The organism is Massilia terrae, assembly GCF_024753145.1.
Classification (GTDB): domain Bacteria; phylum Pseudomonadota; class Gammaproteobacteria; order Burkholderiales; family Burkholderiaceae_D; genus Telluria; species Telluria terrae.
This window is the reverse complement of sequence record NZ_JANUGU010000008.1, coordinates 1-54715: the sequence shown is the minus strand read 5'-3', so window position 1 is coordinate 54715 and position 54715 is coordinate 1. Positions and strand designations below refer to the sequence as shown.

Annotated in this window: 58 protein-coding genes (1 of these 58 cut by a window edge); 35 read left to right on the top strand and 23 right to left on the bottom strand. The window is 65.4% G+C overall.

Features of this window, described 5'->3' with window-relative positions; genetic code table 11:
* Nucleotides 1-97, top strand: the 3' portion of a protein-coding gene (locus tag NX778_RS19840; RefSeq protein WP_258813526.1) for a carboxymuconolactone decarboxylase family protein. It extends 269 nt beyond the left edge of the window; 97 of the gene's 366 nt are visible here — the last part of the coding sequence; the start codon falls outside the window, past its left edge; the stop codon is at nt 95-97.
* Between the two features lie 155 nt (nt 98-252).
* Here NX778_RS19840 and NX778_RS19835 read toward each other — a convergent pair whose 3' ends face one another.
* Together NX778_RS19835 and NX778_RS19830 are read right to left on the bottom strand one after the other, a co-directional pair.
* Complete coding sequence (locus NX778_RS19835; RefSeq protein WP_258813525.1) at nt 253-1386, bottom strand: M14 family metallopeptidase; 1134 nt, start codon at nt 1384-1386, stop codon at nt 253-255.
* A gap of 52 nt (nt 1387-1438) precedes the next feature.
* Complete coding sequence (locus NX778_RS19830) at nt 1439-2371, bottom strand: PaaX family transcriptional regulator (RefSeq protein ID WP_258813524.1); 933 nt, start codon at nt 2369-2371, stop codon at nt 1439-1441.
* Nucleotides 2372-2463: 92 nt separating this feature from the next.
* Between NX778_RS19830 and paaA the strand changes: the two genes are divergently transcribed.
* The 13 genes from paaA to NX778_RS19765 all read left to right on the top strand — a co-directional run bounded on the left by paaA (nt 2464) and on the right by NX778_RS19765 (nt 15081).
* Nucleotides 2464-3453, top strand: a complete 990-nt coding sequence (gene paaA / locus NX778_RS19825; RefSeq protein ID WP_258813523.1) for a 1,2-phenylacetyl-CoA epoxidase subunit PaaA — start codon at nt 2464-2466, stop codon at nt 3451-3453.
* A 138-nt stretch (nt 3454-3591) separates the two neighbouring features.
* Nucleotides 3592-3876, top strand: coding sequence for a 1,2-phenylacetyl-CoA epoxidase subunit PaaB (gene paaB, locus NX778_RS19820; RefSeq protein ID WP_258813522.1), 285 nt, complete (start codon nt 3592-3594; stop codon nt 3874-3876).
* 7 nt (nt 3877-3883) lie between these two features.
* The gene (paaC, locus tag NX778_RS19815) at nt 3884-4636 is read left to right on the top strand and encodes a 1,2-phenylacetyl-CoA epoxidase subunit PaaC (protein WP_258813521.1); all 753 of its coding nucleotides are present in this window, start codon (nt 3884-3886) and stop codon (nt 4634-4636) included.
* Nucleotides 4636-5151, top strand: a complete 516-nt coding sequence (paaD, locus tag NX778_RS19810; RefSeq protein WP_258813520.1) for a 1,2-phenylacetyl-CoA epoxidase subunit PaaD — start codon at nt 4636-4638, stop codon at nt 5149-5151. Before paaC ends, paaD begins: the two co-directional genes overlap by 1 nt.
* A 7-nt stretch (nt 5152-5158) precedes the next feature.
* A complete protein-coding gene (gene paaE, locus NX778_RS19805; protein ID WP_258813519.1) occupies nt 5159-6235 on the top strand; it encodes a 1,2-phenylacetyl-CoA epoxidase subunit PaaE in 1077 nt (358 codons plus the stop codon).
* Nucleotides 6236-6402: 167 nt separating this feature from the next.
* Nucleotides 6403-7194, top strand: coding sequence for a 2-(1,2-epoxy-1,2-dihydrophenyl)acetyl-CoA isomerase PaaG (paaG, locus tag NX778_RS19800; RefSeq protein WP_258813518.1), 792 nt, complete (start codon nt 6403-6405; stop codon nt 7192-7194).
* 1 nt (nt 7195) lies between these two features.
* Nucleotides 7196-8752 (top strand): 3-hydroxyacyl-CoA dehydrogenase PaaH, encoded by a 1557-nt coding sequence (gene paaH / locus NX778_RS19795; RefSeq protein WP_258813517.1) that lies wholly within the window; start codon nt 7196-7198, stop codon nt 8750-8752.
* A complete protein-coding gene (gene paaI, locus NX778_RS19790; RefSeq protein ID WP_258813516.1) occupies nt 8742-9179 on the top strand; it encodes a hydroxyphenylacetyl-CoA thioesterase PaaI in 438 nt (145 codons plus the stop codon). Before paaH ends, paaI begins: the two co-directional genes overlap by 11 nt.
* A gap of 13 nt (nt 9180-9192) precedes the next feature.
* A complete protein-coding gene (gene paaK / locus NX778_RS19785) occupies nt 9193-10479 on the top strand; it encodes a phenylacetate--CoA ligase PaaK (protein ID WP_258813515.1) in 1287 nt (428 codons plus the stop codon).
* A gap of 19 nt (nt 10480-10498) precedes the next feature.
* The gene (gene pcaF / locus NX778_RS19780) at nt 10499-11704 is read left to right on the top strand and encodes a 3-oxoadipyl-CoA thiolase (RefSeq protein WP_258813514.1); all 1206 of its coding nucleotides are present in this window, start codon (nt 10499-10501) and stop codon (nt 11702-11704) included.
* Nucleotide 11705: 1 nt separating this feature from the next.
* Nucleotides 11706-12299, top strand: a complete 594-nt coding sequence (locus tag NX778_RS19775; RefSeq protein ID WP_258813513.1) for a phenylacetic acid degradation protein PaaY — start codon at nt 11706-11708, stop codon at nt 12297-12299.
* A 121-nt stretch (nt 12300-12420) separates the two neighbouring features.
* Entirely contained in the window at nt 12421-14472 is a 2052-nt protein-coding gene (gene paaZ, locus NX778_RS19770; protein WP_258813512.1) for a phenylacetic acid degradation bifunctional protein PaaZ, read from the top strand.
* 153 nt (nt 14473-14625) lie between these two features.
* A complete protein-coding gene (locus NX778_RS19765; protein WP_258813511.1) occupies nt 14626-15081 on the top strand; it encodes a cupin domain-containing protein in 456 nt (151 codons plus the stop codon).
* 4 nt (nt 15082-15085) lie between these two features.
* On the opposite strand, the gene NX778_RS19760 is transcribed toward NX778_RS19765, so the two are convergent.
* The 7 genes from NX778_RS19760 to argH all read right to left on the bottom strand — a co-directional run bounded on the left by NX778_RS19760 (nt 15086) and on the right by argH (nt 18938).
* Nucleotides 15086-15313 carry a hypothetical protein gene (locus tag NX778_RS19760; RefSeq protein WP_258813510.1) on the bottom strand — a complete coding sequence of 76 codons (228 nt, stop codon included), beginning with the start codon at nt 15311-15313 and terminating at the stop codon, nt 15086-15088.
* Between the two features lie 20 nt (nt 15314-15333).
* A complete protein-coding gene (gene vapC, locus NX778_RS19755) occupies nt 15334-15738 on the bottom strand; it encodes a type II toxin-antitoxin system VapC family toxin (protein ID WP_258813509.1) in 405 nt (134 codons plus the stop codon).
* A complete protein-coding gene (locus NX778_RS19750; protein ID WP_258813508.1) occupies nt 15735-15929 on the bottom strand; it encodes a type II toxin-antitoxin system VapB family antitoxin in 195 nt (64 codons plus the stop codon). Before NX778_RS19750 ends, vapC begins: the two co-directional genes overlap by 4 nt.
* Nucleotides 15930-16092: 163 nt before the next feature.
* Nucleotides 16093-16593, bottom strand: coding sequence for an alpha/beta hydrolase fold domain-containing protein (locus tag NX778_RS19745; RefSeq protein WP_258813507.1), 501 nt, complete (start codon nt 16591-16593; stop codon nt 16093-16095).
* A gap of 85 nt (nt 16594-16678) precedes the next feature.
* On the bottom strand, nt 16679-16894 hold the full coding sequence (locus tag NX778_RS19740) for a helix-turn-helix transcriptional regulator (RefSeq protein ID WP_258813506.1): 216 nt from the start codon (nt 16892-16894) through the stop codon (nt 16679-16681).
* 1 nt (nt 16895) lies between these two features.
* Nucleotides 16896-17339, bottom strand: a complete 444-nt coding sequence (locus NX778_RS19735) for a hypothetical protein (protein ID WP_258813505.1) — start codon at nt 17337-17339, stop codon at nt 16896-16898.
* Between the two features lie 201 nt (nt 17340-17540).
* Nucleotides 17541-18938 carry an argininosuccinate lyase gene (gene argH / locus NX778_RS19730; RefSeq protein ID WP_258813504.1) on the bottom strand — a complete coding sequence of 466 codons (1398 nt, stop codon included), beginning with the start codon at nt 18936-18938 and terminating at the stop codon, nt 17541-17543.
* Between the two features lie 134 nt (nt 18939-19072).
* Here argH and NX778_RS19725 point away from each other — a divergent pair, with 134 nt between their 5' ends.
* The 11 genes from NX778_RS19725 (at nt 19073) to NX778_RS19675 (ending at nt 29808) form a co-directional block, all read left to right on the top strand.
* Nucleotides 19073-19633, top strand: coding sequence for a hypothetical protein (locus tag NX778_RS19725; RefSeq protein ID WP_258813503.1), 561 nt, complete (start codon nt 19073-19075; stop codon nt 19631-19633).
* 79 nt (nt 19634-19712) lie between these two features.
* A complete protein-coding gene (locus tag NX778_RS19720; RefSeq protein WP_258813502.1) occupies nt 19713-20147 on the top strand; it encodes a GNAT family N-acetyltransferase in 435 nt (144 codons plus the stop codon).
* 67 nt (nt 20148-20214) lie between these two features.
* Complete coding sequence (locus NX778_RS19715; protein WP_258813501.1) at nt 20215-21480, top strand: cyanophycinase; 1266 nt, start codon at nt 20215-20217, stop codon at nt 21478-21480.
* A 59-nt stretch (nt 21481-21539) separates the two neighbouring features.
* A complete protein-coding gene (locus NX778_RS19710) occupies nt 21540-23330 on the top strand; it encodes a tetratricopeptide repeat protein (protein WP_258813500.1) in 1791 nt (596 codons plus the stop codon).
* 47 nt (nt 23331-23377) lie between these two features.
* A complete protein-coding gene (locus tag NX778_RS19705) occupies nt 23378-23866 on the top strand; it encodes a hypothetical protein (protein ID WP_258813499.1) in 489 nt (162 codons plus the stop codon).
* A gap of 110 nt (nt 23867-23976) precedes the next feature.
* Nucleotides 23977-25347: an IgA Peptidase M64 gene (locus tag NX778_RS19700; protein WP_258813498.1), complete on the top strand. Its 1371-nt coding sequence runs from the start codon at nt 23977-23979 to the stop codon at nt 25345-25347.
* 147 nt (nt 25348-25494) lie between these two features.
* Nucleotides 25495-26088 carry a hypothetical protein gene (locus NX778_RS19695; protein WP_258813497.1) on the top strand — a complete coding sequence of 198 codons (594 nt, stop codon included), beginning with the start codon at nt 25495-25497 and terminating at the stop codon, nt 26086-26088.
* A 651-nt stretch (nt 26089-26739) separates the two neighbouring features.
* Entirely contained in the window at nt 26740-27678 is a 939-nt protein-coding gene (locus NX778_RS19690) for an EXORDIUM family protein (RefSeq protein WP_258813496.1), read from the top strand.
* Between the two features lie 94 nt (nt 27679-27772).
* A complete protein-coding gene (locus tag NX778_RS19685) occupies nt 27773-28291 on the top strand; it encodes a nuclear transport factor 2 family protein (RefSeq protein WP_258813495.1) in 519 nt (172 codons plus the stop codon).
* Complete coding sequence (locus NX778_RS19680) at nt 28291-29070, top strand: hypothetical protein (RefSeq protein ID WP_258813494.1); 780 nt, start codon at nt 28291-28293, stop codon at nt 29068-29070. Before NX778_RS19685 ends, NX778_RS19680 begins: the two co-directional genes overlap by 1 nt.
* Nucleotides 29071-29082: 12 nt before the next feature.
* A complete protein-coding gene (locus tag NX778_RS19675; protein WP_258813493.1) occupies nt 29083-29808 on the top strand; it encodes a DsbC family protein in 726 nt (241 codons plus the stop codon).
* 75 nt (nt 29809-29883) lie between these two features.
* Here NX778_RS19675 and parC read toward each other — a convergent pair whose 3' ends face one another.
* Nucleotides 29884-32229, bottom strand: a complete 2346-nt coding sequence (gene parC / locus NX778_RS19670; RefSeq protein ID WP_258813492.1) for a DNA topoisomerase IV subunit A — start codon at nt 32227-32229, stop codon at nt 29884-29886.
* A 166-nt stretch (nt 32230-32395) separates the two neighbouring features.
* Nucleotides 32396-34393, bottom strand: a complete 1998-nt coding sequence (locus NX778_RS19665; RefSeq protein WP_258813491.1) for a DNA topoisomerase IV subunit B — start codon at nt 34391-34393, stop codon at nt 32396-32398.
* A 143-nt stretch (nt 34394-34536) separates the two neighbouring features.
* Here NX778_RS19665 and NX778_RS19660 point away from each other — a divergent pair, with 143 nt between their 5' ends.
* Nucleotides 34537-35364 (top strand): response regulator, encoded by an 828-nt coding sequence (locus tag NX778_RS19660; protein ID WP_258813490.1) that lies wholly within the window; start codon nt 34537-34539, stop codon nt 35362-35364.
* Here the strand turns inward: NX778_RS19660 and NX778_RS19655 are convergent.
* From NX778_RS19655 to NX778_RS19640, 4 genes are all read right to left on the bottom strand, one after another.
* Nucleotides 35361-36845 (bottom strand): tetratricopeptide repeat protein, encoded by a 1485-nt coding sequence (locus NX778_RS19655; RefSeq protein WP_258813489.1) that lies wholly within the window; start codon nt 36843-36845, stop codon nt 35361-35363. The genes NX778_RS19660 and NX778_RS19655 overlap by 4 nt on opposite strands.
* Nucleotides 36846-36979: 134 nt before the next feature.
* Nucleotides 36980-38149 carry a vWA domain-containing protein gene (locus NX778_RS19650; RefSeq protein WP_258813488.1) on the bottom strand — a complete coding sequence of 390 codons (1170 nt, stop codon included), beginning with the start codon at nt 38147-38149 and terminating at the stop codon, nt 36980-36982.
* A gap of 6 nt (nt 38150-38155) precedes the next feature.
* Nucleotides 38156-38749 carry a GNAT family N-acetyltransferase gene (locus NX778_RS19645; protein ID WP_258813487.1) on the bottom strand — a complete coding sequence of 198 codons (594 nt, stop codon included), beginning with the start codon at nt 38747-38749 and terminating at the stop codon, nt 38156-38158.
* Nucleotides 38746-39600 (bottom strand): AAA family ATPase, encoded by an 855-nt coding sequence (locus tag NX778_RS19640; RefSeq protein WP_258813486.1) that lies wholly within the window; start codon nt 39598-39600, stop codon nt 38746-38748. Before NX778_RS19640 ends, NX778_RS19645 begins: the two co-directional genes overlap by 4 nt.
* Before the next feature lie 178 nt (nt 39601-39778).
* On the opposite strand from NX778_RS19640, the gene NX778_RS19635 reads away from it, so the two are divergent.
* Both NX778_RS19635 and NX778_RS19630 read left to right on the top strand, forming a co-directional pair.
* Nucleotides 39779-40099 carry a c-type cytochrome gene (locus NX778_RS19635; RefSeq protein WP_258813485.1) on the top strand — a complete coding sequence of 107 codons (321 nt, stop codon included), beginning with the start codon at nt 39779-39781 and terminating at the stop codon, nt 40097-40099.
* A gap of 10 nt (nt 40100-40109) precedes the next feature.
* On the top strand, nt 40110-40451 hold the full coding sequence (locus tag NX778_RS19630) for a c-type cytochrome (protein WP_258813484.1): 342 nt from the start codon (nt 40110-40112) through the stop codon (nt 40449-40451).
* A 198-nt stretch (nt 40452-40649) separates the two neighbouring features.
* Here NX778_RS19630 and NX778_RS19625 read toward each other — a convergent pair whose 3' ends face one another.
* The 4 genes from NX778_RS19625 to NX778_RS19610 all read right to left on the bottom strand — a co-directional run bounded on the left by NX778_RS19625 (nt 40650) and on the right by NX778_RS19610 (nt 43862).
* Nucleotides 40650-41078, bottom strand: a complete 429-nt coding sequence (locus NX778_RS19625) for a DUF1841 family protein (RefSeq protein WP_258813483.1) — start codon at nt 41076-41078, stop codon at nt 40650-40652.
* A 57-nt stretch (nt 41079-41135) separates the two neighbouring features.
* Nucleotides 41136-41627: a hypothetical protein gene (locus NX778_RS19620; RefSeq protein WP_258813482.1), complete on the bottom strand. Its 492-nt coding sequence runs from the start codon at nt 41625-41627 to the stop codon at nt 41136-41138.
* A complete protein-coding gene (locus NX778_RS19615; protein WP_258813481.1) occupies nt 41624-43138 on the bottom strand; it encodes a retroviral-like aspartic protease family protein in 1515 nt (504 codons plus the stop codon). The genes NX778_RS19620 and NX778_RS19615 overlap by 4 nt, the downstream gene beginning before the upstream one ends.
* Before the next feature lie 118 nt (nt 43139-43256).
* On the bottom strand, nt 43257-43862 hold the full coding sequence (locus NX778_RS19610; RefSeq protein ID WP_258813480.1) for an RNA pyrophosphohydrolase: 606 nt from the start codon (nt 43860-43862) through the stop codon (nt 43257-43259).
* A gap of 200 nt (nt 43863-44062) precedes the next feature.
* On the opposite strand from NX778_RS19610, the gene NX778_RS19605 reads away from it, so the two are divergent.
* The 3 genes from NX778_RS19605 to NX778_RS19595 are packed head-to-tail and all read left to right on the top strand — an operon-like array spanning nt 44063 to nt 47910.
* On the top strand, nt 44063-45799 hold the full coding sequence (locus NX778_RS19605; protein ID WP_258813479.1) for a proline--tRNA ligase: 1737 nt from the start codon (nt 44063-44065) through the stop codon (nt 45797-45799).
* 26 nt (nt 45800-45825) lie between these two features.
* On the top strand, nt 45826-46482 hold the full coding sequence (locus NX778_RS19600) for a lytic transglycosylase domain-containing protein (protein ID WP_258813730.1): 657 nt from the start codon (nt 45826-45828) through the stop codon (nt 46480-46482).
* Nucleotides 46483-46491: 9 nt separating this feature from the next.
* Nucleotides 46492-47910, top strand: a complete 1419-nt coding sequence (locus NX778_RS19595) for an FUSC family protein (RefSeq protein ID WP_258813478.1) — start codon at nt 46492-46494, stop codon at nt 47908-47910.
* Between the two features lie 178 nt (nt 47911-48088).
* Here the strand turns inward: NX778_RS19595 and NX778_RS19590 are convergent, their stop codons facing one another.
* Nucleotides 48089-48481 carry an SWIB/MDM2 domain-containing protein gene (locus NX778_RS19590; protein ID WP_258813477.1) on the bottom strand — a complete coding sequence of 131 codons (393 nt, stop codon included), beginning with the start codon at nt 48479-48481 and terminating at the stop codon, nt 48089-48091.
* Between the two features lie 220 nt (nt 48482-48701).
* On the bottom strand, nt 48702-50069 hold the full coding sequence (gene ffh, locus NX778_RS19585) for a signal recognition particle protein (RefSeq protein WP_258813476.1): 1368 nt from the start codon (nt 50067-50069) through the stop codon (nt 48702-48704).
* 228 nt (nt 50070-50297) lie between these two features.
* On the opposite strand from ffh, the gene NX778_RS19580 reads away from it, so the two are divergent.
* From NX778_RS19580 to NX778_RS19570, 3 genes are read left to right on the top strand one after another with little or no spacing between them, the layout of a single operon-like run.
* On the top strand, nt 50298-51272 hold the full coding sequence (locus NX778_RS19580; protein WP_258813475.1) for an ABC transporter substrate-binding protein: 975 nt from the start codon (nt 50298-50300) through the stop codon (nt 51270-51272).
* Nucleotides 51273-51287: 15 nt separating this feature from the next.
* Complete coding sequence (locus tag NX778_RS19575; protein ID WP_258813474.1) at nt 51288-52121, top strand: ABC transporter permease; 834 nt, start codon at nt 51288-51290, stop codon at nt 52119-52121.
* A 1-nt stretch (nt 52122) separates the two neighbouring features.
* Complete coding sequence (locus NX778_RS19570) at nt 52123-52920, top strand: ABC transporter ATP-binding protein (protein WP_258813473.1); 798 nt, start codon at nt 52123-52125, stop codon at nt 52918-52920.
* A gap of 117 nt (nt 52921-53037) precedes the next feature.
* On the opposite strand, the gene NX778_RS19565 is transcribed toward NX778_RS19570, so the two are convergent.
* Complete coding sequence (locus tag NX778_RS19565) at nt 53038-53757, bottom strand: glutathione S-transferase family protein (protein ID WP_258813472.1); 720 nt, start codon at nt 53755-53757, stop codon at nt 53038-53040.
* Nucleotides 53754-54149, bottom strand: coding sequence for a DoxX family protein (locus tag NX778_RS19560; RefSeq protein ID WP_258813471.1), 396 nt, complete (start codon nt 54147-54149; stop codon nt 53754-53756). Before NX778_RS19560 ends, NX778_RS19565 begins: the two co-directional genes overlap by 4 nt.
* An 82-nt stretch (nt 54150-54231) precedes the next feature.
* Here NX778_RS19560 and NX778_RS19555 point away from each other — a divergent pair, with 82 nt between their 5' ends.
* Nucleotides 54232-54678, top strand: coding sequence for a MarR family winged helix-turn-helix transcriptional regulator (locus NX778_RS19555; protein WP_258813470.1), 447 nt, complete (start codon nt 54232-54234; stop codon nt 54676-54678).
* The last annotated feature ends 37 nt before the right edge of the window (nt 54679-54715 follow it).

Below are 54715 nucleotides of genomic sequence, written 5' to 3'. Positions count from 1 at the left end.
GGCGGTGTACATGGGCGGAGGGCCGTCTCTCATGTATTCGGCCAACGCGATCGCCGCCTTCAAGGAGTTTTCGGCGGGGAGACAGGACGAGCTGTAAAAAACGCTCCGTGACTTAAGTCGTCGTTCCCGCGGAAGCGGGAACCCCATTTTGCACGTGCATCGATATGGCGTCCCTTGGCGAGACGCCAGGGAAATGGGATTCCCGCGTTCGCGGGAATGACGTTCATGCTTGTAGCTACGCTGATCCGGTGCTTACTTCAGCGAGCGTACGTGGTTCAGCAGCGGCTGCAGCACGGCCGCGCCGAGGCGCGCGCTGCGGGCGCCGTCCCAGCCTACTTGCGGGTCCGGGTCGTTGGCGTTGTCCTTGAACGGCAGCTCCAGCGTCAGCGACAGGCAGCCGAAGCGGTGCGTGATGTTGGGCGAGCCCATCGTCAAGGTCTCGTTGCTGAAGTTGCCCTTCGGGTAGCCGTGCTGGTCCTGGAAGTCCGGGCTGGCGATCAGGTAATCGTCCGAGAACGTCTTCTCCCACGCCCGCTGCTGCTCGGTGAAGTCCGGCAGTTCGCCGCTGCCGGCCAGGAACACGTAGGGCAGGCCCTCGTCGCCGTGCACGTCGAGGAAGGCGTCGACGCCGGTTTCCTTCATTTTCTCCAGCACCAGGTAGACCTCGGGGCTGCGCTCCATGCTCGGGTTCATCCACTCGCGGTTCAGGTTCGCGCCGGTGGCATTGGTGCGCAGGTTGCCGCGCACTGCGCCGTCCGGGTTCATGTTCGGGACCACGTAGAACACCGACTCGTTCAGCAGCTGGCGGCCGAACGGGTTGGCCGGATCCAGCAGCGCATCGAGCATGCCTTCGACGAACCACTCGGCCATCGTCTCGCCCGGATGCTGGCGTGCGATCACCCACACCTTCTTCTTGCCTTCGGCCGGCTCGCCGATCACCAGCATGTTCAGGTCATGGCCGTCGATGGTCGAGCCCAGGTCGAGCATGCGCACGTGCTCGGACATCTGCGCGCGGTCCAGCAGCTCCAGGTGGCGCTCCCAGGAATACGGCTCGAAGTAGGCGTAGTAGACGCTGTCCATGCCCGGCGTATGCTCGATCGTCATCACGCCGCCGTCGTAGCTGGTGGGGACGCGGAACCAGTTGACGCGGTCATAGCTGGCCATCGCCTGGTAGCCTTCCCAGCCGGCCGGATAGGCAGCCTTGGCGGCGTTGAGGAAGCGGATGGTACACGGCTCGCCCTGCGCGCCCTGCAGGCGGAAGTAGAACCACTGGACGATGTCGGCGTGCGAATCCTTGCGGATGTTCAGATCGATGGCGTTCGCGCTTGTGGCGTTCACGACCTCGATCGCGCCAGCGTCGAACTGGCTGCTGATCTTGATGGGCATGGGTGTTCCCTGGTTGCGATGATGATTCCGAAGCCGCGATGATACTCGCTTTTCAGGCACGGGAAAGTCCCCCGAACCGGCGGTAGAAGGCGTCGTCCGCCGACGGCGCTGCCGGGTCTTCGCGCCGCAGCGCGGCCACCAGGTGGGCCTCGGCCGCTTCCCAGGTGCGCAGGTAGATGGCGCGCGCCAGTTCGTAGGCGTAGGTGCCGGGCCAGACCGGCGGCAGCAGCTCCAGTGGCAGGCGCGGATCGTGGAGCAGTACGCGGCGGTAGGCGTGCACCAGCAGCGTGCGGATCGCGAACGCGGTGGCCGCATCGGCCGGCGGTCCCGCCTGCAGAAGCTCCAGCAGCGGCGTGAAGGTGTCGACGAAGTGCTGGAAGCGCTCGACCACCGCCGACAGGTCCCAGCCTTCGTCGACCAGGTCCGGCACCGGGCGCGAGGCCACGTCCGGCAGCGTGCTCGCGGCGAAGGCGAACAGGCGGCCGTCGCCACCGTTGCGGTGCAGGATATCGTCCAGCGCCTCCGGCTCGTACGAGGGGTGGGCCATCACGCCGGCCGACAGCATCGCATAGCCTTCCCACTGCAGCTCTTTGCGCAAGGTGGCGCGCAGGTCGGCGGGCAGGGTGCCGTTCGGCGCCAGCAGCACGGTCCAGCGCCCGTCCCAGCCCAGCCCCGGCGCGCTGTAGATGCGGCGGTTGGCGCGCTGCAGGCGCGGCAGCGAAGCCGGCTCCAGCGCGTAGCGGCTGCGGCGGCCTTCGCGGCTCGCGTTCAGCCAGCCCTCCTGCACCAGCCGGAACACGCTGGTGCGCGCCAGCCGCTCGGTGACCGTCAGCGGCTCCACCAGCTCGATCAGGCTGCCCAGCCAGACTGCCCCGCCGTGCGGCGCAATGGCGTCGCCCAGCACCGTCATCACGAGCGATTTGGAGCGCGGCGGGTCGGCGGCGAGAAAGCGCGCGATCCACTCGCCGCAGGTCGTTTCTGTCATGGTTTTACCGCTCAATATGATTCAAAATTTCGCTATACATCGAGATTTTTGTATCGTATTATGGTTTGCAAACGAATGCAACGGAGACAACAATGTACGCACAAATGGTCGACACTGGCCTCAAAAAGGTCCAGTCCGTCGAGGATATGAGCGAACAGGAGCAGGCGTTCCAGGCTCGTATCGACGCGGGCGTGAAGATCGAGCCGAAGGACTGGATGCCCGAGGCTTACCGCAAGACCCTGATCCGCCAGATTTCCCAGCACGCGCACTCCGAGATCGTCGGCCAGCTCCCGGAAGGGAACTGGGTTACGCGCGCGCCCTCGCTCAAACGCAAATCCATCCTGCTGGCCAAGATCCAGGATGAGGCAGGCCACGGCCTGTACCTGTACAGCGCCGCCGAAACGCTGGGCGTGTCGCGCGACGAGCTGCTCGCAGCGCTCCATGCCGGCAAGGCCAAGTATTCGAGCATCTTCAACTACCCGACGCTGACCTGGGCCGACATGGGCGCCATCGGCTGGCTGGTGGACGGCGCCGCGATCACCAACCAGGTGCCGCTGTGCCGCTGCTCGTACGGCCCGTACTCGCGGGCGATGATCCGGGTCTGCAAGGAAGAGGCTTTCCACGCGCGCCAGGGGTACGACCTGATGATGCAGCTGGCCAAAGGCACGCCGGAGCAGAAGGCGATGGCGCAGGACGCGTTGAACCGCTGGTGGTGGCCGTCGCTGATGATGTTCGGGCCGCCGGATGGCGACTCGGTCAACAGCGCGCAGTCGATGAACTGGCGGATCAAGCTGTTCTCCAACGACGAACTGCGCCAGCGCATGGTCGACCAGACCGTGCCCCAGGCCGAATACCTCGGCCTGACCATCCCGGATCCCGATTTGAAGTGGAACGAGGAGCGCGGCCACTACGACTTCGGCGAGATCGACTGGGACGAGTTCTACAACGTCCTCAAGGGGAACGGCCCCTGCAACAAGGAGCGCCTGGCCACGCGCGTCAATGCGTACGAGGACGGGCAGTGGTTCCGCGATGCGCTGGTGGCGCATGCGGACAAGAAGTCGGCAAAAAAAGCCGCGGCCTAACCTTATAGTTGCCGTCGTTCCCGCGAAGGGGCTAGGCGCCCCTCGGAGAACCCCATTTTAGAGGCGCAGCCGCTCACGCAAAATGGGGTCCCCGCGTTCGCGAGGACGACGGCGGTAGCTAGCACAACGGAGACAGCAATGAGCAAAGAATGGCCGCTGTGGGAAGTATTCATCCGCAGCCAGCACGGCCTCGCGCACAAGCACGTGGGCAGCCTGCACGCACCGGACGCCGAGATGGCGATCAACAACGCGCGCGACGTCTACACGCGCCGCAACGAGGGCGTCTCGATTTGGGTCGTGAAAGCGTCCGACATCATCGCTTCCAGCCCGGCCGACAAGGACGCGCTGTTCGAACCTTCCAACAGCAAGGTGTACCGCCACCCGACCTTCTTCCCGATGCCGGAAGAAGTCAAGAACCTGTGAGCGCGCCGTGAACGAGAAATTCGAATACCTTCTGCGCCAGGGCGACAACGCGCTCGTCCTCGCCCAGCAGCTGTGCCAGTGGACCGGCAAGGGCCCGGCGCTGGAAGAAGACATGGCGCTGTCGAACATCGCGCTCGACCTGCTCGGCCAAACCCGCATGTGGCTGACCTACGCCGGCGAACTCGAAGGCGCGGGCCGCGACGAGGACAAGCTGGCCTTCCTGCGCGACGCCGGCGGTTTCCGCAACTGCCTGCTGCTCGAGCAGCCCAACGGCAGCTACGCCGACACGCTGATGCGCCAGTTCTACTTCGACACCTGGCACTACTTCCTGCTCGAAGCGCTGACCAACTCCAACGACCAGCGCATCGCCGGCATCGCCGAGAAGGCGCTGAAGGAAGCGACCTACCACCTGCGCCGCAGCGGCGACCTGGTGGTGCGCCTGGGCGACGGCACCGCCGAGAGCCATGCGCGCATGCAGGCCGCGGCCGACGAACTATGGCGCTTCACTGGCGAGATGTTCATCTACGACGCCGTCGACGAGGCGATGGTCGCGCAGGGCGTGGCCCCGGCCTCGCAGCCGCTGCGCGCCGCCTTCCTGCAGCACGTCGCCGAGATCTTCGACGAAGCCACGCTCGAGGTGCCGCCGCTGGAAACCTATATGCAGCGCGGCGGCAAGCAGGGACGCCACACCGAACGCCTCGGCTACATCCTGGCCGAGATGCAGTTCCTGCAGCGCGCTTACCCGGGAGCCGAATGGTGATGGACGCGCGCCACGTCACGGCCGAGCAGGTGTGGGCCTGGCTCGACGAGGTGTCCGACCCCGAGATCCCGGTGATCTCGGTGGTGGACCTCGGCATCGTGCGCGACGTGGCGTTCGAAGGCGGCGAGTGCGTGGTCACGATCACGCCGACCTATTCCGGCTGCCCGGCGATGCAGGTGATCGAGGAAGCGGTCGCCGCCGAGCTGAAAAAGCGCGGCCTGCCCAGGGTGAAGGTGCGCAGCCAGCTGTCGCCGGCGTGGACCACCGACTGGATGAGCGATGCCGGCCGGGCCGCGCTCAAGGGCTATGGCATCGCGCCGCCGGCGCAGCAGGCGATCGACATCAGCGGCCTGCATTCGCGCGTGTCACGCCGCGCGCCGGAGCCGGAAGTCGCCTGTCCCCGCTGCGGATCGAAGCACACGCAGCTCACCAGCCAGTTCGGCTCGACGCCATGCAAGGCGCTGTACAAGTGCCTGGACTGCCGCGAGCCCTTCGACTATTTCAAGTGCCACTAGCACGACCATGAGCAAATTCTATCCACTCACCGTGGCCAAGGTGCGTCACGAAACGCGCGACGCCATCGCCGTCACCTTCGACGTCCCCAATGAACTGAAGCAGGCCTTCGCCTACCAGCAGGGCCAGCACCTGACGCTGCGCGCGATGATCGACGGAGAGGATGTGCGCCGCTCGTACTCGATCTGCTCGGCGGTGCAGGACGAGACGCTGCGCGTGGCGATCAAGCGCACGCCGGGCGGCATGTTCTCCAGCTGGGCCAACGAAGCGCTCCAGCCGGGCATGCAGCTGGATGTGATGCCGCCGATGGGACACTTCAACGTCCCGCTGTCGTCGTCCAACGAGAAGCACTACCTCGCCTTCGCGGCGGGCAGCGGCATCACGCCGATCCTGTCGATCATCAAGACCACCCTGATGGCCGAGCCGAAGAGCCATTTCACGCTGGTCTATGGCAACCGCGCCACCTCGTCGGTGATCTTCCGCGACGAGCTGACCGATTTGAAGGACAGTTACCTCGACCGCCTGCGCATCGTGTACGTGATGAGCCGCGAGCAGCAGGATATCGACCTGTTCAACGGCCGAATCACGCGCGAGAAGTGCGCGCACTTCTTCGAGCGCTGGATCGACGTGGCCGACATCGACGTCGCCTTCATTTGCGGGCCGGAAGAGATGATGCACGGCGTGTCCGCGGCGCTGCAGGAGGCGGGTCTGGCCAAGGAGCAGATCCGCATCGAGCTGTTCGCCGCCAGCATTCCGAAACACGAGCACAAGCCGCGCAAGGTGGAGGCGGGCGCGCGCCACCAGACCGAGGTCACGGTGATCATGGACGGCAGCGCGGCCAGCTACAGCATGGAGCAGGACAAGGAATCGGTGCTGGATGCGGGCCTGCGCGCGGGCCTGGACATGCGCTACTCCTGCAAGGGCGGCGTGTGCTCGACATGCCGCTGCAAGGTGATCGAAGGCCAGGTTGAAATGGACGTGAACTACGCGCTCGAAGACTACGAAGTGGCGCGCGGTTTTGTGCTCAGCTGCCAGGCGTTTCCCCTGACAGACAAGGTAGTACTGGATTTCGACATCGCGGAATAAGCTGCAAGACACCGAGAACCACGCAAACTAAAGCACCGTCGTCCCGGCGAAGGCCGGGACCCATAGAACGCATGAAGTGCTGCACAGCGTTCGACGGCCCGAAGTGTCTATGGGTCCCGGCCTTCGCCGGGACGACGGAGTGTGCGGATAGAGGAGACGATAACAATATGACCTACGAATCGATCCAGCTCAGCATCGAGGACGGCGTCGCGACGCTGACGCTCAACCGCCCGGATAAGCTGAACAGCTTCACCCAGGCGATGCACCTCGAAGTGCGCGACGCCCTGGCGCGAGTCCAGTCCGACAAATCCGTGCGCGTGATGGTGCTGACCGGCGCGGGCCGCGGCTTCTGCGCCGGCCAGGACCTGTCCGACCGCGCCGTCGAACCCGGCTCCCCCGGCGTCGACCTCGGCGCCTCCGTCGAGCAGTTCTACGCCCCGCTGGTCCTGACCCTGCGCTCCCTGCCGATGCCGGTGATCTGCGCCGTCAACGGCGTGGCCGCCGGCGCCGGCGCCAACCTCGCGCTGGCCTGCGACATCGTGCTCGCCGCGAAATCCGCCTCCTTCATCGAAGCCTTCTGCAAGCTCGGCCTGATCCCCGACACCGGCGGCACCTGGCACCTGCCGCGCATGATCGGCATGGCGCGCGCCACCGGCCTGGCCATGCTGGGCGAGAAGCTGTCCGCCGAAAAGGCTGAGGAATGGGGCCTGATCTGGCGCGCCGTCGCCGACGAAGAGCTGATGCCCGAGGCGATGAAGATGGCGCGCCACTTCGCCACCGCGCCCACCAAGGGCCTCGCTTTCACCAAGAAAGCGCTGCAGGCCAGCTACGCCAACACCCTGCCGCAGCAGCTGCAGCTGGAAGCGGACATGATGCGCGAGCTGGGCTACAGCCACGACTACCGCGAGGGCGTGGCCGCCTTCATGGCCAAGCGCCCGGCCGAATTCAAGGGGGAATGACATGCCGAACGCACTCCCCAAAGGCAGCATCGTCGCCGTGGTCGGCAGCGGCGCAATGGGCGCCGGCATCGCGCAGGTAGCGGCTGCCGCCGGCCACGAAGTGCGCTTGTACGACACCCGCACCGAAGCCGTCTCCAAGGCTATCGCCGACATCGCCAAGACCTACGCCAAGCTGGTCGAGAAAGGCCGCATGGGCGCCGCCGAAGCCGACCTCGCGCACGAGCGCCTGCAGCCGGCGGCCTCGCTGAACGACCTGGCCGACGCCGTGCTGGTGATCGAGGCCGTGGTCGAGAACCTCGACGTCAAGCGCAAGCTGTTCGGCGAGCTGGAAGGCATCGTGCGCGACAGCTGCATCCTCGCGACCAACACCTCGTCGATCTCGATCACCTCGATCGCAGCGCCCTTGCGCCGGCCGGAACGCCTGGTCGGCATGCACTTCTTTAATCCGGTGCCGCTGATGGCGCTGGTCGAAGTGATCAGCGGCCTGGCCACCAGCCGCGAGGCGGCCGATGTCGTGTACGCCACCGCCGCAAGCTGGGGCAAGGAACCCGTGCACGCGAAATCGACGCCGGGCTTTATCGTCAACCGCGTGGCCCGTCCTTACTATGCGGAGGCGCTGCGCCTGCTGCTGGAGGGCGCCGCCGATCCGGCCACCATCGATGCCGTGATGCGCGACTGCGGCGGGTTCCGCATGGGTCCATTCGAGCTGATGGACCTGATCGGCCACGACGTCAACTTCTCGGTCACGCAATCGGTGTGCGATGCCTACTACGGTGACCAGCGCTTCACGCCGTCAATCCTGCAGCAGGAGCTGGTCAACGCCGGCTTCCTGGGCCGCAAGAGCGGCCGCGGCTTCTACCGCTACAGCGACGACGCGGCCAGGCCCGAACCGCAAGCCGAGGCGCCGCAGCCGCGTCCCACCGGCGTCAACGTCGGCTTCGAAACCGACCAGGAACACGCCTTCGTCCGGCCAATGGAGCAGCGCCTGCGTGACGCCGGATTCGACGTCGTGCACCTGCGCCCGACCCTCAACGCGCGGCGCGACCCGCCGGGCTTCCATTGCGGCGGCGCCGCCATCTACCTGAGCGATGGCCGCACCGCGACCGAGCGCGCGGCCGCCAGCGGCTACGCGGATACCGTCGTGTACGACCTGCTGCTCGACACCGCCGAAGCGAAGCGCATCGCCCTCGCGCGCGCCGACCAGTGCAGCGAGCAGGCATGGAGTGCCGCCGTCGGCCTGTTCCAGGCGGCCGGCTTCACCGTCACCCGTCTGGACGACGTGCCAGGCATGGCCGTGATGCGCACGGTGGCGATGTTGGCCAACGAGGCCGCCGACGCCGTCAACCAGGGCGTGTGCAGCGCCGGCGCCGTGGACACCGCGATGCGCAAGGGCGTCAACTATCCGCGCGGCCCGCTGGCCTGGGCCGATTCCGCCGGCCTCGCGCACATCGTGGCGGTGCTGTCGAACCTCGCGGCCGGCTATGGCGAAGACCGCTATCGCGTGTCGCCGCTGCTGCGCCGCAAACTCGCGGCGGGAGCGCACTTCCATGCACAGTGATCCGCAGGCGCTGGCTGAACTGGCCGGCAAGACCATGTACGAGCGCGATGCCGCCAGCCAGAAGCTCGGCATGACACTCGACGAAATCCGTCCTGGCTACGCGCGCATGTCGATGCCGGTGCGCGCCGACATGCTCAACGGGCACGCCACCTGCCACGGCGGCTACATCTTCATGCTGGCCGACAGCGCCTTCGCCTTCGCCTGCAACTCGCACAACTACGCCACCGTCGGCGCGGGCTGCAGCATCGACTACCTGGCGCCGGGCCGCGAAGGCGACGTGCTGACCGCCGAAGCCGTCGAGCAGGCGCTGGCCGGCAGGACCGGTGTGTACGACATCGTCGTCACCAACCAGGAAGGGCGCAAGGTCGCGCTCTTCCGCGGCAAATCGCACCGCGTCAGCGGCCACGTGGTCGAGCTGCCCGCTTGAACGGGGAGGGAATATGGACCTGGAACCGATCGAACGCGCCAGCCGCGACGAACTGCAGGCCCTGCAGCTGGAGCGCCTGCGCTGGAGCCTGCGCCACGCCTACGACAAGGTCGCGCACTACCGCGCCGCCTTCGATGAAGCCGGGGTGCATCCGGACGACCTGAAGTCGCTGTCCGACCTCGCGAAATTCCCCTTCACCGACAAGAAGACCCTGCGCGACAACTACCCCTTCGGCATGTTCGCCGTGCCGCGCGAGCAGGTGGTGCGCATCCACGCCTCGTCCGGCACCACCGGCAAGGCTACCGTGGTCGGCTACACGAAGAACGACATCGACACTTGGGCCAACCTGGTCGCGCGTTCGATCCGCGCCGCGGGCGGCAGGCCCGGTGACATGGTCCACGTGGCCTACGGCTACGGCCTGTTCACCGGTGGCCTTGGCGCCCACTACGGCGCCGAGCGCCTGGGTTGCACGGTGGTGCCGATGTCGGGCGGGCAGACCGAAAAGCAGGTGCAGCTGATCGACGACTTCAAGCCTTCGATCATCATGGTCACGCCCTCGTACATGCTGAACCTGATCGAGGAGTTCGAGCGCCAGGGCCTCGATCCGGCCCGGTCCTCGCTGCGCATCGGTATCTTCGGGGCCGAGCCATGGACCGACGCGATGCGTGCCGAAATCGAAGCGCGCGCCGGCATCGACGCGGTCGACATCTACGGCCTGTCCGAGGTGATGGGGCCGGGTGTGGCCAGCGAATGCGTCGAGACCAAGGACGGCCCGGTGATCTGGGAAGACTACTTCTACCCCGAGATCATCGACCCCGATACCGGCGAGGTTCTGCCCGACGGCGAAGAGGGCGAGCTGGTATTCACTTCGCTGGCCAAGGAAGCGCTGCCAATCATCCGCTACCGCACGCGCGACCTCACGCGGCTGCTGCCGCCCACCGCGCGCTCGATGCGCCGCATGGGCAAGATCTCCGGCCGCTCGGACGACATGATGATCATCCGCGGCGTGAACGTGTTCCCGAGCCAGATCGAGGAGCTGATCCTGAAGATGCCCGCGCTGGCGCCGCAATACCAGCTGGTGCTGGCGCGCGAAGGCCACCTCGACACGCTCGAAGTGCTGGCCGAGCTGCGCGAGGAAGCTGCGCACGACACCGTGGATGCGCTCGCGCGCGAGCTGCAGTACCGTATCAAGACCAATATCGGCGTCACCACGCGGGTGACGCTGCTGCCGTCGCAGGGCATCGAGCGCACGCTGACCGGCAAGGCCCGGCGCGTGGTCGACAAGCGGCCCAAACACTGAACACACCAGGAGAGATATCGTGACTGACGCATATATTGTCGATGCCATCCGCACCCCGTTCGGCCGCTACGGCGGCTCGCTCGCCACGGTGCGGGCGGACGACCTGGCCGCGCTGCCGATCGCCGCGCTCATGGAACGCAACCGCGGCGTGGACTGGGCCGCCGTGGACGACGTCTACTACGGCTGCGCCAACCAGGCCGGCGAGGACAACCGCAACATCGGGCGCATGGCCGCGCTGCTGGCCGGGCTGCCGGTCGAAGTGCCGGGCACCACCATCAACCGCCTGTGCGGTTCCAGCCTGGACGCCGTCGGCATGGCGGCGCGCGCGATCAAGGCCGGCGAGGCCAATCTCATCATCGCTGGCGGCGTGGAGAGCATGACGCGCGCGCCTTTCGTGATGGGCAAGGCCGATAGCGCGTTCTCGCGCGCGGCGAAGATTGAAGACACCACCATCGGCTGGCGCTTCGTCAACCCGGTGATGAAGACCCGCTACGGCATCGACTCCATGCCGGAGACGGCGGAGAACGTGGCTTTCGAATTCAAGGTCAACCGCGAAGACCAGGACCATTTCGCGCTGCGCAGCCAGCAGCGCTGGGCCAAGGCGCAGGCTGCGGGCTTCTTCCGCGACGAGATCGTGCCTGTGCACGTTCCGCTAAAGAAGGGCGATCCGCACATCTTCGAGCACGACGAACATGCGCGGCCGGACACCACGATGGAAGCGCTGCACAAGCTCAAGCCGATCGTCATCGCGGACGGCACGGTCACTGCGGGCAACGCATCCGGCGTCAATGACGGCGCCTGCGCGCTGCTGATCGCGTCGAAAGCGGCTGTCGAGAAGTTCGGCCTGGCGCCGCGCGCCCGCATCGTCGGCATGGCCACCGCGGGCCTGCCGCCCCGGATCATGGGCTTTGGCCCGTCGCCGGCATCGAAGAAGGTACTGGCGATGACAGGGCTGACGCTCCAGCAAATGGACGTAATCGAGCTGAACGAAGCCTTCGCCGCGCAGGCGCTGGCGGTCACGCGCGACCTCGGGCTGCCGGACGACGCCGAGCACGTGAACCCGAACGGCGGCGCTATCGCGATCGGCCACCCGCTGGGCGCATCCGGGGCGCGGCTGGTGACGACGGCCGTCAACCAGCTGCACCGTACCGGCGGCCGCTACGCGCTGTGCACGATGTGCATCGGCGTCGGCCAGGGCATCGCGCTGATCGTCGAGCGGGTGTGAGATGGTGAAGGTCTATGAGATCAACGGCGTGCGGCCGGTCGTGCATCCGAGCGCCTACGTGCATCCCAGCGCGGTGCTGATCGGCGACGTGATTGTCGGCCCGCGCTGCTACATCGGCCCGCTGGCATCGATGCGCGGCGACTTCGGGCGGCTGGTGCTGGAAGAGGGCGCGAACCTGCAAGACACCTGCGTGATGCACGGCTTCGCCGGCGAGGAAACCGTGGTCGAAGTGGACGGCCACATCGGCCACGGCGCGGTGCTGCACGGCTGCCGCGTCAAGCGCAATGCGATGGTGGGCATGAACGCGGTGGTGATGGACGGCGCGGTGGTGGGCGAAGAATCGATCGTTGCGGCCATGAGCTTTGTAAAGGCGAGAATGATCATTCCGCCGCGTTCGCTGGTCATGGGCGCACCCGCGCGCGTCGTGCGCGAGCTGACGGATGATGACGTGAAGTGGAAGAGCTTTGGCACGCAGCAGTACCACGAGCTGAATGTGCGCTCGCTGCAGACCATGCGCGAAGTGGAAGCGTTGACGGAAGTGGAGCCGAACCGGCGTGGCATCGAGTTCGGTGCGGAGCTGCACAAACCAAAATAGGTAGCTGAGACACCGTCGTCCCCGCGCAGGCGGGGACCCATAGACCGCGTGACTGCACGCTCAGCATGGGTCCCCGCCTTCGCGGGGACGACGTTGATAAACTGAACGGAGATTTCGAACAATGGGCAACATGTCGACCCTGCAAAGCTTCATCGCCGGCCGCTGGCTCGGCCAGGAAGCGCAGACCCCGCTGCACAGCGCGCTGGACAACAAGCTGATCTACCACACGCACGCCGAGAAGATCGACTTCGCCGAAGCCGTCCACTACGCCCGCAAGACCGGTGTGCCCGCGCTGATGAAGCTTGACTTCCAGCAGCGCGCGCAGCGCCTGAAAGCGCTCGCGCTCTACCTCATGGAGCGCAAGGAGGAGCTGTACGAGATCTCCCACCTGACCGGCGCCACGCGTCCCGACAGCTGGGTTGACGTCGAAGGCGGCATCGGCACCCTGTTCGCCTACGCCAGCATCGGCAGCCGCGAGCTGCCCTCGTCGAACGTGCTGCACGAAGGCCCCGCCATGCCGCTCGGTAAGCGCGGCGGCTTCTCCGGCACCCACATCCTGGTGCCGCGCGGCGGCCTCGCGGTGCACATCAACGCCTTCAACTTCCCGATCTGGGGCCTGCTCGAAAAATTCGCGCCGAGCTTCCTGGCCGCGATGCCCTGCATCGGCAAGCCGGCCACCGCCACCAGCTACCTGACCGAAGCTGTGGTGCGCATGATGATGGACTCGAAGCTGCTGCCGGAAGGCGCGCTGCAGCTGGTCATCGGCAGTACCGGCGACCTGCTCGACCGCCTGACCGGCTTCGACGCCGTAACCTTTACCGGCTCCGCCGATACCGCCGCGAAGCTGCGCGCGAACCGGAACCTGATTTCGCAGGCCGTGCCGTTCACCGCCGAAGCGGATTCGCTCAATGCGGCGATCCTTGCGCCGGACGTGGCGCCGGACGATCCTGAGTTCGACCTGTTCGTGAAAGAGGTGGCGCGCGAGATGACCGGCAAGGCCGGCCAGAAGTGCACCGCGATCCGCCGCATCATCGTGCCGGAGAGCCGCGCCGAGGCGGTCGGCCAGCGCCTGCGTGAGCGGCTCGCCAAGGTCGTCGTCGGCAACCCGAAGATGGAAGGCGTGCGCATGGGGGCGCTGGCCTCGCAGGACCAGCAGCGCGATGTGTCCGAGCGCGTGGAGATGCTCGCGCGCGGCAACGAGGTGCTGTTCTCCGCGCGCGACGGCTTCAAGCCGGTGGGTGAGGGCGCCGAGGGCGGCGCCTTCTTCAGCCCGACGCTGATCCTGTGCCGCAACGCGCTGTCCAACGATGCGGTGCACGACATCGAAGCCTTCGGCCCGGTCAGCACGATCATGACCTACAAGGACGTCGACGAGGCGCTGGAACTGGCCGCGCGCGGCAAGGGCAGCCTGGTGACCACGCTGGTGACAAAGGACCCGGCGATCGCGGCGCACGTGGTGCCGGTGGCCGCAGCCACCCACGGCCGCGTGCACATCCTTGATCGCGAGGCGGCGGTGGATTCGACCGGCCACGGCTCGCCGCTGCCGACGCTCAAGCACGGCGGCCCGGGCCGCGCCGGCGGTGGCGAGGAGCTGGGCGGCATCCGCGCCGTGAAGCACTTCCTGCAGCGCGCGGCGGTGCAGGGCTCGCCGACCATGCTGACCGCGGTGACGGGCGAGTACGTGCGCGGCGGCGCGGTCAAGGAAAGCGAGGTGCATCCCTTCCGCCGCTACTTCGAGGACCTGGAGGTGGGGCACTCGCTGCTCACGCACCGGCGCACGGTCAGCGAAGCGGACATCGTCAATTTCGGCGGCGTGTCGGGCGACTACTTCTACATGCACTTCGATGAGATCGCGGCCAAGGATACGCAGTTCGGCAAGCGCATCGCGCACGGCTATTTCGTGCTGTCGGCGGCGGCGGGGCTGTTCGTGTCGCCGGCGCCGGGGCCGGTGCTGGCCAACTACGGGCTGGACAACCTGCGCTTCGTGGCGCCGGTCGCGATCGGCGACACCATCCGCGCGCGCCTGACCTGCAAGCGCAAGGTTGACCGCAACCGTACCGACGACAAGGGCCGCGGACAGGGCGTGGTGGCGTGGGATGTGCAGGTCACCAACCAGAATGACGAGCTTGTGGCAAGCTACGACATCCTGACGCTGGTGCAAAAGCGCGCTTGAACAGCGAGAGCAAACTGGACGCCGTCGTCCCCGCGCAGGCGGGGACCCATGCTGAGTCAGCAGGCACGCGGCGACCGAACATTGGCGCACACTGTCTATGGGTTCCCGCCTTCGCGGGAACGACGGTGCTGGGAAAAACAATAGAGAGAAACGATGTCCAAACTTGAACTGAATACCGTCCCAGAACGCCGGGGCACCAACTATCCCGTCCAGTTCTCCGGCCCCATGCAAGGACGCATCCGCCAGGCCCTTGGCGACGCCGCCGGCCTCACCCAGTTCGGCGTCAACCTGCTGCGGCTCCCGCCCGGCGCCTGGTCCGCCCAGCGCCACTGGCACTCGCACGAAGACGAATTCGTTTATATCGTTTCCGGCGAGGTTGTCATGATCACCGACGAGGGCGAACAAACCCTGCGCGCCGGCGACTGCGCCGGTTTCCCCGCGGGCGCCCCTAACGGCCACCACCTGGTCAACCGCAGCAATGCCCCCGCCGTGTGCCTCGAAGTCGGCACCCGCAATCCCGAGCGCGATGCGGTCGACTACCCCGACATCGACATGATCTGCGAGCCCGGCCGCAATGGCTACTCGCACCGCGACGGCACGCCCTATTGAGTGTTCAAGCGAGCTTGCGCGCGTACCGCTTCCGGATCACTTTGCTGATGAAGGTGCAGAGCCCAACTCCCGCCCGCGCCAGCCCCTGCATGATGACGATGTTGGCCGCGCCGGTGCTGGCGGCAGTATAGAGATAGCGATCGCCGCCTCGAAATTCGATAACGATCGACTGCTCGCCTGTCTCATAAGCGACAACGCCTGAATCACTGCTGCGGTTTTTATATCGCTGCATGCTGGCCTTATTTGCCGCACTTAGAGTACGGCCGACATGGCAGAACGCAGGCCAAGATGCGAGACGAAGGGGGCGAAATCGCGATCACTGTAGAGCAGGCTGTAGCCGCGATCAATGCAGTAAGGCGCGATGATCGTATCGATGGTCTTTCTAGGAGTAATTCCGATCCGTCGCAACTTTCGATAATGCCGCGCGGCGCGCAAAGCCAGCCGTTGACCGCCGAGCTCCAAAACATAGGTGCTGCAGAGAACATCGAGAGCATCTTTGAACGCGGAGTCACTCCTGAAGCCCTGTAGTACTTCAGTCATGATGAGATCGCCTGTACCGACTGCCTCAATGCCCAGGATTGAGTCGAGTTTGGCTGTCGTTGGAGCGGCAGCTCCGCGAAAGTAGTCAATCCAGACGCTGGAGTCGACAATAATCATTTGTCGGCGCGCATTGCGTCCAGATCACCCTCCCAAGGAAGCTTTCCGCGGAGATCACGTATTTGTGCTTGCGCGCGCAAGCGTAACAGGGTTCGCAAAGCGAGTTCGATTGCTTCGCGTTCACTCAACGACTCCGTCGCCTTTCGCGCTTCCTCGTACAGCCTGTCGTCAATCTCAAGGTCGATTCGCATGCTGGCTCCCCGGCTGGATGTTTGTTCATTCTATTCCTCGCATCGGATTTTGGTCTGTTATCGGATGCATCGAACAGGACGATTTTTACCGAGGAAGGCACGCAGGAATTGAAACCGCTCAATCGTGCGCGCGCTGCCCCTGCCGTTGGCTGTGCGTGCCATCTCAACGCTTGCCCGCAAACGCCTTCTTCAACTCATCCGCGGCAAACTGCTCGGCCTCCTTCGCTTCGGGCACCACCGCGCCCATGCCGAAGAATTCGTGCGTCACGCCCTTGTACTCCTTGTAGGTGACCGGCACGCCATCCTTGCGCAGGCGGTCGGCGTACTCCTTGCCTTCGGTGAGCAGGGGATCGATCTCGGCCGCGATCACGGTCGCCGGCGGCATGCCTTTCAGCGAGCTGGCCTTTAGCGGCAGCGCGTAGGGGGTGGCCGGGTCGCCGCCATAGTATTTGAAGAACCACGCCATCATCGCCTTGTTGAGAGGCTTGGCGTTGGCGCTGCGCTGGTAGGAGGCGTTGTCCATGTCGTTGCCCACTGCCGGGTAGACCAGCAGCTGGTGCACCTTCTGCATGTTCGGCTCGGCTTTCGGTGGCTCGGCCGCCCAGCCGGCGCTGGCGCCCAGCAGCGAAAGCGCCATCGTGGTCGTCAGGAATATGGCTTTCATTGTTCACTCTCCTGGTGTCGGGATTGGAGAGAGTGGACTGCTTGCGGCCGGCGCTCTGTGCGTCAACGAACCGACGCGCCAGAAGTCAGTCAGGCATGGAGTCGAGCGCGAACAGGTCTTCGACCTTCACACCGAGCGCATGGGCGAGCTTGAGCGCAAGAATGATCGACGGCACCATGTGCCCGGTCTCGATCGCGTTGATCGACTTGCGCGTGACGCCTGCCAGGTCGGCCAGCTCGGCCTGGGTCAGGTCGCGCCGCGCGCGCTCGACCTTCATGGTGGTGTGCAGCAGTTCGGCCATGTCAGCGGTCGTAGTAAAGGACGCTCGCCAGCGCCGTAACCACGCCGGCCAGTGCGGTGGCGGCGGACAGCAGGGCGACGGGATGCGGCGTGCCGGACGAGATCACGGCAAGGCTGATGAGCGGCTGTGCCAGCAGCATCACGAAGAAGCCATTGCGCCATCCCATGCCCAGGCTGTGGCGGCGCAGCTCGTCGTCCACCACGGCCTGCATCCGCGCCGCGCTGACGTCGCCGAGCTTGCGCTTGCTCTTGCGCAGCGAAGCGAGGGCGATGGCGACGAACTCGGGAAAGAAGATCATGACGTAGAAGCCGCCGGTCTTGCCCGCCTTGTCCGGAAAGGCGAGCATGGCGAGCGCTCCCGCGCCGAGGGTGACAACCAGAATCAGCGCCACCCACAGCTGGCGGCGCGAATGTTCGACGATCAAATCGCTTGCGGACGACACCATATCGACTCCTCTTAGTGAACAGGAATCGACAGTGTAACCTATCGGTGTCAAAAAGCAGCCGATAGGTTACATTCTCCTACCACGTCGTTCCGGCGACGGCGGGAACCCCATTTCTAACGCAGACAATCAAAGCAATCCGTAGTGGCACGCATGGAAATGGGATTCCCGCTTTCGCGGGAATGACGAGTTAGGTTTAGCGGATTACTTTGCCAGCTGCTGGCGCACGCGGGCGATCGCCGCGCGCACCTGGTTCGGCGCGGTGCCGCCGACGTGGTCGCGCGCCGCCACCGAACCTTCCAGCGTCAGCACCTGGAACACGTCTTCGCCGATCAGCGGCGAGAACTCGCGCAGGCGTTCCAGCGGCATCTCGGCCAGGTCGCAGCCGGCGATGTCGCAGGCGCGCACCGCGTGCGCCACGGCTTCGTGCGCATCGCGGAACGGCAGGCCCTTCTTGACCAGGTAGTCGGCCAGGTCGGTCGCGGTGGCGTAGCCCTGCAGCGCGGCGGCACGCATCGCCTCCGGCTTGACGGTGATCCCGCCGGCCATGTCGGTGAAGATGCGCAGCGTGTCGAGCAGCGTGTCGACGGTGTCGAACAGCGGCTCCTTGTCTTCCTGGTTGTCCTTGTTGTAGGCCAGCGGCTGGCCTTTCATCAGGGTCAGCAGGCCCATCAGGTGGCCGTAGACGCGGCCGGTCTTGCCGCGCGCGAGTTCCGGCACGTCCGGGTTCTTCTTCTGCGGCATGATCGACGAGCCGGTGCAGAAGCGGTCGGCAATGTCGATGAAGCCGACGCGCGGGCTCATCCACAGGATCAGCTCTTCCGACATGCGCGAGATGTGCATCATGACCAGCGAGGCGGCGGCGGTGAACTCGATCGCGAAGTCGCGGTCGGACACGGCGTCCAGCGAATTGTGGCAGACGTCCTCGAAGCCTAGGGTTTTGGCCACGCGCAGGCGGTCGATCGGGAAGGTGGTGCCGGCCAGCGCGGCCGCGCCCAGCGGCAGGCGGTTGACGCGGCGGCGCGCGTCCAGCATGCGCTCGGCGTCGCGGCCGAACATCTCGACGTAGGCCAGCATGTGGTGGCCGAAGGTGATCGGCTGCGCCACCTGCAGGTGGGTGAAGCCCGGCAGGATGGTGTCCGCGTGGCGCTCGGCCAGGTCGACCAGCGCGCTGCGCAAGGTGCCCAGCATGCCCACCACGTCGTCGATCGCGGCCCGTACGTACAGGCGAATGTCGGTTGCCACCTGGTCGTTGCGCGAACGGCCGGTGTGCAGGCGTTTGCCGGCGTCGCCGACCAGTTCGGTCAGGCGCTTCTCGATGTTCAGGTGGACGTCTTCCAGGTCGAGCAGCCATTCGAACTTGCCGGCCTCGATTTCGGCGCGGATCTGGGCCATGCCGCGCTCGATCGCGGCGCGATCCTGCTGGCTGATGATGCCCTGTGCGGCCAGCATCTCGGCGTGCGCGAGCGAGCCCTGGATGTCGAACAGCGCCAGGCGATTGTCGAAGAATACCGAGGCGGTGTAGCGCTTGACGAGGTCGGAGACGGGTTCGGAAAAGCGCGCCGACCAGGCTTCGGCTTTTTTGGAGAATTGATCAGTCATGGTGGGGAGTCCGGTTTGATTTACACGATTATAAACTGCCGCGCCCAAGTCCCCCCATGGCCGGGGTGGTGACAAGCCGCCGGAAATCGGGGAATATGCGCGGGCTGATTCTCAAAATGACAACAGGAGACCGCATGAAACGCATCGTATCGCTCGGCCTTGCCGCCGCCCTCGCATTCGCCGCCCCCGTATTCGCCCAGCAGCCGGCTGCCGCGCCCGCCGCGCCGGCCAGCGCCGTCAAGGCCAATCCGGCCGACGTGGCCAGCGTCGACGCCATCGTCGCCGCCCTGTACGACGTGATCTCCGGCCCGGCCGGCCAGCCGCGCGACTGGAACCGCATGCGCTCGCTGTTCGCGCCGGAGGGTGGTCTGCGCGCCGTGGCCCAGCGCCCGGACGGCAGCATCGTCACGCGCCACATGTCGGTCGAGGACTACATCAGCCGCAACAGCCCGGCGTTCGAGAAGATGGCCTTCTTCGAGCGCGAGGCGGCCCGCAGCAGCGAGCAGTTCGGCCAGATCGTGCACGTGTTCAGCACCTACGAATCCCGCCACGAGCCGAAGGGCGAGCCTTTCCAGCGCGGGATCAACAGCATCCAGCTCTACAACGATGGCCAGCGCTGGTGGATCGCCAGCGTGCTGTGGCGCGGCGCCGATGACAAGCTCAAGCTGCCGGAGCGCTACCTGAAGAACAACTGACAGGCACGGCTGGCGCCGGATGTGTCAATTCCGGCAAAACGGCCTAGAATGGATTCTTTAGCCACAGCGCACAGCCAAGATGCTCAACGATTCCAATTTCGAGATCAGCACCGACCGCCGCCGCCTCGATGTCGCGATGATCTACCGCTTCCTGAGCGAGGAGTCGACCTGGGCGGTCGGCATCTCGCGCGATATTGTCGAGCGCTCGATCGACAATTCCCTCTGCTTCGGCGGCTTCGTGGACGGGCGCCAGGTGGCGTTCGCCCGCGTCATCACCGATTACGCCACCTTTGGTAACATGGTCGACGTATTCGTGCTGCCGGAGTACCGCGGCCATGGTTATTCGAAACGGCTGGTGCAGGCCATCGTCGACCACCCCAGCCTGCAGGGACTGCGCCGCTTCATGCTCGCGACCAGCAATGCGCACGGCCTGTACACCCGCTTCGGTTTCACGCAACTGGCCAAGCCTGAAACCATCATGGAAAGATACTTTCCGAATATCTACCTCACCTGAGCGGCCTCAACACGGCGACATCCTTCTGCAATCAGGCTTACGATTGAACGCAAGGAGGGAGGTAGCCGTGTTTCGAAACATCGTTCGTATCGCGTTGGCTGTCGCCGTCTTCATCTTCGCCAGCGCCGCGCAGGCCGCGGAGCCTGCCGCCACCAAGGGATCGCTTGTCATCATCGGTGGCAATCTGCGTCCCGACAATGCCGCGGTGTGGGAGCGCATCGTGCGCCTCGCCGGCGGCAAGAACGCACGCATCGCCGTGTTCGCATCGGCTTCCGCCACGCCGGAACGCACCGGCAAAATCCTCGTCAACCGGCTCAAGCTCTACGGCGCCGACGCCTTCTTCGTCCCCATCGCGGTCAAGATGAGCGGCACCGATTACCGCACCCTGTCCGAAGACCCGATCGTCGCGGACCAGGTGCGCGAGGCCGGCGGCGCCTTCTTCGCCGGCGGCGACCAGGAACGCATCACCACCGCGCTGCGGCGCCCGGACGGCAGCAATTCGCGCGTGCTCGATGCCTTGTGGGAGATGTACCGCGGCGGCGGCGTCATCGCCGGCACCAGCGCCGGCGCAGCCATCATGAGCAGCACCATGTTCGGCGAGCCGAAGACGGTGCTGGCCACGCTCAAGCTGGGCGTCGAAGACGGGCGCGAGATCGCGCAGGGCCTGGGCTTCGTCGGCGACGACGTGTTCATCGACCAGCACCTGCTGGTGCGCGGCCGCTTCGCGCGCATGCTGCCGGTGATGCTGGCCAAGGGCTACACGCTGGGTCTCGGCATCGACGAGAACACGGCGATGGTGGTGAACCCGGCGCGCGAAGTCGAGGTGGTCGGCTACAAGGGGGCGCTGGTGGTGGACCTGTCGCAGGCCTCGTCGAGCGACGGCCCCTTCAACGTCAGCAATGTGCGGCTCAGCTACCTGGACAACGGCGACCGCTTCAACATCTCCACCGGCGCGATCACGCCATCGGCCGACAAGATCGACGGCAAGCTCGATCCGGCCAAGCCCTACTACCGCGAGCCGCTGTTCTCGGCCGACATCCTCGGCAACAGCACGGTGGTGGATTTGATGTCGAAACTGATCGACAGCGACCAGCGCGAGGCGATCGGCCTGTCGCTCGGCAGTTCCGCCGCGGTGCAGCCGGACCTGGGCTTCGAGTTCAAGCTCACCCGCACCCCCGACAGCATCGGCTACGAGTCCGCCGTGACCGAATCGTACTCGGTCTACAACATGCGGCTGGACGTGCGGCCGATCGAGGTGCGGCGGCCGCTCTACCAGTACGTGGACGGCGCCGGCACGGAGCGGCTGCATGTTGCAACTATGGCAGGAAATTGATTGCGTATTGACGCCGCATCTGTATAACATAGCCCGACAATCACAGTCGGGGAGCGACCATGAAACTGCATACGGTGCTGGCCAGCGGCGGTATCGCCGCCGCGCTGGGGCTGGCGTTCGCGGCGGTCTATGCGGAGCGGCCGGAATCGTTTGATCCCTTGTTCGACAGCGGCGCCATGTGTGGCGCTCCCCCGGGCGGCGCCGCGCCCCTGCTGAAGAAGCTCGTCCTCGCGCAGGCCGAAACGCGCCCGTTCAAGCCGGGCCGGCAGCGCGCCGCCGCGCCGGAAGCGGGGATGCCGCCGCTGTACGACAATCTCGGCAGCCTGCACATGGCGGTGACCACCACAAGCCCGAAGGCGCAGGCCTACTTCGACCAGGGTCTGCGGCTGGCCTATGGCTTCAACCATGCGGAAGCGGCGCGCGCGTTCAAGGCGGCACAACGGCTCGATCCCAACTGCGCCATGTGCTACTGGGGCGAAGCGCTGGTCCTCGGCCCCAACATCAACGCGCCGATGTTCCCGGAAGCGGTCGCGCCGGCAGCTGCGGCTGCGGCCAAGGCGGTCAAGCTGGCGGGCAGGGCCAGCGCGCCCGAGCAGGCGCTGATCCGCGCGGTGGCTCGGCGCTACCAGGCCAAGCCGCCCGACAGCCGCGCGCCGCTCGACCAGGCCTATGCCGACGCCATGGCGGACGCCGCGCGGCGCTTCCCGGACAACGACAATATCCAGGTGCTGTACGCGGAAGCGCTGATGGACCTGTCGCCGTGGGACTACTGGGAAGCCGGCGGCGCGAAGCCCAAGCCGCGCGCGGCCCCGATGATCGCGGCGCTGGAGCGCGTCCTCAAGCGCAATCCCAGGCATGCGGGCGCGGAGCACTACTACATCCACGCGATGGAGGCGTCGACCAAGCCGGACAAGGCGCTGCCCGCGGCGCGCGCGCTGGCGCAGCAGATGCCGGGCGCCGGCCACCTGGTGCACATGCCCTCGCATATCTACTACCGAGTCGGCATGTACCGCGACGCGCGCCAGGCCAATGTCGACGCCATCGCGGTCGACGAGCGCTACTTCCGCACGTCGGCCAGCGACCCGGTCTATCGCTCCGCCTACTATCCGCACAATGTGCACTTCCTGATGGTGTCGGCGCTGATGGGCGGCGACGGCAAGTCCACGCTGGACGCCGCGGCGCGCCTGGACAAGTCGCTGGATGACGCGGTCGTCAAGCAGTTCGCGGTGATGCAGCCGGTGAAAGCCGCGCCGTACTTCGCGCACGTGCAGTTCAGCAGCCCGGACGTGCTGGTCGCGCTGCCGGATCCGGGTGCGGACTTCCTGCTGGTGAAGGCGATGTGGCATTACGCCCGCGCCGTCGGCTTCGCGCGCAAGGGAGAGCTGGACGACAGCCGCAGGGAGATCAACACGCTCGCCTCGCTGGAAAAGACCGGCGACTTCAAGCAGCTGACGGACGAGGGCGTCCCGGGCCGCGAGATCGTGCGCACCGCGCGGGCCGTGGCCAGCGGCCGGCTCGCGGACGCCAGTGGCGACCTGAAAGGCGCGATCATCGCCTACGAGGAAGCGGTCGCGGTGCAGGACGCCTTGCCCTACATGGAGCCGCCGTACTGGTACTACCCTGTGCGCCAGTCGCTCGGCGTGGCCCTGCTGCGCGCGGGACGCAGCGCCGAAGCCGAGCAGGTGTTCCGCGAATCGCTGGCGCGCACGCCGAGCAACGGCTGGGCGTTGCGCGGCCTGATCGAGGTCTATCGCCAGCGTGGCGACGCCAAGGCGCTGGCGGCGGCGCAGAAGCGGTTTGCGAATACGTGGCTGGGGCAGGAAGGGGAGCCGGCTTTGTCCCTGCTGTAGGCGGACCTTGCTCCTGGTTGCGCTTTATTCCTTCGATCGCAAAACACATGGAATATCGTACCGTGTTTGACGTCGCCGAAGCTGGCTACAAAACCTGGACTGCTCCTGCATTCGGCCTGATTTTTGTTGTGGCCGGTGGCGTGCTGGTCGCGAGGCGCAAGAATCTTGGCGGCTGGTGGAGCAAGCATCCAAGAGTAAGCGCTGCATTCGCCTACTACATGTTCGGCTTTGCGGTCCTGTGGACGGTGGGTGTATTCATATCGACGTACAGCGAGTACTTGTCACTCTCAAAGGCACTCTCTACCAACAATGTTCGGGTTGTCGAGGGCGTGGTTAGCAATTTCAAGCCTATGCCGAAGTCAGGGCACGCTATGGAACGGTTCTGCGTATCAGGAACATGCTTCGAGTACTCTGACTATATGGTCACAGGAGCCTTTAACAATACGAGCTCCCATGGCGGCCCTATTCACGAGGGTATGCTGGTTCGTGTGTCCTTTGTTCGTAATTCAATCGTCAAGCTCGAGGTTGCGAAATGACGCGACCGCAGTAAGCAAGCCGGACCAGCCGGATTAAAATATCGGCGTTTATAACTTCGCAAGGAATGACGATGCGTCGTTTCACGTCCCGACTGCTTGCCTCCGGTTTGATGTTGGCTGCCACTGCCGCCTGCGCCCAGCAACCCGCCACCGTCCGCGTCGACTACGCCCACAGCGGCAATGCGCTGTCCGACCAGTACGCGCTTGAACGCGTGCTGATCGAGCCGCTACCCTGGCCGGGCGACATGAGCAAGCCCTTCGACGACACCAACCGCGGCCAGAACCGCCTCGAAGTGGCGGATGCGAAGACCGGCGACCTGCTGTATTCCCGCGATTTCTCCACCGTGTTCGGCGAGTGGAAAACGACCGAGGAAGCGAACCGCATCAGCCGCGGCTTCCACGAATCGGTTCGCTTCCCCAAGCCCGACCGACCGGTGCGCGTGCGCATCCTCAAACGCGATGACCGCAACGCGTTCTCTGTGGCGTGGAGCGTGGTGGTCGACACCGACGCGCAGGACGTGATCCGCAAGCAGCCGCCGGCGCAGGCCAAGCCGATCCCGATCCGCGTGAGCGGCCCGTCGCCGCGCAAGGTCGACCTGTTGATCCTCGGCGACGGCTACACCCAGGCCGAGATGGGTAAATTCGAAGCGGACGCCAAACGCCTCGCGGCGCACTTGTTCGAGGTCTCGCCGTTCAAGGAGCGCGCCAACGATTTCAATGTGTGGGGGATGGCCGTGCCGACCCAGGAGTCGGGCGTGTCGCGGCCCTCGACCGGCGTGTATCACGCGTCCGCGCTGGGTGCGCGCTACGACGTATTTGGCAGCGAGCGCTATGTGCTGGCGCTGGACAACCGCGCGCTGCGCGACATCGCCCAGTACGCGCCCTACGAGTTCATCGAGATTTTGGTGAACAACGAGACCTACGGCGGCGGCGGCATCTTCGGCCAGTTCAGCACCGCGGCCGCCGGCAACGCCTGGGCCAACTACCTGTTCGTGCACGAGTTCGCGCACCACTTTGCGGGCCTCGCCGACGAGTACTACACCTCGCCGGTGGCCTACCAGTCGAGCGGCGAACGAATGGAGCCGTGGGAGCCGAACGTGACCGCGCTGCGCGATCCGGCCAAGCTCAAATGGCGCAAGCACGTGAAAGCCGGCACGCCGCTGCCGACCCCGTGGCCCAAGGCCGAGTACGAGGATTACTCGCGCGCCTACCAGAAGCAGCGCGCCGCGCTGCGCGCCGCCAACGCGCCCGAGGCGGCGATGAATGCGCTGTTCGACGAGGACCTCAAGCACACCAACGCCCTGTTCGCGAAGCAGAAATACCACGGCGTGGTGGGCGCATTCGAGGGCGCGAATTACGAGGCGACCGGCTACTACCGTCCGGCAATGCAATGCATCATGTTCGACCGCAGCGATCAGTTCTGCCCGGTCTGCCAGGACGGGATCAGCGACATTATCGACCTGTACGCAAGCAAACATTGACTGCTAGAAGTGGCGGCACGGAGCGTGCGCTGGCGAACAGATTTTCCTTTTTTCGGAATATATGCTGGGCCCTGAGCTTGACAAAAAAACACGCCGGCGCGCCGCCGGCGCAGGCCCAAACCATTCATATCGGAAAAGGAAATAACCATGAATAAATTGCTCGCTACGCTCATCAGCGGCCTGTTCGCCGCCAGCGCCTTCGCCCAGACCACGGCGACCCAGCCCAGCCAGCCAGTCCGCACCACGCCGCCGATCAACTCGACCACGCCGGCCAACCAGTCCAGCACCGTGGACCCGTCCATGAACAACGGCGCCATGAGCCAGCGCGGCATGAACGCCGCCGGCACCACTTCCAGCGCCACCGATGCCCAGGTCGAAGCCGACAAGGGCGTGCAGAAAGCCGAGGAGAAAGAGGCGAAAGTCGACGCCAAGGCCGACAAGAAAATGAACAAGGCTGCCGAGAAGGCATCCAAGAAAAAATCCAAGGCCCACCAGAAAGCCGCCGACAAGGAAGCCAAGGCCAACGAGAAAGTAGCGAAGGCCGACGCCGCAGACAAGCCGAAGGCCGAGGCCAAGGCCGAGAAGAAAATCGCCGACGCCAACTACGACGCCACCAAGAAGTCGATCAAGGCTGACGAGAAACTGAACAAGGTGAAGGCCGAGACCGATGCCGACAAGGCCAAGGCCCACGCCAAGACCGAAGAGAAGCGCGCCGAAGCGGCCGCCGACATGAAGAAGTAATTTTCCGCTCCAATCAGCGCGGCCCGGACCGGGATTTCCCCCGGTCGGGCCGCGTCGTTTTTTTATGTAGATATTTCGATAATTTTGCAAGACCTGATGTAAGAAGTTGTGAGAATCTGACACATTTCCAGATGGTCAATTTTGATGTCATTTGGAAAATTCTCACGATTTTCTCCTATGAGAGCCCTGCCAAAACCCGCTCCCGCGTGACACAGTTTTTGCGGCATGCATACGCGAACTGCATTTGCGCAAAAATATTTTCGATGCACGATTGACCAGCTCAACATTTGGACCGTAGACTGAATTGCATGAGCTCGGTTGTCATCGGGCTGTCACCAACGCAAGGGGAGCTTCGCACCATGATGTCGAATCGATCCATTCGCTGTAGGCCGGTCATGCTCCCAGTCCGGCCTGGTCCTTACCTGCCGGTCGCGCCTCCGCGCTGAGCACCGCTTCCTGAAATTCCAGTCTTGATTTTTCCATCCTGTTCCGTACGCGGAACAGGCATGGTGCGGCATTCGCTCGCCCGGCTTCGTCACGCCGGTCGGACGAACAGGCTGCCATGCACACAGTGATCCTGATGCAAGGCAGCCGCAGGACGGTCCTACCCGGGACCGATCATTCTTATAAGACGAAACGGAGAAGAAGCAAATGAGACTTAACAAGAAACTCGGCCTGCTCGTAGGCGGCCTCGTGTTCGCAGCCGTCAGCCACGCAGGTCCGGTTCAGGTGAACGGCAATTCCCAGTTCAAGCCGACCGGTAAAGGTTGGGGTGAGCTGGACAACGTGGCGAGCGCAAATTCGGACGGCCAGGCCGGCGGCGCCGCCAACAAGGGCACCACCAACAACCTGACCCTGCATACCGGCAATCCGATGACCGGCCCGATCAAGATGTACTACATCTGGTACGGCACCGCCTGGGATGCGCCGTCGCAGAGCCTGCTGACGACCTGGGGTAACGCCATCGGTGGTTCGCCTTACTTCAACATCAACACCACCTACTACAACCACTCCAACGTCCATGTGTCGAACAGCGTGACCCTGGCTGGCCAGACCAGCGTGGGCTACACCTACGGCACCAACCTGACCGACGCCAACATCCAGCAGATCGTGGCCGACGCGATCAACGCCGGCAAGGTGCCGAGCGACACCAGCGCCGTGTACATGGTGTTGACCGACAAGACCGTGGGTGAATCCTCGGGCTTCTGCACCCAGTACTGCGGCTGGCACACCCACGGCACCATCAACGGCGCCGACATCAAGTACGCCTTCGTCGGCAACGCCGAAACCCAGTGCGCATCGGCTTGCGGCGCTACCTCGCCGTCCGTCAACAGCCTGCCGGGCGCCGACTCGATGGCTTCCATCATGTCGCACGAACTGGAAGAAGCGGTCACCGACCCGCAACTGAACGCCTGGTACTCGAGCTTCACCGGCAACGAGAACGGCGACAACTGCGCATGGAACTTCGGCACCACGTCGACCGCTTCGAACGGCGCGAAGTACAACCAGACCATGGGCGGCAAAAACTTCCTGATCCAGCAAAACTGGGTCATCGCATCGACCCAGAAGTGCCTGCAACACTATCCCTGAGTAGTGTTTGGTCTGGCGAAGTAAGCTAGACTGGGACGGCAGCCGCGGACTTGTTCCGCGGCTGCCGGTTTGCGTTCAACTTTTGCCGATGCCTATGAAACGACTGTATATTCTTGCGGCCTCGCTGGCCTGTGCGAGCGCGATTGCGGGTGGTCAGGCCGAGGTGCCGAAGCGCGGGGTACCGACCATGACACGCAATGTGCTGACCTTCACAACCCTTGAAAACGATTGGGCCGACGCCGTCGCGAGGCACGACACCGCCACGCTCGACAAGCTGGTCGCGGACCGCTTCGAGCTGCGCAGCAGCGCTGCGCCTGGCGTGCCGACGCCGCGTGCGGAATCGCTTAGGCAATCGCTCGCACTGGCGCCGTTCAAATCGGCGGTCACCCAGATGGCGGTGCACGAGTACCCCGACCTGATGGTGGTGAGTTTCCTGTGGACCATTGATTCCACCGATACGAGTCTGGCGAAAAAGGTGTTCGTTGTGGACACCTGGAAGCGCAACGGCGACGGCTGGCAGGTCGCGGTGCGCTATGCTTCGCCGGTTGACGTGACGACCCGTGTTCCCGGCGCGGCGCCGGCGGCGACGCAGGCAATCGAGAAGAAGTACTGATGCGCAGCACCGGACTGCTTGACGTCGTGTTCGACAGCAAGCTCGCACTCGGCATCGCCGGCGCCGCCGCGGTGGCGGTCGGCGTGTATGGGGTGGTGTTATGGCAGCGGCCGGCGGAAGCCCCTGCGGACGCGCCGGCGAAGGCCGGTTCGTGGAACGATCCGGTCGGTCCTGGCCTGCTGCGCAGCGCATCGCCTGCGGCCCCGGCTTTCGATATGCAAGTGCCGCGCGATGCCAATATCGCCGTCGATGCGCTCGGCCACCTGGTCCCGGACCTCGCCTTGCGCAAGTTGATGGACGGCTTTCTCGTCAAGTCCAAACCATCCGACCGCCAGGCCATGCTGGCGCAGCTGCGCCAGTTCGTCACCGGACGCCTGCGACAACCCGCCGCCGGCGAAGCCGACCACCTCGCCATCGCCTACGACGCCTATCTGCAGGAAGAAGCGCGGATGGTGGCGAGCGAACGTTTCAGCGCGCCCGATCCTGGCGGCCTGTCAGACCAGCAAGTGCAACACCTGCTGGCGTGGCAGCACGACCGCGCCCGCTTGCGCGAGCGCATGCTGGGGGCGACGGTTGCCGCCGCCTGGTTCACTGAGGAAGACGTCAACTGCACCGACGCGCTGAACGAATGGGAGAAGCAGCTTGCGCCGCCGGGAGACGATGACTCCGCCGAACAATTCAATCGCCGGCGCTGGGGCGACACGCTTGCCCGGCGCCGCAACGACAATGCACAGGCTTGCGCGGCACAGATCGCCCGATCGATCGCGCCGCACGGCTGACAGGAGACAAGAATGGAATGGAAAAAAGCTGCGCTGGTGCTGGCCGCCGCGCTGGCGAGCGCACAGCTGCAGGCGGAAACGCCGGACGAGGCGCGCATCAAGCAGGTGGTCGAGCCGCGCATGGGCAAGAATGTCAAAGTGGACGCGGTGACGAAGACGCCGTACGGCGGCCTGTACGAGGTGCGCACGGGCGGCGACATTTTCTACACCGACGAGACGGCGCGCTACATGTTCGTCGGGAAGGTCGTCGACCTGACCACGCTGAAGGACCTGACGCGCGAGCGGATGGACACGCTGGCGGGCATCCCCAGCTTCAACGACCTGCCGCTGAACCTCGCGATCAAGACGGTCAAGGGCAACGGCTCGCGGGTGATGGCGGTGTTCGAGGATCCGAACTGCCCATACTGCAAGAAGCTGCACGCGACGATGAAGAACGTCGACAACGTCACTGTGTACACCTTCCTGCTGAATATCCTGTCGGACGATTCGACGGTCAAGGGCCGCGATATCTGGTGCGCGGCTGATCGGTCCAAGGCGTGGGAGCAGTGGATGGATGAAGGGAAGGCGGCGCCGGCGGCAAACTGCGCCACGCCGAACGACCAGGTGATCGCGCTGGCGCGCAAGCTGCATGTGATGGGCACGCCGACGGTGTACTTCTACGACGGCACCCGGACCATTACCGGCTTCGATGTGGCGACCTTGAATGCCAGGCTGGATGCGTCGAAGCCGAAGTCGTAAAAGCTGAGTAGAGCTGCCGTTTAAAAACGTCGTCCCCGCCTGCGCGGGGACGACGTTGTTTGGTGTTTGGGTAGCTTAGACAGCCTTCGCCACATCCCCTTCGGTATAACGCGGCGCCAGGTCCTGCGCCTTCACCTTCTGCACCAGCGGCTTGCCCTTGCGCGCGCGCTTGCCGAAGTGCGGCTCCAGGTCCTTGCCGAACAGTTCCACCGTGCGCGGCTTGGCGCCGGCCCAGGTGCCCAGCACGTTCACGCCGCGCGCGCTGATCGGCTGCACCGCCAGCAGCTTCTCCTTCGGCTCCAGCTCGATCAGGATCACGCCGCGGCCGCCGTTGGTCAGCGTCTTCATTTCGTCGAAGCCGAACACCAGCACGCGGCCTTTTTCCGACAGGCAGGCCACCGCGCCGGCATTCTCCATCACGATGCGCGGAGCCAGCGGCACCGCACCATCGTCCAGCGTGATAAACGATTTACCACCTTTCAGGCGGCTCACCATGTCGCCGGCCTTGGCGATGAAGCCGAAGCCGTTGGACGAGGCCAGCACCAGGCGCGTGTCCGCCTTGCCCGCGAAGTAGTGCAGGATCCGCACGCCGCCCGACAGGTCGACCAGCGTCGACACCGGCACGCCATCGCCACGCGCACCCGGCAGCGCCGACACCGGCACCGAATACACCTTGCCGTTGTCGCCGAAGCCCAGCAGCGTGTCCACCGTGCGGCACTCGAAGGCGCCGTACAGCGAGTCGCCGGCCTTGAAGGTGAACTGCGCCGGATCGTGGCCAATGCCGGTGCGCGCGCGCACCCAGCCCTTCTCCGAAATGATGACCGTCACCGGCTCATCGATCACCTTCTGCTCGGCCACCGCCTTCTGCGCTTCCTCGATCAGCGTGCGGCGCGCGTCGCCGAACTGCTTGGCGTCCGCTTCGATCTCCTTGACGATCAGGCGCTTCATCGACGACGGATTGTCCAGGATGTCCTGCAGCTTTTCCTTCTCCGAACGCAGCTCCGCCAGCTCCTGCTGGATCTTGATCGCTTCCAGTCGGGCCAATTGGCGCAGGCGGATCTCGAGGATGTCCTCGGCCTGGCGATCGGTCAGCTTGAAGCGCGCGATCAGCGCCTCTTTCGGATCGTCCGAATTGCGGATGATGTGGATCACCTCGTCGATGTTCAGCAGGACCGTCTCGCGGCCTTCGAGGATGTGGATGCGGTCGTTGACCTTGCCCAGCCTGTATTCGGTCCGGCGGCGCACGGTGACGAAGCGGTAGTCGATCCACTCCTGCAGGATGTCGGTCAGGCCTTTCTGGCGCGGACGGCCGTCGCCGCCGATCATCACCAGGTTGATCGAGCTCGAGGTCTCCAGCGAGGTATGCGCGAGCAGCATGTTCATGAACTCGGCCTGGTCCTGGTTCTTCGACTTCGGCTCGAACACCAGGCGCACCGGCGCTTCGCGGCCGGATTCGTCGCGCACCGTGTCGAGCACCGACAGGATGGTCTGCTTGAGCGCGGTCTGTTCCGGCGTCAGCGTTTTCTTGCCGAGCTTGACCTTCGGATTGGTCAGCTCCTCGATCTCTTCCAGCACGCGCTGGGCCGAGGTCCCCGGCGGCAGCTCGGTGACCACGGCCTGCCACTGGCCGCGCGCCAGCTCTTCGATCTTCCAGCGCGCGCGCACTTTCAGCGAGCCGCGGCCGGTGCTGTACATGTCGGCGATCTGCGAGGCCGGCGTGATGATCTGGCCGCCGCCCGGATAGTCCGGTCCCGGCATGTAGGTCATCAGCTCGGCGTGCGTGATCTTCGGATTCTTGATCATCGCGACGGTGGCGTCGGCCACTTCGCGCAAATTATGCGAGGGGATCTCGGTCGCGAGACCGACCGCGATGCCGGAGGCGCCGTTCAGCAGCACCATCGGCAGGCGCGCCGGCAGGGTGCGCGGTTCATTGGTCGAGCCGTCATAGTTGGGCTGGAAGTCGACCGTGCCCATGTCGATCTCGTCCAGCAGCAGGCGCGCGATCGGGGTCAGGCGCGCTTCGGTGTAGCGCATCGCCGCGGCGCCGTCGCCGTCGCGCGAGCCGAAGTTGCCCTGGCCGTCGATCAGCGGGTAGCGCAGCGAGAAGTCCTGCGCCATGCGCACCAGCGCGTCGTACACCGACTGGTCGCCGTGCGGGTGGAGTTTACCGAGCACGTCGCCGACCACGGCGGCCGATTTGCGCGGCTTGGCGGTCGGGCCCAGGCCCAGTTCGTTCATCGCGTACAGGATGCGGCGCTGCACCGGCTTCTGGCCGTCGGACACGTCGGGCAGGGCGCGGCCCTTCACCACCGAGACCGCGTAGTCGAGGTAGGCGCGCTCGGCGAAGGTCGACAGGGTCAGGGTTTCGGCGTCGTCGCCGGGTTCGTTTTGCTGTTCGAAGAGGTTTGCTTGAGTGGACATAGTTCTTTGTTCTGTCTGTGTTCGAGGCTGGCTAATCGTTGACGGTGCAGTGCTGCTAGCGTTCTATGGGTTCCCGCCTACGCGGGAACGACGGCTTTGGAGTTAGCTTATGAATCGTCGTCCCCGCGAAGGCGGGGACCCATAGACCGCGCGAACGGCCGCATAATCAGATGTCAGCCTCCGTCTCGTTCCCGTGCTCCTCGATCCAGGCGCGCCGCGCCGCCGCTTCGCCTTTACCCATCAGCATATTGAAGCGCGCCGCCGACTCGGCGAAACCGAAGTCGCCGAACGCCACCGGCAGCAGGCGCCGCGTGTCCGGGTTCATGGTGGTCTCCCACAGCTGCTCGGCGTTCATCTCGCCCAGGCCCTTGAAGCGCGAGATGCCCCACGCGCCTTCCTTCATGCCTTCCTTCTTCAGCTTGTCCTCGATCGCCAGCAGCTCGCCGTCATCCAGCGCGTACAGCTTCTGGATCGGCTTCTTGCCGCGCGCCGGCACGTCCACGCGGTACAGCGGCGGGCGCGCCACGCAGATGTGGCCATTCTTGAACAGGGCAGGGAAGTGCTTGAAGAACAGCGTCAGCAGCAGCACCTGGATGTGCGAGCCGTCCACGTCCGCATCGGACAGGATGCAGATCTTCCCGTAGCGCAGGCCGGTCAGGTCCGGGCTGTCGTCCTGGCCGTGCGGATCGACGCCGATCGCCACCGCGATGTCGTGGATCTCGTTGTTGGCGAACAGGCGGTCACGCTCGGTTTCCCAGGAGTTGAGCACCTTGCCGCGCAGGGGCAGGATGGCCTGGAATTCCTTGTCGCGTCCCATCTTGGCCGAGCCGCCCGCCGAATCGCCCTCGACCAGGAACAGCTCGTTGCGCGTGATGTCGCTCGATTCGCAATCGGTCAGCTTGCCCGGCAGGACCGCGACGCCGGACGATTTCTTCTTCTCGACCTTCTGCGCCGAACGCATGCGCGACTGCGCCTGCTTGATCACCAGGTCGGCCAGCTTCTTGCCGTGCTCGACGTGCTCGTTGAGCCACAGCTCCAGCGAGGGACGGGTGAAGGTCGCGACCAGCTTGACCGCGTCGCGCGAGTTCAGGCGCTCCTTGGTCTGGCCCTGGAACTGCGGGTCCAGCACCTTGGCCGACAGGACGAAGGAGACGCGCGCGAACACGTCTTCCGGCAACAGCTTGACGCCCTTCGGCAGCAGCGAGTGCAGCTCGACGAAGCTCTTCACGGCGCCGAACAGGCCTTCGCGCAGTCCCGATTCGTGGGTACCGCCGGATACCGTCGGGATCAGGTTCACGTAGGATTCGCGCACCACCGTGCCCTCTTCGGTCCAGGCCACCACCCACGCCGCGCCTTCGCCTTCCGCGAAGCCGTCGTCGCCGCCGGTGGCGAACTGCGCGCCCTCGAACACCGGGATCACCGGCTGGCCATTGCTGACCTGGGCCAGCGCCTCGTTCAGGTAGCCGCGCAGGCCCTCGTCGTAGCGCCAGGTCTGGACGTCGCCGGTCTTGGCGTTGGTGAGCGTGACGGTCACGCCCGGCAGCAGCACGGCCTTGGAGCGCAACAGGCGCTGCATCTCGGCCATCGGGATGTTGGGCGAGTCAAAATACTTCGCGTTCGGCCAGGCGGTCACACGCGTGCCGGACTTCTTGCCGTCGCGCGGGGCCGGGCGCGAGACCAGCGGTTCGACCACGTCGCCGTCGGCGAAGGCCATCTCGTGGTAGCCGTTGCCGGCCTCGTCCTTGCGCCACACTTCAATCTTCAGGCGCGTGGACAGCGCATTGGTGACGGACACGCCGACACCGTGCAGGCCGCCGGAAAACGCGTAGGCGCCGCCCGAGCCCTTGTCGAACTTGCCGCCGGCGTGCAGGCGGGTGAACACGATTTCCACCGTCGGCACGTTTTCCTCGGGGTGCAGGCCGACCGGGATGCCGCGGCCGTCGTCCTCCACCGTCACCGAGCCGTCCGCGTTCATCGTCACGCCGATGTTGCGGCAGTGGCCGCCAAGCGCCTCGTCGGAGGCGTTGTCGATCACCTCCTGGATGATGTGCAGCGGGTTTTCGGTACGGGTGTACATGCCCGGTCGCTGCTTGACCGGTTCCAGTCCTTTGAGGACGCGGATGGATGATTCGCTGTAGTCGGTTGCCGGTTTTTTAGTCGCCATGCTGGATCTTTATTTGTACGGATGCTCGCGCATTCTAGCTTGTCGTCGGGAAAATATCGAAGCCGGAAGCTTTCCGGGCTTGTTGTTTTGCCCAATCGCGACTAGATTGGACTTTTTGGGGACGCTGGTTCAGGGTCCACGCCATGCATGCTGCAGCCAAACCGACGTTTGCGGTTCGCCTGATCGGTTTCGACCCGGGGGAGGGCACGCAGCTGGCCGCGGCGCTGGCGGGCTCGCCGGCCGCGGGACCGGCGTATTTTTGCCTCTTGGACGAGAGTTTGCAAGAGCCGGACGTATTTCTCGCCAACGGCGACGACGGTGCTGCCCTGGCGCAACTGGAGTCGGTACGGCCCTGCCCGGTGCAGCCGGCGCTGGTGATCGGGAGCGGGGCGCGGGATTGCGGCTGGCCGATCCTGGACAAACCACTGGACGGCGTGCGGCTGCACCTGATGCTGACCCAGCTGATGACCCGGCGCGAGCAGGCGCTCGGACAACTGGCCGAACCCGGCAAGCCGGTGGCGATCGACCGCCGCCGCCATCCGCGCCTGGGCGACGATGCCGTTGCCGCGTCCTACGATAGCAGGCGCCGGCCGCCGCCTTCCGGCGCGGTGCTCATCATCGACAAGGGCGGCTCCTTCCGCGACCACGTGGCCGAGGTGCTGCCCAGCCGCCGCGCGCCGGTCGAGTGGACCGACAGCGCGCCGGCGGCGGTGCGGCTGTGCGACGAGACGCCGGTGTCGCTGGTGATGATCAATACATCGACGCCGGGCATCGATCCGTATGCGCTGTGCAGCGTGATCAAGAAGCAGTCGGGGGCGGAGCGGACGGCGGTGGTGTTTCTCGTCAGCCGCAGCTTCGCCTATGACAGCGGGCGGGCGCGCGACGCCGGCGTGCGCGGGCTGCTCGACAAGCCGGTGGCGGACCGGCATCTGGTGGCGGCGCTGCACAAGCTGCTGTCGCTGCCGGCTTAGCGGTTTTGGAGGACGACCGCGAACACCGGAACTTCGACTTCCCCTTCGCAGCGTCCAACTTCCTGCTCGGCTTCGAGCATGCGGAGATGGGCGCCAAGCGCCAGGCGGCGCACGTAGTCGATCGAATGCGCATAGCGCTGCGAAGGCGTGAGGGCAAAATCCTGCTCCGTGCCCGCCTCCACGGTAAAGCAGAACAGTCCATCGGGACGCAATGCCCTGGACACCTGCGAAAAAACTTCCGCCAGGTCGCCGATGTAGACGAAGACGTCGGCAGCGACGATCAGGTCATAACGCGCCTGCGAATTGGACAGGAACGAGCCCAGATCGGCGCACGCAAGATGGTCGTACAGCCCGCGATCGCGTGCGCGGTCGAGCATCCCTTGCGACAGGTCGACGCCTTCGAGGCGGCGCGAGTAGGCGCGAAGGCTGGGCGCGAACAGTCCGGTGCCGCAACCCATGTCCAGCGTATCCATCTGTTCCGACACGAGGTGCCGGCGAATGGCGGCGTCGAGCAGTGCGGGAACGCGGTACTTCAGGTTCTCGACCAAGTGCCGGTCGAAATGACCGGCATACTGGTCGAACAGCGTTCTCACATGACCGCTCGGCGGTTGCGCTGGCGCCTGCCCGACGCCCAGCGAGGCAAGGGCGTACGAAATTTCGTCGGGTGCCGCTCCTTGCGAGAGCGCCAGCTGGTAGGCGGCAACAGCTTCGTCCATGCGCTGCAGCGCGCGCAAGCTATTGCCGCGATATTGATGCGCCAGCGGGTATTGCGCTTGCAGCTGGATCGCGCGGTCATAGCTGTCCAGTGCTTCTTCAAAGCGCTGGAGCCTTTGCAGGGCGGTGCCACGCGAGCACCAGGTTTGCGGCCGCATCGGATCGATGTCGATCGATTTGTCGTAGCTGAGTACTGCTTCATCAAAGCGCTGCAGGTTCTGCAAGGCATCGGCGCGTACGGACCAGGCCTGGGCATACCTGGGCCGTGCGCGCAGCGCGCGGTCCGCGCTCGCAAGGGCGTTCGCCGCGTGCCCGGCATCCTGCAGCAGGATGGCCAGATGGCAGTGCGCTTCCGGATAAGCCGGATCGATCTCGAGCGCCGCTTCGTAGCTGCGCGTCGCTTCTTGCAGCCGGCCCAGGCCGCGCAGCGTATTGCCGCGGTTGCAGATCGCGAGGACGTAATCCGGCTTGAGCGCGATCGCCCGGTCGTAGCTGGCCAGCGTGTCGTGCAGGCGCCCAAGGTCGCGCAGGGCGGCGCCAAGATTGCAGTGCGCCGCCGCCGAGTCCGGGCGTACCTCAAGCGCACGTTCGATCAGGCCGACGGCGGATGCCGGGTCGCCGAGCTGGCGCGCGGCCACGCCCAGCAGATGCAGTGCATCGAAATGGTCCGGGGCGATGGCCAGGACCCGCTGATACCGCTCCCGCGCGGCCTCCAGCTTGTTTTGCCTGTGCAGGCCGAGCGCCTCCTGCAGCAGCGAAGCGATCATGTCACCCTTGGAGTTCGGTCCTTCCTTCATGCTTCGATCTTAGCCGAAGCATCGCCGGCCTACAAACCCGTACAGTGGCATTTCCAGCCACGAGGGCAGCTCCCGCCTGCGCGGGAGCGACGGTTGTGGAATTGTTAGCGACTGAGCGTGCGCATGGCGCGCTCCAGCCCATCGATCGTCACCGGGAACATGCGGTTGCTGACGATCTGGCGGATGATCGAGATCGATTGCCGGTACTGCCACAGGTTTTCCGGCTCGGGATTGAGCCATGCGAACTTGGGGAAGGCATGGCAGAAGCGCGCCAGCCACTCGGCCCCGGCTTCCTCGTTGTGGTATTCGACCGAACCGCCTGGCTGCACGATCTCGTACGGGCTCATGGTGGCGTCGCCGACGAAGATCAGGCGTGTATCGGGCGGGTATTTGCGCAGCACGTCCCAGGTGGGAGAGCGCTCCGCGTGACGGCGCCGGTTGTTCTTCCACAGGTAGTCGTAGACGCAGTTGTGGAAGTAGTAGAACTCCATGTTCTTGAATTCGCTCTTCGCCGCCGAGAACAGCTCCTCGGTGCGCTCGACGTGGTCGTCCATGGTGCCGCCGACGTCCAGCAGCATCAGCACCTTGATGCGGTTCTTGCGTTCGGGCTGCATGCGGATGTCGAGGTAGCCGGCGTTGCTGGCGGTGGCGCGGATGGTGTCGTCCAGCGCCAGTTCCTCGGCCGCGCCCTGGCGCGCGAAGCGCCGCAGCCGGCGCAGCGCCACCTTGATGTTGCGGATGCCGAGCTCGCGCTCGCCGTCGTAGTCGCGGTAGGCGCGCTGGTCCCAGACCTTGACCGCGCTGCGCCGGCCGCCCTTGCCGCCGATGCGGATGCCTTCCGGGTTGGCGCCGCTGTTACCGAAGGGCGAGGTGCCGCCGGTGCCGATCCACCTGCTGCCGCCTTCGTGCCGCTCCTTCTGCTCCGCCAGCAGCTGCTTCAGGCGCTCGGCCAGCTTGTCGTAGCCGAGCTTTTCGATCTGCGCGACCTGCTCGGGCGTCAGTTCGCGCTGCAGGCGCTTGACCAGCCAGTCCAGCGGAATCTCGTCCGGATTCTCGAACACCGCCTCGATGCCCTTGAAGTAGGCGCCGAACGCGCGGTCGAACTTGTCGAAGTGGGCTTCGTCCTTCACCAGCGTGAGCCGCGCCAGCCAGTAGAAATCGTCCAGCGACGGCGAGATCACGTTCTTCCGCATCGCTTCGAGCAGCGTCAGGAATTCCCGGATCGTGACCGGGACCCTGGCGTCGCGCAGCGTGTAGAAGAAGTCGATCAGCATTGCAGGTCAGCCGAGGCGCGCGTGCTCGGACAGCTTGTAGTGAAGGTGCGCCTTGATCTCGGGCCATTCGCCGCGCACGATGCTGTACATGACCGTGTCGCGCACCGTGCCGTCGCGGCGCGGCCAGTGGTGACGGATCACGCCGTCCTTCTTCGCGCCGAGCCGCTCGATCGCCTTCTGCGACGCGTAATTGAAGTTATCGGTGCGCAGGCCGACCACGGCGCAGCCGAGCGTGTCAAAGGCGTGCGACAGCAGCAGCAGCTTGCAGCTGGTATTGACGTGGCTGCGCTGGCGGCTCTTGGCGTACCAGGTCCAGCCGATCTCCACGCGATCGACGATCGGCAGGATGTCGTGGTAGCTGGTGGTGCCCATCACGACGTCGGTCGCGGCATCGATCACGGCGAAGGCCACGCGGTCCGGCATCTCCAGCGATTTAAGGATGTAGCTCTCGACGTTGTGCGGTTCCGGCACTGACGTGATGCGCAGGTTCCACAGCTCGCCATCCTCGGCGGCTGCGCGCAGGCCGTCCGCGTGCGCCAGCGACAGCGGCTCCAGCCGCACGCCGTTGAATTCCAGGGTGACGCGGTCGACGTTGATCATCGGTTGGTCCTCGACATGTAAACAAGACGCTCGAACAGGTGCACGTCCTGCTCGTTCTTCAGCAGCGCGCCGGCCAGCGGCGGCACTACCGCCTTTTCGTCCGCGCTGCGCAGCGATTCCGGCGCAATGTCCTCGGCCAGCAGCAGCTTGAGCCAGTCCAGCAGCTCGGACGTCGACGGCTTCTTCTTCAGGCCCGGCACGTCGCGCAGCTCGTAGAAGCTTTGCAGCGCGGCCGCCAGCATGTCCTGCTTCAGGTGCGGGAAGTGGACCTGCACGATCTGCTCCATCGTCTCCTTGTCCGGGAAGCGGATGTAGTGGAAGAAGCAGCGGCGCAGGAAGGCGTCCGGCAGCTCCTTCTCGTTGTTGGAGGTGATGATGACCAGCGGGCGGTGCCTGGCCACCACCATCTCGCGCGTCTCGTAAACGTAGAACTCCATGCGGTCCAGTTCGCGCAGCAGGTCGTTGGGGAACTCGATGTCGGCCTTGTCGATCTCGTCGATCAGCAGCACCACCGGCTCGTCCGACGTAAATGCCTGCCACAGCACGCCCTTGACGATGTAGTTGTGGATGTCGCGCACGCGCTCGTCGCCCAGCTGCGAATCGCGCAGGCGCGAGACGGCGTCGTATTCGTACAGGCCCTGCTGCGCCTTGGTGGTCGATTTCACGTGCCATTGCAGCAATGGGCGGCCGAGGGCAGCAGCGACTTCCTCGGCCAGCATGGTCTTGCCGGTGCCCGGCTCGCCCTTGATCAGCAGCGGACGGGCCAGGGTCAGGGCGGCGTTCACGGCCAGCTTGAGGTCGTTGGTGGCGACGTAGCTGTCGGTGCCTTCAAAGCGTTCGGATGCTTGCATGCGCGTCGATGTCGAAGATGAAGTGTCCGAGTATATGCCACTTCAAATCGGGTCGCAGGCCGTGTTGCAGCGTTTATAGACGATAGCAAACTCTTCATATAGAATCGGGCGCTGGTAGTACAAATGCTAACTTTTTTAACGCTTGCGGTATCGATTCACTTTCAACGATCGCCTCACCATGAAAAAACTATTAGCAGTACTCGTGCTCGCTGGTTGCGCCCAGGCCGCCTTCGCAGCTGATGTCGTCGGAAATGCCAACGCCGGTAAAGGCAAGGTTGAAAACTGCATCGGCTGCCATGGCATCCCGGACTACAAGTCGAGCTTCCCCGAGGTCTACCGCGTGCCGAAGATTGGCGGGCAGTCGGCCAAGTACATCGAAGCGGCGCTGCACGCCTACAAGAAGGGTGACCGCAAGCACCCGTCGATGAATGGCATCGCAGGCGCGCTGTCCGACCAGGACATCGCCGACGTCGCCGCCTTCTACTCGCAACAGAAATAAGGATCGCGCCATGAACAAACTGCTCATCGCGCTGATCTGCGGCGCTGTCTCCCTCAACGCATTTGCCGCCGGCGACAAGGCCAACGGCGAGGCGCTGGCCAAGAAGTTCAACTGCGCCTCGTGCCACGGCGCCGACTTCAAGACCCCGATCGACCCGAGCTACCCCAAGCTGGCCGGCCAGTATCCGGACTACCTGGTGCACGCCCTGACCGCGTACAAGCGCGGCGGCAAGTCGTGGGGCCGCAACAACCCGATCATGGGCGGCATGGCCGCGCCGCTGTCGGACAAGGACATGGCCGATATCGCTGCCTACATTTCGAGCCTGCCGGGGGATCTGGTACAGCACCGCTGATCTTCAGCTGCGCCCAACGAAAGCCGCGCGTTGCCGCGGCTTTTATTTTTGTATTGTTAGCTTTTGAACGTCATTCCCGCGAAAGCGGGAATCCCATTTGCGCGCGCAGCCGGTGGCGCAAGCGTTAGCAACGACGCTGGCAAAATGGGGTTCCCGCTTTCGCGGGAACGACGGTGACTCTGTGCGTCGTGTGTTGGCTCAGCGGCCAGCCCGCATGCGCACGCACTCGACGTAGGCTTCCTGATCCGGCGGCAGCCCGGTGCGCTGCGAAGTCCAGATGGTCTCGCCCAGGCATTCCATGATCTGGTGGTGCGCCTCGTGCGCCCCGATGCGCGCGGCCAGCAGGTCGTGCGCGGCCTTGATGCCGCGCGGCTGGTCGATCGACACCTGCTCGGTGATCGACAGGTGCATCGACAGGTGCAGGAAGGGATTTGCGCGCCCGCCCTCGACCGAATAATCGCGCGCCACCGCTTCCTCGGCATCGAGCAGCTCGTCGTGGTATTCCGGATGCTGGACGATCCAATCGGCGGCGATGGCGTCCATCGGCGTGAGCACTTCGCCTGCGCGCTGCTTGCGGAAGGCTTCGCAGAAGAAGCGGCGGACGTCGTTGGAGGATGGGGTGAACATGGCGCGTGATTCTCTTTCGATGGACCGCCATTTTAGCGCGCCGCCCGCCGCCGCGCTTTACACGTGCTCCAGTTCGAGCTCCAGGCTGCCGTGGAAGGGCACCTGCCGCCAGCGCGCGTCCAGCTCCAGCGCGCGGCGAAACAATGCATCATCGGCATCGATGGCCGACAAGTCGGGCATCGCGCGCCCGCGCACCGCGCAGGCGCCGCGCACGCCTTCGATGAAGAGCTCCGCGTCGAACGCCCCGCTCCACAACTGCGCCTGCAGGCTCTCGACGATGGCCTCGGTGTGGGTGGCTTCGTCGGCAATGGCGCGGTTGGCAGGATCGTGCACGATGTCGAGCACCGCGCGGATATCGGCGCCCCCCGCTACCAGGCCGAGGAAGCCGTGGCGGTAGCCCAGCGCCGATTCGACCACGTAATGCACCAGGTCGTGCGGCAGGATGCCCTGGCGCGGCATGTCGCAAGCGGTCTCGCTGCCGTCGCGCCGGATGCAACGCAGGCGGTCGTACTTGTCGGCCTTGCCGCGTTTGATTGCCACCAGCTTCATATCCCCTTGGCCGGCGTGCCGCATTGCGCGCGAGCCTCGCCTTTTGCGGCGGACGCTTGGTCCTGTTCCCCCTGCGCCTCGTACAACTGCGCCATGTAGGTGGCCGCGTTGCAGCTGCGCGCCTTGGCCTTGCTGGAATCGGTGGTGGCGGCCTTCTTCAGCGCGGCGGCATCGATGCGGCCGAGGTAGAAGTCGGCGATCGGCGCCGGCCACTGGTCGCGGTCATCCTTGCCGAATGCCGCCTGCAGCTCGCGCTTGCCGAGGTCCTGCTCACCGGTCTGCAGGCGCGCGGTGTACAGCAGCAGGGCGCCGAAGCGTTCGCCCGGCAGCTTGTCGAGTGCCTGGCGCAGGCGCACGGTGGCATCGGCTGGACGGTGCGCGGCCATCAGCTGACGCGCTAGCTGGAGGTTGGCCTCCGGCTGGCCCGCGTCCGCGGCTTTTTGCAGCCAGGCGTCTGCTTTCGCCCGGTCCGGCGGCGCGCCGTTGCCGTAGTAGCGGGCGACCACATACTGGGCGTCGGCGTTGCCCGATTCGGCTTCCTTCAGCATCCACGGTTCAATGCTGGTGCGCTGCAGCAGCGGGTCACCTCCAAGATAGGAGATGTAGAGCTTCTGCTGGCCCATGGCGAACAGCACGCGGTGCGCGCGCAGGTAGTCGTCGCCGATCAGCACGTCAACGTCGATCGCGGTTTCGGCAACATCGATGCGCGCGCCGCGGATGGTCTCGCCGCCGATTTTCAAGGTGCCGATTTCGGTGTTCCAGCGTTCCACCTGGTCGCTGCCAATACCATGGGAGTAGCCCAGCCGCTTCGATCCCGGCGCGTCGATCTTCAGCCCGGCCCGTTTGGCGGCGCTCGCCATGATCACGGTAGTCGCCGCGCCGCTGTCCATGATGGCCTCCATTTCCTGGCCGTTGACTTCGATGGTGAAGCGGGGCCTGCGGTCGCGTTCCTCGGGACGGCGGTTGAACGGGATCTCGAAAATGTCGCCGCCCCAGTAGCCGAGGAAGGCCTTCTGGCAGTCCTTGCCGCGGAAGAAGCGCATCTTTTTCTCGGCCAGCGACAGCTCCAGGTCGGCCTGCAACAGGAAGGGCGCGCCGGCGATGGCGTCGTACTGGGGCGCGGAGCCCGTGTCGGCGATCACCTTGAACCAGCCCTTGGCGTTCTTCGCCGGACCGACCCGGAATTCATCCAGCCGCGCTTCGTATATCCTGGACTGTCCGCCGACACCATCCGCATAGCGGCCGGTCATTTCCATCTGCAGGTCCAGACGCTCAACGAGCGGACGGGCCAGGGAAATGCCGGCGGCGCCGGTATCGACCAGCATGACCGCGGGCGCGCCGTTGATCACGCCGCTCGTGGTGACCGCCAGCCCGGTGCCGGTGTAGTTCAACGGCAGCTCGGCAACCTGGGCGTACAGGCATTTCGGTTTGGCGTCGTCGGCATGCGCGGCGGCCGCGGCCACAAGCGCGCTCAGCAGGAACAGGCTGCGGCGCAGGATCGATGTTGTCACTGGTTTCTCCGGAATTGTTATCCGGCAATTCTAGCGCGCAGCATTGCCACTATGGCAAGAAAAATGCAAAAGGAGGCGCGGGCTCACGCCCTGCCTCCTTTTTGTTGCGCCGAAGCTACTACTTCTTGTTCAGTACAACCAGTTCCTCGGTCACCACCGTGGTCTCGGCAACCACCGTCGCCTTGGCCGGCTGCCCGCTGCCGGACGCGCGCGGCTGGCGCAGGTAGCGCGAGCTGTGGCGGCGCTCGTGGTGCGGCGCCAGGAAGCGTGACAGCTCCTGCAGCGCGCGCTGGTAGACCTCGCGCTTGAATTCGATCACCGTGTCCAGCGGCACCCAGTAGTCGTGCCAGCGCCAGGCGTCGAACTCGGGGTGGTCGGTCAGGCGCAGGTTGACCTCGTTGTCGCGCGCGATCATCCGCAGCAGGAACCAGATCTGCTTCTGGCCGCGGTAGTGGCCGCGGATTTCGCGCTTGATGAAGTGGTCCGGCACCTCGTAGCGCAGCCAGTCGCGGGTGCGGCCGACGATGCGCACGTGTTCCGCGCGCAGGCCGATTTCTTCTTCCAGCTCGCGGAACATGGCCTGTTCGGGCGTTTCGCCGTACTTGATGCCGCCTTGCGGGAACTGCCACGAGTGCTCGCGCACGCGTTTGCCCCACCAAACCTCATTGTTGGCGTTGAGCAGAATGATGCCGACGTTGGGGCGGAACCCTTCACGATCGAGCATAGTGCACCTCAATACTTTCTGCCGGCTGTGCCCCTTGTTTTCTTACCTATCAGTCCATGCCGGCGTGCCGCCGCCCCGCGCGGGAACGGCGCAGCACGCTTGAATCGGACCCATTTGTACAAAGATTGGACGCATCAGCCAGCTAATCCTTTAAAATTAGGTCGATTATAACCCTCTCTTTTTAAAAAGAATTCATCGATATGCGCGCCTCACGGTTTTTTATTTCAACGCTTAAAGAAGCGCCCTCCGACGCCGAGATCGTCAGCCACAAACTGATGATGCGGGCCGGCATGATCAAGCGGCTTGGCTCCGGCATCTACACCTATATGCCGATGGGCCTGAAGGTGATCCGCAAGGTCGAGGCCATCGTGCGCGAAGAAATGAACAAGGCGGGCGCGATCGAACTCGTGATGCCGTTCGTGCAGCCGGCCGAGCTGTGGCAGGAGACTGGCCGCTGGGACAAGATGGGCCCGGAAATGATGCGCGTGAAAGACCGCCACGGCCGCGACTACGCGATCCAGCCGACCTCCGAGGAAGTGGTCACCGACGTCGTGCGCAGCGAGCTCAAGTCGTATCGCCAGCTGCCGGTCAACGTCTACCAGATCCAGACCAAGTTCCGCGACGAGCGCCGGCCGCGCTTCGGCCTGATGCGCGGCCGCGAGTTCACCATGAAGGACGCGTACTCGTTCGACAAGGACATCGAGGGCATGCAGAAGTCGTACACGGCCATGTTCGACGCCTACACCAAGATCTTCAGCCGCTTCGGCCTGAAGTTCCGCGCGGTGGCGGCCGATACCGGCGCGATCGGCGGCTCGTTCTCGCACGAGTTCCACGTGATCGCGCAGACCGGCGAGGATGCGCTGGTGTACTGCCCGACCTCCGACTACGCGGCCAATATGGAAGCGGCCGAAGCGATGCCGCTGATCGCCCAGCGCGCGGCGCCGACCCAGGAACTGTTCAAGGCGCCCACGCCCGACACCGTCAAGTGCGAGCAGGTGGCCGAGCTGCTGGGCCTGAAGCTGTCGCAGACCGTGAAGAGCATCGCGCTGACCGTCGAGAAGGAAGACGCCAACGGCCGCGCGGTCAAGGAAAACTGGCTGCTGCTGATCCGCGGCGACCATGAGCTCAACGAAGTGAAGGTCAACAAGGTGCCGGGCCTGGCCGCGTTCCGCTTCGCGACCGAAGCCGAGATCCGGGAAGCCTACGGCACCGTGCCGGGCTACCTCGGCCCGATCGCGACCAAGGCCAAGGTCAATGTGGTGGCCGACCGCACCGTCGCCAACATGAGCGACTTCGTGTGCGGCGCGAACGAAGAGGGCTTCCACTTCACCGGCGCCAACTGGGGCCGCGACTGCCCGGAGCCGCAAGTGGCCGACCTGCGCAATGTGATCGAAGGCGACGCTTCGCCGGACGGCAAGGGCGTGCTGGCGATCGAGCGCGGCATCGAAGTGGGCCATGTGTTCCAGCTCGGCACCGCGTACTCGGAGAAGATGGAAGCGACTTTTCTGGACGAATCCGGCAAGCCGGCGCCGCTGCAGATGGGCTGCTACGGCATCGGCGTGACCCGCATCCTGGGCGCGGCGATCGAGCAGAATTTCGACGACAAGGGCATCATCTGGCCGGACGCGATCGCGCCGTTCGAAGTGGTGCTGGCGCCGATGGGCTATGACCGCAGCGAGCTGGTGAAGGCCGAGGCCGACCGCCTGCTGGCCGAGCTGGAAGCGGCGGGCGTGGACGTGATCCTCGACGACCGCGGCCTGCGTCCGGGCTCGATGTTCGCGGACTGGGAGCTGATCGGCGTGCCGCACCGCGTGGTGATCGGCGAGCGTGGCCTCAAGGACGGCAACCTGGAATACCAGGGCCGCCGCGACGAAGCCGCGACCGCCGTGCCGGTGGCCGACATGGTTGGCTTCATCAAGGCCAAACTGGGCAAGTGAAGCAGGGGCGTGTAAAAGGCCGCGCCATCGCGGCCTGGGCGGGACGCGCGCTGCTGGGCGGTGCGCTGGCTTTCAGCTGCGCCGCTCACGCCGGCAACCAGAAGGAAGAGGAGCTGGCCGATTCGGTGCGCCTCGCCCTGGCGCGCGCGATCCACGATGGCCGTCCGCCCAAGCCGGTGTTCCGTGACGAGGCCGCGCGCCAGCGCTTCGAAGCGTGGTTCGCGGAGATGTCGCGGCGCCTGCAGAAGCGCCTGCCCGACGACCTGACGCGCCGCGAATTCCTCGAGACCGCGTGGTACGAAGCCACGCGCGCGGGGCTGGATCCGGGACTGGTGCTGGGCCTGATCCAGGTCGAATCGGCCTACCGCAAATACGCGATCTCGCTGGCAGGCGCGCGCGGCTACATGCAGGTGATGCCGTTCTGGACCCGCGTCATCGGCGACAGCAACCGCCGCGCGCTGTTCGACATGCAGACCAACCTGCGCTACGGCTGCGCGATCCTGCGCATGTACATCGACATGGAGCGCGGCGACTACTTCCTCGCGCTCGGCCGCTACAACGGCAGCCGCGGACGTCCCGAGTATCCGAATGCGGTGCTGTCGGCGTGGAAGAAGTGGCAGTTCAATGCCGGCCAGGTGGCCGGCGCGCCGCAGCAGGGCGCGGTCGCGGTGAGCAGCCGCTGATTGCCGGCGATGGGATCGACGCTCCGCCGGCCGGTCCTCGCTGCGTTCAACGCGGCTTGCGTCACCACTCTCGCGGCCAGCGCCACGCTGATGTGCGCGCTGGCGCTGCAGCGCTCGGCCGCGCTGGCGGTGCTGGGCGTGATGCTCTCCCTTTCCCTGTCCCGCAGCGAACTTGAGCGCGAGCGGCATGGCCGTTTCGAAGCGGCCGTGGCGCTGCCGGTGGTCGGCTTGTGCGCGATCGGCGTGGGCATGCTGCTGCATCGCTGGCCTCTGCCCGGGGCCTTGCTGTTCACATTGGCCATCGCGCTGTCGATCTGGCTGCGCCGCTTCGGCGCCACCGCCGCGCGTATCGGTTCGCTGGCCGGGCTGCCTTTCGTCGCGCTGCTGGTCACGCCCCACCTTGCGCCCGATCCGGCGGGATCGGTGCCCGCATTCATGCTGCCGGTCCTGGTTGGATGGCTGGCCCTGTTCTGGGTCGTCCTGCTGCATGCGTGCGCGCGCTGGGCCGGCGTGGCGCTGCCGCCGGGGAAGCCGCGCCCGACGGCGCTGGTGGGAAAGGCGGAGAGTTCGCTGTGGCCGGATGCCAGCACGCGCCTGGCGCTGCAGATGGCGGCCTCGCTGGCGCTGTCGTTCGCGGTCGGTTTCGCGATTTTCCCGGAGCGCTGGAGCTGGATCGTGGTCACCGCCTTCATCGTCGCCAGCGGCAACCGGGGGCGGCTCGACGTCGCTTACAAAAGCGTGCTGCGGGTCGGCGGCGCGGCGGCGGGCACGCTGCTTGCGCTGGTGCTTGGCGAGCACGCCGGCGGGCATGGCGCCGCCACCGCGGTGTTGATCATGGCCGCGCTGTTCGTTGGGACCTGGCTGCGGCCCTTCGCTTATGCGTGGTGGGCCCTGTGCGTGACGATTGCGTTCGCGCTGCTGCAGGGATTCACGGGCGCATCGCCGGCCGCCATGCTGTGGGCGCGGCTGGAGGAGATCGTGATCGGGGCGGCTCTCGCGGTGGCGTGTGCGTGGCTGCTGCTGCCGGTGCGCTCCAGCGGCGTGCTGCGGCGCCGGCTGGCGGTGGCGCTGGCCGCCTTGTCGGATGCCTTCGATCCGGGCAAGGAGCCGCGCTGGGTGGCGCCGTTTGTCGCCGCCCTGGAGGTCATCGAACACATGGCGCCGGCGTTTCGTGCGGCGCGGGTGCTGACCTCGCGATTCGTGCGCGTGCAGCCGGCGGACTGGATCGACTTGCTGCTCGCCTGCCGCGAGCCGGCGTGCGCGCTGTTCGAAGCAGGGCAGGCGCCGCCTGAGGTGCGGAGGGCGATCGGAGCCGCGCGTCAGGCGCTGCGCGAGCCGGAGGAGCTGGCGGTGTCGTTACGGGCTTTGCAGTCGACGCTGGCAGCGCAATTTGCAAGCCTGCCGCGTCAAACAGAGCCAGCACCCTAAAAACCGTCGTCCCGGCGCAGGCCGGGACCCATAGACCGCTAGCTACTTCGGAGAATCAGTATGGGTCCCGGCCTTCGCCGGGACGACTGTTTGGTTTTGGCGTAAATAGAAAAACGAAAACCCCGGCTTTCGGCCGGGGTTTTCGTTTTTCGGTGGACTCAGGCAGCCGATCTTTTTCTTATTTCAGGTGATCCGAAATCAGCTTGGTCATTTCAAACATCGAGACTTGGCCCTTGCCGCCAAAAACCGGCTTGAGCTTGTCGTCGGCGTTGATCATGCGGCGGTTGGCGGCGTCCTGGAGATTGTGCTTCTTGATGTATTCCCAGACTTTCTTGGTCACTTCAGTGCGCGGCAGTGCGCCCGAACCAACCACGGCGGACAATTGCGCCGACGGGGTCATCGCTTTCATGAAAGCGGCGTTCGGCTTGCGCGCGGCGGCCGGTTTCTTGGCTGCTGCGGCTTTCGGTGCTGCCTTGGCAGGAGCTGCTGCTTTTTTTGCTGCCGGCTTGGCGGCCGGCTTTGCCGCGGCCTTCTTGGCCGGTGCTGCGGCGGATTTCTTGGCTGTTGCCATCTTCGAGCCTCCTAAACGAACACATTAGAAAAATGCGCAATTGACGCACCGGCTTATATTGGTGTCGTTTTAGTCTTCGTGCAAGTCTTTTTCGAAATTTTTTCGATTAAACAAGAGGGAGAGGCGGCCTTCGTGACAAAAACCGCCGCGCCAGAGGGGAAACGGGCGAAAAAAAGCCGTGGAAGTGTGAATTTCCACGGCTTTTTTCGGACGCGGGTAATTAACGGATGCCCGGCATCATGCCCTTCATCCCGCGCATCATCTTCATCAGGCCGCCGCCTTTGAGCTTCTTCATCATGGTGTTCATCTGCTCGTATTGGGTCAGCATGCGGTTCACGTCCTGCACCTGGACCCCGGCGCCGGCGGCGATGCGGCGCTTGCGGTTGGCCTTGATCAGCTCCGGCTTGGCCCGTTCGGCGGGCGTCATCGAGTCGATGATGCCGACCATGCGGCGCACCTGTTTTTCGGCCTGGTCCATGTTGGCGTTGCCCGCGGCCTGCTGGAACTGGGCCGGCAGCTTGTCGATCAGGCCGGCCATGCCGCCCATCTTCTTCATCTGCGCCAGCTGCGCCTTGAAGTCGTTCATGTCGAACTTGGCGCCGGACTTGATCTTGTTGGCCAGGTCCGAGGCCGCCTTCATGTCCACGCCCTTGCGCGCTTCCTCGACCAGGGCCAGGATATCGCCCATGCCCAGGATGCGGTTGGCCATGCGCGCCGGGTCGAAGGCTTCCAGGCCGTCCAGCTTCTCGGACACGCCGGCGAACTTGATCGGCTTGCCGGTCACGTGGCGCACCGACAGCGCCGCGCCGCCGCGCGAGTCGCCATCGAGCTTGGTCAGCACCACGCCGGTCAGCGGCAGGGTGTCGTTGAAGGCCTTGGCGGTGTTGATCGCGTCCTGGCCGAGCATGGCGTCGACCACGAACAGGGTCTCGACCGGGTTGACCGCCGCGTGCACCTCGGCGATCTCCTTCATCATCGCTTCGTCGATGCCGAGGCGGCCGGCGGTGTCGATGATCAGGACGTCGTAGTAGTGCTTGCGCGCCCAGTCCAGGGCATTGCGGGCGATGTCGACCGGCTTGTCGCTGGCGGTGGTGGGGAAGAAGTCGGCGCCGACCTGCCTGGTCACGGCCTCGAGCTGCGCGATTGCCGCCGGACGGTAGACGTCGGCCGACACGGTCAGGACCTTTTTCTTCTTCTCTTCCTTGAGGTACTTGGCCAGTTTGCCGGTGGTGGTGGTTTTACCGGCGCCTTGCAGGCCTGCCATCAGGAAGATCGCCGGCGGCTGCTGCGCGAACGACAGCTGGCTGGCTTCGGGGCCGAGGTCGGCGCCCATCAGGGCGGCCAGCTCGCGCTGCACCACGCCGACCAGGGCCTGGCCCGGCGACAGCGAGCCGATGACTTCCTCGCCCAGCGCCTTGTCCTTGACCTTGCCGATGAACTCGCGCACGGCCGGCAGCGCGACGTCGGCTTCGAGCAGCGCCAGGCGCACTTCGCGCAGCATTTCGGCGGTGTTCGATTCGGTCAGGCGCGCCTCGCCGCGCATCGTTTTGACGACCTTGGCAAGACGTTGTGTCAGGTTATCCAGCATGGCTAGTAATTAAATAATGTCGGGTTGGACGCGTACGTCAATCCGCCATTTTAACTGATATGGCGGGCGTTCCCGCCGCTCGGCGTGCTGTTGGACGGGCTGCCGCAAACTGATTCGTTTGACAATCTCTTGCTCAGCGTTATACCTTGCGGAAGCATACGAAGGCGGCAGCCCCACGGCCAGCCGCCCGGCCACACTGCAGTTTCACCTTTTTGGGAGAGAGAAGGAATGAAAGCAACCGTGTTTGGCAAGACCGCGCTCGTCGCATCGCTGCTGCTGGCCGGCAGCGCCCAGGCCCAGGATGTGGTCCGGCTGGGCAACCTCAAGTTCGCGCACTACGGCGCCGTCTCATATATCAAGGAAATCGCGCCGAAGTGTGGCATCAAGGTCGACGAAAAAGTCTTCGCCAAGGGCCTCGACGTGATGCAGGCGATCATCGCCGGCGAGCTGGACGTGGGCACCACCGCGTCCGAGGCCGCCATCTCGGGCCGCGCCAGCGGCGCGCCGATCTACGTCGTGGCCGGCTTCGCCAAGGGCGGCGCGCGCCTGGTCGCGCGTCCGGACGAAAAGATCAAGAGCGTGCGCGACCTGAAAGGGAAGAAGGTCGGCGTGACGCGCGGCGGCATCCAGGAGGTGCTGCTGATGGCCGAACTGAATAAATACGGCATGACGGCCGACACCGCGCCCGGCAAGGACGTGCAGCTGATCTACCTGGCCTACGCCGACCTGAACCAGGCGCTGCTGGGCAAGAACATCGACGCCATGATGCAGTCCGAGCCGCAGTCCTCGCAGGCCATCAACAAGGGCTTCGGCGTGGAGGTGATCAAGCCTTACGACACCCCGATCGGCGAGCCGGTGCGGACCATGGTCATGACGGAGAAGTTCTACAACACGCAGCGTCCGTTGGCCGAGAAGTTCATGAAGTGCTTCGTGCAGTCGACCAAGACCTTCCTCGACAACCCGGCGCTGGCCGAGAAGTATGTGCGCGACGTCGTGTTCAAGGGCCAGATCAGCTCCGACGACTACCGCGACGCGCTGGGCAATTCGATGTTCTCCTACGACGTCACGCCCGAGCACATCCAGGTCACGACCGACCTGATGGTCAAGACCGGCGTCGGCAAGATGGCCAAGCCGCCGGTCGCGAAGGACTGGGTCAAGACCGACCTGCTCGACGAGGCCAAGAAGAGCCTGAACATCAAGTAAGCCAGCGGAGGCGGCATGCGCAAGCGTAGTTGGGGCGAGTTCGCGCTCGGTCTGGTGGTGCCCGTGGTCGCGATCGGCCTGTGGCAATGGGTGGCGTCGAACGGCTGGGTCAATGCGAACATCCTGCCGGCGCCGTTCGACGTGGCCAAGCGCTGGCTGGCCTACCTGATGCCGCTGAAGTCCTTTGCCGACTTCCATGCCGAAACCGGCGGCGCCTGGTGGAAGTGGGCGCTGTCCGGCGAGCTGCTGGTCGATTCGGCAGGGAGCCTGTACCGGGTGGTGGTGGGCTTTTTGGTGGGCACAGGGCTGGCGCTGCCGCTCGGGCTGGCGATGGGCGCGAGCCGCACCGTGTACTCGTGGTTCAACCCGCTGGTGCAGCTGCTGCGGCCGATCCCGCCGATCGCCTACATCCCGCTGTCGATCCTGTGGTTCGGGCTGGGTAACGCGCCGGCCGTGTTCCTGATCGCGATCGGCGCCTTCTTCCCGGTGCTGATGAATACCGTGGCCGGCGTGCGCCAGGTCGACGGCATCTACCTGCGCGCCGCGCGCAACCTTGGCGCGACCGGGGCCACCATGTTCCTGCGGGTGATCCTGCCGGCCGCCGTGCCTTATATATTGACCGGGGTGCGAGTCGGCATCGGCACCGCTTTCATCGTGGTGATCGTGGCCGAGATGATCGCGGTGAACAACGGGCTGGGCTTCCGCATCCTGGAGGCGCGCGAATATTTTTGGTCGGACAAGATCATCGCCGGGATGATCACCATCGGCCTGCTCGGCCTCGCGATCGACGTCGGCATGACGCGCCTGAACAATTACCTGCTGCGCTGGCACCGCGGCCTGGAGCACTGACATGGATGCACCGCATATCGTCATCGACCACGTCGGCAAGGTGTTCAGCGCCGACGGCAAGGACGTGGTCGCGCTGCAGGACATCAGCCTGTCCATCCCGCACGGGCAGTTCACCTGCCTGCTCGGTCCTTCCGGCTGCGGCAAGTCGACCCTGCTGAACGCGGTGGCGGGCTTCGCGCCGCCGACCTCCGGCACCATCACGGCCGACGGCAAGCCGGTCGCCGACCCGGGGCCGGAGCGCGGCATGGTATTCCAGGAATATGCGCTGTTCCCGTGGATGACGGTGGAGCAGAACGTGGCGTTCGGCCTGGAGATCAAGCGCGTGCCGCGCGGCGAGATCAAGCGCCGCGTGGACGAGCTGCTGGCGCTGCTGTCGCTGTCGGACTTCCGGGCGCGCTACCCGAAGGACCTGTCGGGCGGCATGCGCCAGCGCGTCGCGATCGCGCGCGTGCTGGCGCTGGATTCGCCGATCATGCTGATGGACGAACCTTTCGGCGCGCTCGATGCGCTCACCCGGCGCAACCTGCAGGACGAGCTGCTGCGGATCTGGGCGGAGCTGAAGAAGACCATCCTGTTCGTCACCCACAGCATCGAGGAGGCGATCTATCTCGCCGACCGGATCGTGGTGATGACCTACCGGCCCGGCACCATCAAGCGCGACATCATGGTCGGCCTGGCGCGCCCGCGCGATCCGGCAGCGCCCGGGTTCAACGCCCTCAAGCGCGAGCTGGGCATGCTGGTGATGGAAGAACAGCAGCGGCATCACAGCGACGAGCTGAGGATGGCGGCGGTGGATTGATTACACCGTCGTCCCGGCGCAGGCCGGGACCCATGCTGAGTGTGCGGGTGCGTGGGCCTGATTCGACGACCCAAATGATCTTTGGGTCCCGGCCTGCGCCGGGACGACGTGCGTGAGCTAACTAATACAGGTGGCGCAGCCATTTGGCACAAGATCGCTGCGGCTTCCCTCGCTGAATGCCGCCAGCGCCGCAAGATGCGAGCCGCGGCGCCGTATGAAATCCAGCAGCAGGGCGGGATAGTCGGGCGTGACCGCTTGCGCCACCGATGGACGGCTGGCCAGCGCCGCGCGCCAGGCCCGCACCTTGGGTTTGCCATCGAAGACGTGGAAGTCGCCGATCCGGTCGAATACGTCGAAATAGCGGAACACGGGGCCGAACGCTGCGTCCACCAGCGAAAACCGGGCGCCGTCGAACCACGGTCCGTCGCCAAGCACCTGCTCGACGGTGGCGAATTTCGCTGCCAGCTCGCTCGCCGCGCGCGCGAACGCCGCCGCATCCGGCGCGTTGTAGAAGGCGCCGATGGCGGACAGCACGCCCGAGCCGAATTCGATCCACGCGCGGTGCCGCGCCCGCGGCAGCGGGTCGTGCGGATGCAGGCGCGGCGCAATCGTCTCGTCCAGGTAGTCGCAGATCACGGCGGACTCGAACAGCACCTCGCCATCCACCATCAGCAGCGGCACCTTTCCCAGCGGTGAAATCGCCGTGAACCAGGCCGGCTTGTTCGCCAGGTCCACCCAGCGGCGCTCGAACGCCATGCTTTTTTCCGCCAGCGTGATCGCGGCGCGCTGGACGTAGGGGCAGAGCTTGTGGCTCACCAGTTCGAATTGCGCGCTCATGCCGGCGCTCCCACGCGCCGCAGCGCGAATGCGCCGTCGCCGCCCAAGGCGTGCGCCAGCGAGGCGACAATCAGGAACAGCGGATATTCCCAGCCGCCGCCGGCGGCGCTGAACACCCAGCCGTTCGGCAGGTGCACGCCGGCCGCGCCGATCAGCACCGGCAGCAGCGCCAGCGAAGCAGCCCGGCCGTGAAAGCCCAGCAGGATCATCAGGCCACCGGCCAGTTCGGCCGCCACCACCGGGTACACGGAATGGGCGGGAAAACCGTGCGCCACGAAAAACTGGTCGGCGCCGGGCAGGGTGAACACGAGGATTTTCAGCAGGGCGTGGGATAGCCACATCAGGCCCAGGGCCACGCGCAGCAGCGTAAAAGCATAGGCGGTTTGCATCATGTCGTCCTTTTTAAAGTCGTTGCAATTGCAACTAAATCGGAGTGTACTTGCGGGTCGTTGCATTTGCAACTAAAATCGGCGCATGTCCAAAACTGACGACAAGTTGTCGGCCTGGCCGCTGCTGCTGACCGGGCACGCGGTCCTGACCGGTGAAATCGAACGGCGCCTGGCCGAGGCCGGGCTGCCGCCGCTCGCGTGGTACGACGTGTTGTGGGCGCTGGAGCGCGCGCCGCAGCAGCGCCAGCGCATGCACGAGCTGGCCGACAGCGTGGTGCTCACGCGCAGCAACCTGACCCGGCTGGTGGACCGCCTGGAGGCGGCCGGGCTGCTCAGGCGCGAAAGCGACCCGGAGGACAAGCGCGGCGCCTACGCGGTGCTGGATGGCGCCGGGCTGGCGTTGCGGCGCAAGATGTGGACGGTGTACTCGGCGGCGATCCATGCGCTGTTCGACGCGCACCTGTCGCCCACCGAGCAAAAGACCATGGCCGGCGCGCTGCGCAAGGTGATCGGCGCGGCGCGCGCCGGGTGAGTCGAAGTTTAATCAGTAACTAACGTCGTCCCCGCGA

Bases quoted from the DNA above. Each gene is read 5' to 3' on its own strand.
- NX778_RS19835 (WP_258813525.1), bottom strand. From the start codon at position 1,386: ATGCCCATCAAGATCAGCAGCCAGTTCGACGCTGGCGCGATCGAGGTC.
- NX778_RS19830 (WP_258813524.1), bottom strand. From the start codon at position 2,371: ATGACAGAAACGACCTGCGGCGAGTGGATCGCGCGCTTTCTCGCCGCC.
- paaA (WP_258813523.1), top strand. From the start codon at position 2,464: ATGTACGCACAAATGGTCGACACTGGCCTCAAAAAGGTCCAGTCCGTC.
- paaB (WP_258813522.1), top strand. From the start codon at position 3,592: ATGAGCAAAGAATGGCCGCTGTGGGAAGTATTCATCCGCAGCCAGCAC.
- paaD (WP_258813520.1), top strand. From the start codon at position 4,636: ATGGACGCGCGCCACGTCACGGCCGAGCAGGTGTGGGCCTGGCTCGAC.
- paaE (WP_258813519.1), top strand. From the start codon at position 5,159: ATGAGCAAATTCTATCCACTCACCGTGGCCAAGGTGCGTCACGAAACG.
- paaG (WP_258813518.1), top strand. From the start codon at position 6,403: ATGACCTACGAATCGATCCAGCTCAGCATCGAGGACGGCGTCGCGACG.
- paaH (WP_258813517.1), top strand. From the start codon at position 7,196: ATGCCGAACGCACTCCCCAAAGGCAGCATCGTCGCCGTGGTCGGCAGC.
- paaI (WP_258813516.1), top strand. From the start codon at position 8,742: ATGCACAGTGATCCGCAGGCGCTGGCTGAACTGGCCGGCAAGACCATG.
- paaK (WP_258813515.1), top strand. From the start codon at position 9,193: ATGGACCTGGAACCGATCGAACGCGCCAGCCGCGACGAACTGCAGGCC.
- NX778_RS19775 (WP_258813513.1), top strand. From the start codon at position 11,706: ATGGTGAAGGTCTATGAGATCAACGGCGTGCGGCCGGTCGTGCATCCG.
- paaZ (WP_258813512.1), top strand. From the start codon at position 12,421: ATGGGCAACATGTCGACCCTGCAAAGCTTCATCGCCGGCCGCTGGCTC.
- NX778_RS19765 (WP_258813511.1), top strand. From the start codon at position 14,626: ATGTCCAAACTTGAACTGAATACCGTCCCAGAACGCCGGGGCACCAAC.
- NX778_RS19760 (WP_258813510.1), bottom strand. From the start codon at position 15,313: ATGCAGCGATATAAAAACCGCAGCAGTGATTCAGGCGTTGTCGCTTAT.
- vapC (WP_258813509.1), bottom strand. From the start codon at position 15,738: ATGATTATTGTCGACTCCAGCGTCTGGATTGACTACTTTCGCGGAGCT.
- NX778_RS19750 (WP_258813508.1), bottom strand. From the start codon at position 15,929: ATGCGAATCGACCTTGAGATTGACGACAGGCTGTACGAGGAAGCGCGA.
- NX778_RS19745 (WP_258813507.1), bottom strand. From the start codon at position 16,593: ATGAAAGCCATATTCCTGACGACCACGATGGCGCTTTCGCTGCTGGGC.
- NX778_RS19740 (WP_258813506.1), bottom strand. From the start codon at position 16,894: ATGGCCGAACTGCTGCACACCACCATGAAGGTCGAGCGCGCGCGGCGC.
- NX778_RS19735 (WP_258813505.1), bottom strand. From the start codon at position 17,339: ATGGTGTCGTCCGCAAGCGATTTGATCGTCGAACATTCGCGCCGCCAG.
- argH (WP_258813504.1), bottom strand. From the start codon at position 18,938: ATGACTGATCAATTCTCCAAAAAAGCCGAAGCCTGGTCGGCGCGCTTT.
- NX778_RS19725 (WP_258813503.1), top strand. From the start codon at position 19,073: ATGAAACGCATCGTATCGCTCGGCCTTGCCGCCGCCCTCGCATTCGCC.
- NX778_RS19720 (WP_258813502.1), top strand. From the start codon at position 19,713: ATGCTCAACGATTCCAATTTCGAGATCAGCACCGACCGCCGCCGCCTC.
- NX778_RS19710 (WP_258813500.1), top strand. From the start codon at position 21,540: ATGAAACTGCATACGGTGCTGGCCAGCGGCGGTATCGCCGCCGCGCTG.
- NX778_RS19705 (WP_258813499.1), top strand. From the start codon at position 23,378: ATGGAATATCGTACCGTGTTTGACGTCGCCGAAGCTGGCTACAAAACC.
- NX778_RS19700 (WP_258813498.1), top strand. From the start codon at position 23,977: ATGTTGGCTGCCACTGCCGCCTGCGCCCAGCAACCCGCCACCGTCCGC.
- NX778_RS19695 (WP_258813497.1), top strand. From the start codon at position 25,495: ATGAATAAATTGCTCGCTACGCTCATCAGCGGCCTGTTCGCCGCCAGC.
- NX778_RS19690 (WP_258813496.1), top strand. From the start codon at position 26,740: ATGAGACTTAACAAGAAACTCGGCCTGCTCGTAGGCGGCCTCGTGTTC.
- NX778_RS19685 (WP_258813495.1), top strand. From the start codon at position 27,773: ATGAAACGACTGTATATTCTTGCGGCCTCGCTGGCCTGTGCGAGCGCG.
- NX778_RS19680 (WP_258813494.1), top strand. From the start codon at position 28,291: ATGCGCAGCACCGGACTGCTTGACGTCGTGTTCGACAGCAAGCTCGCA.
- NX778_RS19675 (WP_258813493.1), top strand. From the start codon at position 29,083: ATGGAATGGAAAAAAGCTGCGCTGGTGCTGGCCGCCGCGCTGGCGAGC.
- parC (WP_258813492.1), bottom strand. From the start codon at position 32,229: ATGTCCACTCAAGCAAACCTCTTCGAACAGCAAAACGAACCCGGCGAC.
- NX778_RS19665 (WP_258813491.1), bottom strand. From the start codon at position 34,393: ATGGCGACTAAAAAACCGGCAACCGACTACAGCGAATCATCCATCCGC.
- NX778_RS19660 (WP_258813490.1), top strand. From the start codon at position 34,537: ATGCATGCTGCAGCCAAACCGACGTTTGCGGTTCGCCTGATCGGTTTC.
- NX778_RS19655 (WP_258813489.1), bottom strand. From the start codon at position 36,845: ATGATCGCTTCGCTGCTGCAGGAGGCGCTCGGCCTGCACAGGCAAAAC.
- NX778_RS19650 (WP_258813488.1), bottom strand. From the start codon at position 38,149: ATGCTGATCGACTTCTTCTACACGCTGCGCGACGCCAGGGTCCCGGTC.
- NX778_RS19645 (WP_258813487.1), bottom strand. From the start codon at position 38,749: ATGATCAACGTCGACCGCGTCACCCTGGAATTCAACGGCGTGCGGCTG.
- NX778_RS19640 (WP_258813486.1), bottom strand. From the start codon at position 39,600: ATGCAAGCATCCGAACGCTTTGAAGGCACCGACAGCTACGTCGCCACC.
- NX778_RS19635 (WP_258813485.1), top strand. From the start codon at position 39,779: ATGAAAAAACTATTAGCAGTACTCGTGCTCGCTGGTTGCGCCCAGGCC.
- NX778_RS19630 (WP_258813484.1), top strand. From the start codon at position 40,110: ATGAACAAACTGCTCATCGCGCTGATCTGCGGCGCTGTCTCCCTCAAC.
- NX778_RS19625 (WP_258813483.1), bottom strand. From the start codon at position 41,078: ATGTTCACCCCATCCTCCAACGACGTCCGCCGCTTCTTCTGCGAAGCC.
- NX778_RS19620 (WP_258813482.1), bottom strand. From the start codon at position 41,627: ATGAAGCTGGTGGCAATCAAACGCGGCAAGGCCGACAAGTACGACCGC.
- NX778_RS19610 (WP_258813480.1), bottom strand. From the start codon at position 43,862: ATGCTCGATCGTGAAGGGTTCCGCCCCAACGTCGGCATCATTCTGCTC.
- NX778_RS19605 (WP_258813479.1), top strand. From the start codon at position 44,063: ATGCGCGCCTCACGGTTTTTTATTTCAACGCTTAAAGAAGCGCCCTCC.
- NX778_RS19595 (WP_258813478.1), top strand. From the start codon at position 46,492: ATGGGATCGACGCTCCGCCGGCCGGTCCTCGCTGCGTTCAACGCGGCT.
- NX778_RS19590 (WP_258813477.1), bottom strand. From the start codon at position 48,481: ATGGCAACAGCCAAGAAATCCGCCGCAGCACCGGCCAAGAAGGCCGCG.
- ffh (WP_258813476.1), bottom strand. From the start codon at position 50,069: ATGCTGGATAACCTGACACAACGTCTTGCCAAGGTCGTCAAAACGATG.
- NX778_RS19580 (WP_258813475.1), top strand. From the start codon at position 50,298: ATGAAAGCAACCGTGTTTGGCAAGACCGCGCTCGTCGCATCGCTGCTG.
- NX778_RS19575 (WP_258813474.1), top strand. From the start codon at position 51,288: ATGCGCAAGCGTAGTTGGGGCGAGTTCGCGCTCGGTCTGGTGGTGCCC.
- NX778_RS19570 (WP_258813473.1), top strand. From the start codon at position 52,123: ATGGATGCACCGCATATCGTCATCGACCACGTCGGCAAGGTGTTCAGC.
- NX778_RS19565 (WP_258813472.1), bottom strand. From the start codon at position 53,757: ATGAGCGCGCAATTCGAACTGGTGAGCCACAAGCTCTGCCCCTACGTC.
- NX778_RS19560 (WP_258813471.1), bottom strand. From the start codon at position 54,149: ATGATGCAAACCGCCTATGCTTTTACGCTGCTGCGCGTGGCCCTGGGC.
- NX778_RS19555 (WP_258813470.1), top strand. From the start codon at position 54,232: ATGTCCAAAACTGACGACAAGTTGTCGGCCTGGCCGCTGCTGCTGACC.